Genomic DNA, 55650 nt, shown 5'->3' with positions numbered 1-55650 from the left:
ATCGCGCGGCCGCAAGGGTCGGGCTTCGCCGTCGTGGACGCGTTCTCGCGCATCGTTCGGCTCGGCGAAGGCCTCGCGGCGACTGGGCGGTTGAGCGATGAGGCGATCGAACGCACGATCGCGGCGCTGCGCGTCTGTTCGGAAAAGCTGCGCCGCCGCAACGTCCTCATCGCGCGATCGGTCGCGACCGAGGCGTGCCGGCGCGCGCTGAACGGCGCGGATTTCATCGAACGCGCGCACGCCGAGACGGGCATCCGCCTCGATGTCATCTCCGCCGAGGAGGAGGCGCGGCTCGCGGTGCTCGGCTGCCACGCGCTGCTGGAGCCGGGCGACGGTCCCGCGCTGGTCTTCGACATAGGCGGCGGGTCGACCGAGCTGGTGCTGATCGACACGCGCCATTCCCCGCCGCGCGTGCTCGATTGGCATTCCGCGCCCTGGGGCGTCGTATCGCTGACCGAGCATGCGGGCGGCGGCGAGGACGCGCCCGCGCGGATGGCCGCCTATGGCAGGATGCGCGCGCTCGTGGCCGAGAGCATGGCCGGCTTCGCCCGGCGGCTTCCCGTCGATCCGGTGCGGCCGCGGCTGATGGGCACCAGCGGCACGGTGACGACGCTGGCGTCGGTCCATCTGGGGCTGGACCGGTACGACCGCGCGGCGGTGGACGGACTGATCGTCCCAGCCGCGGCGATGCGCGACATCAGCGCGCGCCTGTCGGACATGGCGATCGCCGACCGCGCGCGGTTCCCGTGCATCGGCACCGAGCGCGCCGATCTGGTCGTGGCGGGCTGCGCGATCCTGGAGACGATCATGGACCTGTGGCCCGCCGAGCGGCTGGGCATCGCCGATCGGGGCATTCGCGAGGGCATCCTGCGCCGCCTAATGGGGCCATCCCGATGAGCAGGGGCGGCTCGGGCGGGCGCACGCGCGTCAAGACGGCGCGCAGCCGGACCGCGCAGTCGACGCGCTGGCTGGAGCGGCAGCTGAACGATCCGTACGTCAAGCGCGCGCGCGCCGAGGGTTATCGCAGCCGCGCTGCGTATAAGCTGCTCGAGCTCGACGAGCGGTTCGCGTTCCTGCGCGGCGTGCGCCGCGTCGTCGATCTGGGCATCGCGCCGGGCGGGTGGAGCCAGGTCGTGCGCAAGCTCGTGCCGCAGGCGACGGTGGTGGGGATCGACCTGCTGCCCGTCGACCCGATCGACGGGGTGACGATCCTCCAGCTCGACTTCATGGTCGAGAACGCGCCACGCTTGCTGGAGGAGGCGCTGGGCGGCCCCGCCGACTTGGTGCTGTCCGACATGGCGGCGAACACGGTCGGGCATCCGCAGACCGATCACCTGCGGACGATGGCGCTGGTGGAGACCGGAATGGCGTTCGCGGCGGACATCCTGCGGCCGGGGGGGGCGTATGTCGCCAAGGTGCTGGCGGGCGGCGCGGATCACGACCTTGTCGCGGAGCTGAAGCGGCTGTTCGCGACGGTGAAGCATGCGAAGCCGGCGGCCAGTCGGAAGGAGTCGTCGGAGTGGTACGTGGTGGCGCAGGGGTTCAAGGCGGAGCCTTGAACCCCTGCGCCACCCGGCCGGCGGGCGCGGAGCGACCCGTTGGACGTCAAACGGCGGCTTTGCCGTCGTCGGGGAGGTGCAGGTAGGGACAGACACGACAACGACAGGCAGCGCCGCGGCAAAGCCGCGTCGTCGGTCGGGGCTGTGGCTTCGCCGGCCGGAATAGCGCCGATCCTCGACTAGCGCCTGAGGCGCTAGCCTCGGGCGCTATTCGTAATCCCCACCCAAATTCTGGTTCCGCGGCGGCGCCGCAGCCGTCAGCCGCAAAGCCTCGGCGGAGTCCGACAGCGAGCCCACCGCGTCCGCCTCGTCGTCGTCGTCCACCTGCACGCGCTGCAGGCCGTTGATGACCGACTCCTCCAGATGATCCGGGCGCACCAGTTCGTCGGCGATCTCGCGGAGCGCGACCACCGGGTTCTTGTCGCGGTCACGGTCGATCAACAGCTCGGCCCCGCCCGAGATCTGCCGCGCTCGCTGGGCGGCGAACAGCACCAGGTCGAAACGGTTGGGGATCTTGTCGACGCAATCCTCGACGGTGACGCGCGCCATGGGCGATGTCCTTGCTGGGTAGCGATGGGAATAAGCGGATCGCGCTACCGGCGGGGCGCGCGCAAGTCAAGAAAACCGCCCCGGCTCATGGTCCTGCGCCGGACCGGCGGCGACATGGGCGATCGGGCCGCACCCTGCTAGGGTGATGCAGGTGAACGCCGTAGCACCCTCCCCGACCGCTACTCCGGCGGACCCGTCCGCGACCGACGAGCCGCCCGCCCAGCCCCGCTTCGCGGTCGGCGACGACCGGCTGACGTTGCTCGACACCGGGCCGCGCCGGTTCGCGGCGATGCTCGACCTGATCGGGAATGCCAAGCGGTCGCTTCGACTGCTCTATTACATCTACGCCGACGACGCGTCGGGACGACGGATCAATGAAGCGCTGATCGCGGCCGCCGGGCGGGGCGTGACGGTGAGCGTCGTCGTCGACGGCTTCGGCTGCGAGGTGCCGTCCGAATTCTTTTCACCCCTGCGCGAGGCGGGCGCGTCCGTGTGCCGGTTCGAGCCGCGTTGGGGCCGCCGCTTCCTGCTGCGCAATCATCAAAAGCTCGCGCTCGCCGACGCCGAGGACGCGGACGCGGACGGCGTCAGGGCGCGCATCATCATCGGCGGGTTCAATGTCGCCGACGATTATTTCGAAACGGAAGCCGACGAGGCCTGGCGCGACCTGGGGCTGCTGGTCGAGGGGCCGACCGCGGCGCGGCTTCGGGCCTATTTCGACGCGCTCGACAAGTGGGTCAACGACCCCCGCCCGCTCCTCCGCGACCTGAACCGCGCGCTCAAGCGGTGGAGCGAGACCGAGGGCCGGACGCGGTGGCTGATCGGTGGCCCGACACGCCGCCTCAGTCCTTGGGCGCGCGCGGTCCGGGCGGACATGCGGCACGCGCGGCGGATCGACATGGTGGCGGGCTATTTCACCCCTAGCCCGACGATGCTCCGCCACCTCGACCGCGCGGGACGGCGCGGGCGAGAGGTGCGGATCGTGACGGCCGCCACGTCGGACAACACCGCCACCGTCGCGGCCGCGCGCTTCACCTACGCGGGGCTGCTCCGGAAGGGCGTGCGGATCTTCGAGTACCAGCGCGCCAAGCTCCACACCAAACTTTACGCGATCGACGACACCGTGCATCTCGGCTCTGCCAATTTCGACATGCGCAGCCTGTTCATCAACCTCGAACTCATGCTCCGGATCGACGATCCCGCCTTCGCGCGGCATGTTCGTGGCTATATCGACGGAGAGATCGCGGCTTCGGAGGCGATCACCGTGGAAAGCCACCGTGCGCGGACCGGTCCGATCACGCGCGTTCGGCAGTTCCTGGCGTATCTGATGGTGGGGGTGGTTGACCCGGGCGTGTCGCGGGGTATCAATCTTTGAGCGGATGAGCCGCTCAGGCTCCTTAACGGCCGCCGCCCAGTCTCTTGCCACGTCGTACCGAGTAGGCGGCCCAGTTCGTCGAGACGACCATGACGAAGATCATGCCCGCGCCGGGAGCGATCTGCCCGGTGCCGAAGGCGACCAATGCGATGGCGGCGGCGACCAAAAGATATGCCCAGATCGGAAACATGGCGACGACTCCCGTTGGTCTCGGAGGACGATATATCTGTCTAACTTCATCGGCAAGCTAGCGACGGCGAAGCCGCCGCTTAACGTCGGACGGGTCGCGTTGCGCCCGCCGGCCGCACAAGGCGTTGCGCTCCGCGCACCGGCGCGGGCGTGGCCGCGCCTACGCCTTGTGGCCCCAATACAATTGCGCCGGCGGCACGTTCCACCATTCCATATCGTGATCGATCCGTTCGAAATGCGGGCTCAGGAAATCGCGGACCTTGGGGGAGAACTGATAAACCAGGAATGCGCCCCCGGTACGTAGGACCCGGTGCGTCGCCGCCGCGATCTCCGGCCCGACACCCGCAGGCAGCGTCGAGAAAGGCAACCCCGACAGCACGTAGTCCGCATGATCGAACCCGTGATCGCGCACGATCGCCTCGACATCCGCCGCCGATCCGTGAACCGCGGAAAAGCGGCTGTCCGGGACCACATGCCGCAGATACCGAACGAAATCCTCGTTAGTGTCGATCGCGATCAACGTCGCGTCGGGCGCCATGCGCTCCAGGATCGGGCGGCAGAAGGTGCCGACGCCCGGGCCGTATTCGACGAAGACCTTGCATGCCGACCAGTCCACCGGCGCCAGCATCCGCGCGATCGTCCGGTCGGACGAGGGGATCACCGATCCCACCATCACCGGGTGTTTCAGGAATCCTTGGAAGAACATCTGCCAGGGCGACGGCACGCCGGCTTTCTTCAGCGCGCGGCGCGCGGCGGCGGTCGAACTGGGCATCGAACTCCTATTCCCCGAACATTGAGGGCGGACGGCCCGTGGCATGGAACGCGCGCCCCGTGCAAGCGAGGGGGTGCGAACAGGAGAACGAACGCCGCTCGCGCGCGAAGGGTTGCGTGCGATCTTCCATCGCTTATGCCGATCGCCATGCACGACGACCGAAGCGGCGCGGTCGCCGTGATCTTCCTGTCGACCCGGAGCGGAGACGACGAAGCCGGCTATGCCGAAGCCGCCGCCGCGATGGACGCGCTCGCGGCCGACCAGCCGGGCTATCTGGGTGCCGACAATGCCCGGGGCAGCGACGGCTTGGGGATCACGGTCAGCTACTGGGCCGACGAGGCCGCCGCTATCGCCTGGCGCGAACATTCCGACCATGCGGCCATCCGCGACCGCGGCCGCGCGGTCTGGTATGCCGACTATCGCGTCGATGTCGCCCGGGTGACGCGCAGTTATGCATGGGCCCGTCAGGGATCGTCGACGTGAGCGCGCGCATCGACCGACGGTTCCTCATCCTGTTCACGGTCATGCTCACCATCGCGGCGGGCAACACCGCATTGCAGTCCGTGCTCCCCGCGCTCGGCCGCTCGCTCGGCGTCGCCGACGCGGGCGTCGCGGCGGCGTTCTCCGTCTCCGCGCTGCTGTGGGTCATCGCCGCGCCTTACTGGGCCAACCGATCGGACCGGAGCGGCAGGCGCGCGATGATCCTGCTCGGCATGACCGGCTTCACGATATCCCTGCTGCTCTGCGGCGTCTTCCTGACGGCGGGGATCAACGGCTGGATCGGCGGCACGGCGGCGTTCGGGCTCTTCATCGCCGGGCGGCTGATCTACGGCGCGCTCGGCGCGGCCGCGCCCCCGGCGGTGCAGGCGCTCGTCGCCGGGTCGACCACCACCGACGAGCGGACCAAGGCGCTCACCCTCCTCGCCTCCGCATTCGGGCTGGGCACCATCGTCGGCCCGGCGATCGCGCCCTATCTGGTGCTGGGGGCGGTCGGCGGCGTCGAGATCGGGCTGGCCGGCCCCGCCTTCATGGGCGCGGTGTTCGGGGCGGGCATGATCGTCGCGGTCTGGCGCATCCTGCCCGACGACAGCCTGCCCGCCCGGCAAGGGCGCGGCACGATGAGCGCCTATCCGTCGATCGGCGGCGGTCCCACCGGCGCGACGGTCGCGGCGTCGTTGGGCCGCGACGCTCCCACGCCCGAGCCGGTCGGCTACCTCGACCCACGCATTCGCGGCTGGATGATCACCGGGCTGGTGATGGGCCACGCCCAGGCGATCGGCGGCCAAGCGATCGGCTTCCTCGTCATCGACCGGTTGAACCTGCCCCCGATCGAGGCGCTGGAGCCGACCGGCCTCGTCCTGATCATGGGGTCGGGCGCGGCGCTGCTCGCGCAATGGGGAATCATCCCGCTCCTGAACTTGCAACCACGTCAGCTGGTGCTGAGCGGCCTCGCGCTCGCGGCGGTCGGATCGGTGCTGACGGGGTTTGCGACCTCGCTCTACGGCATCGCCACCGCGTTTGCGCTCGCGTGCCTGGGCTTCGGCTTCGTCCGCCCCGGCTTCACCGCGGGGTCGAGCCTAGCGGTCGGGGCCGAGGCGCAAGGCTCGGTCGCGGGCAAGGTCACGAGCGTCAACGGCGCGAGCTTCGTGCTGGGGCCAAGTATCGGGGTCGGGCTGTACGCGGCAAACCACACGCTGCCGTACTTGGTGGCCGGCGCAGGATGCGCGGTGCTGATCGTCTATGCCTGGCGGGTGCTGCGCTGATCTCGACGAAGGCTGGCGACCCTAGCCCGTCACCCCGGACTTGTTCCGGGGTCCATCGTCGTACGGACTCCCACATGACCGGGTTCGCGCAACGATGGATGCCGTAACAAGTCCGGCATGACGGATAAGGTGTGAAGCCTACGCTACTCCGCGGCGCGCGGCGGGAAGGCGAAGCCGATCGGCTGCGCGGACGCGGCATCCTGCTTCAGGCGGCTCGCCATCTGTTCGTAATCGCGCTCCATCTCCGGCGTGACGCTCGCGCGCGACTCCAGCAGCGCGGCCTCGAAGTCGGCCATCAGCACCTCCTCCGATGACAGCGACCGCCTGAGCGCGATCAGGCCCGATCGGCGCACCACGTCTTCCAGGTCCGCGCCCGTGAACCGGTCGGTCCGCCGGGCGACTTCCTCGAGGTCCACGCCCTCCGCCAGCGGCATCTTGCCCGTCTGGATCGCCAGGATGCGCGCGCGGCCCTGCATGTCCGGCACGCCGACATAGACCAGCTCGTCGAACCGCCCCGGTCGAAGCAACGCCGGATCGATCAGGTTCGGCCGGTTGGTCGCGCCAATCACCACCACCGCCTGCAGCTCCTCCAGCCCGTCCATCTCGGCCAAAATGGTGTTGACGACGCGCTCGGTCACCTGCGGCTCGCCCATCCCGCCGCCGCGCGCGGGGACCAGGCTGTCGAGCTCGTCGAAAAAGATCACGGTGGGCGCGACCTGACGCGCGCGCTGGAACAGCCGGGCGATCTGCTGCTCGCTCTCGCCGTACCACTTGGACAGGAGGTCCGATGATTTGGTGGCGATGAAGTTCGCCTCCGCCTCGCGCGCGACCGCCTTGGCGAGGAGCGTCTTGCCGGTGCCAGGCGGGCCGTAGAGCAGGAACCCCTTGGCCGGCCGGATGCCGAGCCTGCGGAACGCGCCCGGGTCCTTGAGCGGCAATTCCACGCCTTCCTTGAGCCGCATCTGCGCGGCGTCAAGCCCGCCGACATCCTCCCACCGCACGCGCGGCGCCTCGACCATCACCTCGCGCATCGCGCTCGGCTGGACGCGCTTCAACGCTCCCAGGAAGTCGTCGCGCGTCACCGACAATTCGTCGAGCACCTCGGGCGGGATTGTCCGCTCTTCCAAGTTCAGCTTGGGCATGATCCGCCTGACCGCCTCGATCGCCGCCTCGCGCGTGAGCGCCGCCAGATCCGCCCCGACGAAGCCGTAGGTGGTGCGCGACAGCTCGTCGAGATCGACATCGTCCGTTAGCGGCATGCCACGCGCATGGATGCCCAGTATCTCGCGCCGCCCGCGCTCGTCGGGGACGCCCACCACGATCTCGCGGTCGAAACGGCCCGGCCGCCGCAGCGCCTCGTCGATCGCCTCCGGCCGGTTGGTGGCCGCGATCACGACGAGGTTGGCGCGCGCCTCGAGCCCGTCCATCAGCGTCAGCAGCTGCGCGACCAGCCGCTTCTCCGCCTCGCCCGACACCTGGCCGCGCTTGGGCGCGATCGAGTCTATCTCGTCGATGAACACGATCGACGGCGCGTTCTTGGCCGCGTTCTCGAACACCTCACGCAACTGGCCCTCGGACTGGCCATAGGCGGACCCCATGATCTCCGGCCCGTTGATCAGGAAGAACTGCGCGTCCGACTCGTTCGCAACCGCGCGCGCGAGCCTGGTCTTACCGGTCCCCGGGGGCCCGTGGAGCAGCACACCCTTGGGCGGATCGACGCCGAGGCGTTGGAACAGCTCGGGATAGCGGAGCGGCAGTTCGACCATCTCGCGCAACTGGTCGATCGTCGGACCCATGCCGCCGATGTCGTCGTAGGTGACGTCGGCCCGGCGCGCCGCCTGCGGCTCCTCATACTCGGTGCGGAGTTCGACCTCGGTGTTCTCGTCGATCTGCACCACCCCCTTGGGCGCGGCGGACACGACGAGCAGCCTGATCTCCTGAAGCGCATAGGCTGGCTGGTTGACGAAGCGGCGGACGTTCGGGTCCAGCTGATCGACGCGCTGGTGGCCCGCGGTCGCGACGATGTCGCCGCCCACCAACGGCCGCCCCAGGAATGTGCGCTTGAGCGCCACGGTCGATCCCTGGAGCCGTAGATTCTGCTGCGCGGGCGCGAACACCACACGCGTCGCGGGCTTGGGATCGATCTTCCTGATCTCCACGAAATCGCCCGAACCGACCCCGGCGTTCGCGCGCTGGAGCCCGTCGATGCGCAGCAGATCGAGCCCCTCGTCCTCCGAATAGGGATACACCGCGCGCGCGGGCGTCGACTTCTTGCCGACGATCTCGATCGTATCGCCCTCCGCCAGTTGAAGCGCCGCCATCAACGCGCGGGGCACATGCGCCAAGCCGCGCCCGGAATCCTCGGGCCGCGCGTTGGCGACCTGGATGCGCCAGGGTTCAAGGTCCGCCATGATCAAAACTCGCGCTGCTGCCTGATTTGCGGAAGCGCGCGAGGAACGAAGCCAGTTCCCCCAGGCGCGATCGTCGACGCGCGAAAAAAAGGCCGGCACCCGAAGGGACCGGCCTGTTTAGTTATTAGGAGAGGATGCCTGAAAGGCTTGTATAAAATGCGTTGCGTCCAAAAATGTTGCAAGTGCGAAATGACGCTTATACGATTGCGTCCACTGCATTCGCCGGGCGACGTTGGCCCTATGTGATCGTTAACAGATTGAGGGATCTTGTCATGCGCAGGCTGCCGCCGCTCGGCGCGATCGAGGCTTTCGTCGCGACGGCGCGCTCGGGCTCGGTGAAGGCGGCGGCGACCGAGCTCGCCCTGTCGCCGCCCGCGCTCAGCCGCCGCATCCAGACGCTGGAACGCTTCGTCGGCAAGCCCCTGTTCGATCGCCGGCATCAGGCGACGCTCCCGAACGGCGACGGCGAGCGTCTGCTCGCGCAGATCGCGCCGGTGCTCGACCGGCTCTCGGAGGCGGTCGAGGCCATGACCACCGGTACGGACGTGCTCCGCGTCCGGCTCGGCGTCCTGCCGCTCTTCGCGTCGCAGCGGCTGTTCCCGCGGCTGGGCGAGTTGCGGCGCGAGCATCCCGAACTGCATCTTGACATCGACACCGCCGCGTTTCCGATGGCGCGGCTCGGCGAGGGACTGGACGTCGCGATCGCCCTCGCACGCGAGATCGACCCGACGCTTTATGCGCACCGGCTCGACCGCAACCGCATTTTCGTGATCGGCGGCCGCGCGCTGGTCGAGGGCCGCACACCGCTGACCGATCCCGCCCAGCTTCGCCAGGTCACCGCGCTCATTCACCGCGACATGCCCGACACCTTCGCCGCCTGGCGCCACGCGGCGGGGATCGACGATGTCGAGCCGCTGGCTGTCGACCAGTTCGATTCGGGCGCGCTGATGCTGGAAGCCGCCGCTCAGGGGCTGGGCGTCGCGTTCATGCACGAATCGCACTATCAGGACGCGAACGACCCTCGCCTCGTCCGACTGTTCGATATCGAGGTGGAAAGCCCTTACAGCTACTGGTTCGTCTGCCGCCCCCGCGCGCTCCGCACGCGTCCGGTCGAGTTGTTCCGCGATTGGCTGATCCGGACGCTCGGCGAGCGGTAGAGCCCCATCACCCCGGCCTTGAGCCGGGGTGATGGAGGGAAGTGGCGGAACTCCAGCCCTTACCGCTCATACGCCTTGGGCAGCGCGCCCTCGGTCGGGACAAGATAACGGTCGCGCAAGCGGCGCTGGCGCGAGTTGGTCGGTTGGCGCACCCCGTCGATCCAGATCGCCTCGGGCGCGGAGGACAGCTCGAGCGGGTCGCCGCTCCAGATCACCACGTCGGCGCGGCGACCCGGGCGGAGCGAGCCGATCTCGCCGTCCATTCCCAGCGCCTCGGCGGGCTTGGAGGTGATCGCCGCGAACGCCTGGCCCCAGCTCAGCCCCGTCGCGCCGGGCACCTTGCCGATCGCCACCAGGTTGCCGGCGTACTGGTGCAGGATGTGCTCGCCCGGCGCGGTGTTCGCGCCGACCGTCGAGATCGCGACGGTCACCCCCGCGGCCGTCAGCCGGCCGACGTTGGACTCGGTCGCCGCCAGGCTTTCGAACGATGCGGGCAGGTCGGCGAGCGCGGCGGCGATGACGGGCACCCGCGCGGCGGCGATCTCGCGCGCGACCATCCAGCCCTCGGTCGCGCCGAGCAGCACCAGCTTGAGCTTGGGGTAGGTGCGCGGCAGAACCAGCACCGCGCGGATGTCGCTCGCGCGCTCGACATGGACCATCAACGGCGTGCGCCCGTCCAGCACGTCGAGCAGCGCCTGCGCGTCCGCCCGCTTGAGCAGCGCGTCGCTCCCCCGCCCGTCGAACCCGCGCCGGTCGCGGCGGAAATCCTCGGCTTGCTCCAGCGCGTCGGCGAGCGCCGCGAAGGTGGCGGGACGCGATCCGCCCGCGATCTCCGCCCCGCGCTCGCCCATCTCGACGAACTGGAACGCCCGCGCCCGCGTGATCGGGTCGGCGTCGGTCCCCAGATCGATGACCGCCCCACGGCCCGCGAAGATCGACTTGTCCGCGCCCGGCGCGACGAAGGCGCGGGTGACGCCGCCCAGCCGCTCGTTGCCGATCGCGACCGCCGCCGGATTGATCGCCGACGCCACGTCGATCGCCGCGCCGAACGAAGCGGTGCGCGCCGCGGCGTCGTTGCTCTCCTGGACGCCGTAGCCGCCATCGACGAGGCCCAGGTCGGTCCAGGCCGCGACCGTCCCCGCCGCCACCCACTTGCCCGCCGCGTCGATCACGGTCGCCCCCGCCGGGGTCGCGACGCTCGCCCCCGCCGCGACGATGCGCCCATCGCGGAACACGACGGTGCCGTTCGGGATCGGCTGCGACCCGTCGCCGAGCGCGACCGTGCCGTTCACGACGGCCACGGTCTGCGCGTTCGCCGGAGCGCAAAAGGCGGCGGCGAGAAGAAGTGCGGCGCGCTTCACTTCACGTCTCCCTGCCCAGGCTGCCCAAGCTCGAAATCGCTCACCGGCCGGCGTCTCGGATCGAGCGCGTCGTAAAGCAGCGCCCCGTCGACCCACACCTTCTCCGGCCGCGTATAGACCGACAGCGGATCGCCGTTCCACAGCACCACGTCCGCCATCTTGCCGGGCTTCAGGCTCCCCGTCCGGTCGGCGATGCCGAGCGCGGTCGCGGGGCCGTGCGACAGCCAGCGCCATGCCTCGGCGTCGCTCACCTGGATGCCGGCGCGCCGTCCCGACGCGAGCGCCTTGGCGACCTCCTGATTGAGTCGCTGGATGCCGTTCTCGTCGTCCGAATGGATGATCCCGCACGCGCCGGATTTCTGCAGGATGGCCAGGTTCTCGCCGATCCCGTCATACGACTCCATCTTGAACCCGTACCAGTCGGCCCACACCGCCGCGCAGGTGCCGTTCGCCTTGAGGAGGTCAGCGATCTTGTACGCCTCGACCGCATGGTGGAACGCGGTCACCTTGTACCCGAACTCCTTGGCCATATCCATGACGATCGCCATCTCGTCGGCGCGGTAGCAATGATTCTGGACCCTGATTTCGCCCGCCAGCACGCCGCGCAGCGTGTCGAGCGCGATGTCTCGGTCCGGCCGGTCCCCGCCCTTGTCCTCGTAAGTGTCCCACTGGCGCTTGTACTTCGCCGCGCGCGCCCAGGTCGCCCGGTCGACCGCGACGTTGCCCATCCGCGTCGAGGGTTTGCGACCCTTGCTCCCATAGGACCGCTTCGGGTTCTCGCCGCATGCCATCTTCAGGCCGTATGGCGCGCCGGGGAACTTCATCCCCTGCACCGTGCGGGCGTACACGTTCTTGAGCACCACGCTGCGCCCCCCGAACAGGTTCGCGGAGCCCGGCAGGATCTGCAGCGTCGTCACCCCGCCATTGGCGAGCGCGCGGCCGAAGCCCGGGTCCTGCGGCCAGACCCCGTGTTCCGCCCAGACATCGGCGGTGACGGGGTCGGTGCCCTCGTTGACGTCCGAGGTCGCCTGCACCGACGGCGACGGACCGTTCCCCAAGTGGCTGTGAATGTCGATAACGCCCGGCGTCACCCACTTGCCCGTGCCGTCGATGACGGTCGCCCCGGCGGGCGCGGCGACCTGCTGCCCCACCGATACGATCTTTCCGTCCGCGAACAAGGCCGAGCCGCGCTCGATCCGCCCGCCCTCGCCGTCATAGATCGTGACGTTGGTGACGAGCGTCGCCGCGCCCGGATAGGCGCGGTAGGTCGAGGGGAACGGGTCGTGCGAATAGCCCTTGTTGCGGCCGACCGCCGGCTCCTTCGCTTTGACCGCCGAGGCGCTCCTCGGGGCCGAACCCGTGCCCGAACACGCCGCCAGCGCGATCAGCCCGACGCCCGCCGCAGTCGCCCGCATCCACTCACCCGCTTGCGCCATATAACCCCCGTTCAGGCTCTTGGGCCTGGTTTTGGGCACAGGTCGTAACGGGGTCGCTCGCGGCCGTCCATCGGCCGCGAGCTTGGCACGCATTCAGCTGGCGCGCGCGGTCACGATCTTGCCGGGCGCGCGCGGCGGCTCGCCGACGGGAAGCGCGTCGATCAGCTCCATGCCCTGCGTCACCTCGCCCCACACGGTATACTGGTTGTCCAGGAAGCGCGCGTCGGCGAAGCAGACGAAGAACTGCGAATTGGCCGAGTTCGGTTCGCCCGTCCGCGCCATCGAGCAGGTGCCGCGCTTGTGCGGCTCCGAGCTGAACTCGGCCTTCAGGTTCGGCTTGTCGGACCCCGACATGCCCGTCCCCGTCGGATCGCCGCCCTGCGCCATGAAGCCCGGGATCACGCGGTGGAACACCACCCCGTCATAGAAGCCGTCATTCGCCAGTTCGGCGATCCGCGCGACGTGCCCGGGCGCGAGGTCGTTCCGAAGCCGGATCGCGACGTCGCCGCCGTCGAGGGTCAGGGTTAGCGTTTCGAACTGGTCGGCCATTGGTTGAACTCCTGTGGATGTCGCGCGGCGCATCTAGGAAGCGTGCGCCCGGGTGGCAAATCGCCCGCCCCCCGGCTAGGGCCTCCGCCAAGGCTTGGAGGGCGATCATGAGCGACATCGAAACGCCCGCCCTGGGTGCCGACGACCGGACCCAGCTCGACGAGGACGACCGGCTCAAACCCGCCTTCGTCAGCGACGTGCTCGACCGCGTCGAGGAAGGCGATACCGAGGGCGCGCGCCGCCTGGTCGAACCGCTCCACCCCGCCGACATCGCCGACCTGTTCGAACTGACTCCCGCCGACCGCCGCGCCGCATTGGCGCACGCCGTCGCCGACCTGCTCGATGGCGACGTGTTCGCCGAGATGAACGACTGGGTCCGCGACGCGCTCCTCGACGCGCTCACCCCCAGCCAGGTGGCCGGGATCGCGTCGGAGCTCGACACCGACGACGCGGTCGCGATCATCGAGGATTTGGACGCCGACGACCGCCGCGACGTGCTCCGCGCGATGGAGCCCGACGACCGCGCCGCGATCGAGGAAGCGCTCTCCTACCCCGAGGAGTCCGCCGGCCGCCTGATGCAGCGCGAGCTGATCGCGGTGCCCGAACATTGGACGGTCGGCCACGTCCTCGATTACCTGCGCGGCCATGACGAGCTGACGACGGATTTCTGGGAGATCTACGTCGTCGGCCCCTCGCACCGCCCGGTCGGCTATTGCCAGCTTTCCTGGATCCTCCGCACCCCGCGCGGGATCGCGCTGGCGGACGTGATGCAGCGCGAACAGACGCTGATCCCCGTCGACATGGACCAGGAGGAGGTCGCGCTCCGCTTCCAGAAATACGCGCTGATCTCGGCGGCCGTGGTCGATGGCGGCGGTCGGCTGGTCGGCATGATCACCGTCGATGACGTCGTCCACATCATCCAGGAGGAAGCGGGGCAGGACGCGCTGCTGTTGTCGGGCGCGGGCGGCGAGGGCGACATCAACGAACCCGTGTTCGACAGCTACAAGGCGCGGGCGCGCTGGCTCGTCGCCAACCTGTTCACCGCGCTCGTCGCCAGCAGCATCATCGCCTATTTCGAGGATTCGATCGCGCGCATGGCGCTGCTCGCGGCGCTCATGCCGATCGTCGCTGGGGTCGGCGGCAACGCCGGCACCCAGACGCTGGCGGTGACGGTGCGCGCGCTCGCCACCAACCAGCTCACCGCGTCGAACACCGCGCGCGCGGTCGGGCGCGAACTGCGGGTCGCGTTCCTGAACGGGGCGACGATCGCGCTCGTCATCGGCGTCGGCGTGACCCTCGTGTTCGGTAATCCGCGGTTGGGCGCGGTGATCGCCGCGGCGATGATGACCAACATCGTCATCGCCGGGCTGGCGGGGGTGCTCGTACCACTCACGCTCGAGCGCGCGGGCGCGGACCCGGCGGTCGCCTCGTCGGTGTTCGTGACGATGGTCACGGACTCGATGGGGTTCCTGGTGTTCCTCGGCCTCGCCACCGCCTCGGGCATCGCGGGCTAGGGTTGCTCGGCCAACCGGCGGAACCCAAATAGCTGAAATGCCACTACATCTAACGAAGGTAGCGTTCGGCGTGACGAGCGTGGACCAACTCGCCGCCCGCTGGCAGGCGCGCGCCGCGGCGGGCGAGGGCTTCCTGACCACGCGCTACCTCCCCAAGCGCCACGAGGAGGTGACCGGCACTGGCTCGCTCTATTGGATCGTCAAGCACCAGCTCGTCGCCCGCTCCGCCATCCTCCATTTCGGCGAGGCGGAGGAGGGCCGTATCGCCATCCATCTTCACCCGGAAGTCGTCCTCATCCACGCTCGCCCGAAGCGCGCGCACCAGGGCTGGCGCTATCTGGAGCATGCCGACGCGCCTGTGGACTTGGCCGACGACGAGACGGGCGTCGCGGCGCTCCCGCCCTTGCTCGTCGGTAAGCTATCCGGGCTGGCGCTGCTCTAACGTCCGCAAGCGACCGGCCCGCCCGCCCGCGCGCGAACGTTGCATTTGGGCGTCCCCGCGATGCTGACCGTGCCCAGCCCCGTATTGGTGATCTGAGCGTCGTAGCGCGCCGCCGCCGCGACCTCGCCCGGCCCGTCGAGCAGCACCGACACGTCGCCCGCATCGAGCTTGCCCGCATCGATCCGCCCGGCCCCGTTCATGACGTAGCGCGCCTTCGCCGCACGGCCCGCGAGCGTCACCGTTCCCGTGCCGATCACGGTCGCGTTGACCTGGTCGGCGACCGCGTCCGCCACCGCGATGATCCCCGCGCCGCCGATCGACAGGTCGACGCGCGCGCCCCTGACCCGCGTCGCGCTCAGCCGCCCGCCCGCGAACACCGAAGCGGAGGCGAGCGAGGGCGAGGACAATGTCACCCTCACCGGCTCGGACCGCGCAGCGACGGGCCGCTCGTCCCCGCCCTGGCGATTGGTGCGAATGGTCAGCGTCGTCCCATCGACGCGCACCTCGACCCGCTCGATCGCGCGCGCGTCACCCGACACTCGCGCGTTCGGCGATCCGATGGCATAGGTCACCTCGAACGGCCCATTGACGCGCACCCGGTCGAAGCTGCCGACCGCGAAGCGCTTCTCGGCGGCCGTGGCGGGAACGGCGATGAAGGCGAGCAACAGCGGCGCGGCGCGGATCACCCGCAGCGCACCTCGCCCGACCCGACCTTGGATGTCGTGCAGCGTGGCGAGCCGCCCAGCTCCACATCGCCCGACCCGGCGATCTCGATCCGCGCCGGGCCGTTCACGACCGCGCGCGCGTTCCCCGAACCCGCGACGGAGACCTGCGCCTCCGACGCGGTCAACTGTCGCGCGTCGATGTCGCCCGACCCGGCGATGTCCATCCGCAGCGTCCGCGCCGTACCCGCGCCGACCACGTCGCCCGACCCCGCGACCGACAGCGACACGTCCCCCGCCCGCATCACGCCGATCGCCAGACTTCCCGATCCGGCGACCCCGCCCTCGAAGCGATCGCCCTCGACGCGGTCCACCGTCATGTCGCCCGATCCTGACACCGCCGCCCCGGCCAGGCGCGGCATCGTCACGAACACCTTCACGCCCTCGCCGTCGCTCCAGTTCATGCCCGTCGTCCGCTTGCGCCCAATCCGCAGCGTATCGCCGCTCCGCGTGATCTCGAGCTTGTCCAACTCCTTCGCCGGCCCCTGCGCACGCACGGAAAAGGCTGGCCCGACCCGCACCTCGACATCGTCCGACCCGCGCAGGTCGACCGCGCTGAACCCCGACATGGTGTAATCGCGCGACGGCCCCGTCCCCCGCGCCTCCCCCGTCTCGTCGGTCCCCGCCGCGTTCGCCGAGCAGGCGATGAGCGGCAATGTGAGAAGCAAGCCAAGTGAGCGCATGATGACCTCCCTGATGTGTGCTATGTACATAACACACGGACTGGCCGACGCGCAAACGAAAAGGGCGAGGCAGCGGCCCCGCCCTCCCGCGCTTCAAACGACGCCCGACGATCAGGCCGCCGCCTTGTCCTTGTTGTAGATCGCGGCCGACGCGCGAAGGATGTCGAGGATGCGCTCTTGCGCCGTCTTCTCGTCGGTTTCCTCCATCGCGGCGAGCTCGCGCGCGAGGCGGCTGGTCGCGCCCTCGAAGATCTGGCGCTCCGAATAGCTCTGCTCCGGCTGGTCGTCGGCGCGGAACAGGTCGCGGACGACCTCGGCGATCGACACCAGATCGCCCGAATTGATCTTCGCCTCATATTCCTGCGCGCGACGCGACCACATGGTCCGCTTCACCTTGGGCTTGCCGTTCAGCGTCTCCAGCGCCTCGCGCAGCGTCTTGTCGGACGACAGCTTGCGCATGCCCACCGACTCGGCCTTGTTGGTCGGGACACGCAGCGTCATGCGCTCCTTTTCGAAGCGGAGCACATACAGCTCCAACTGCATCCCCGCGATCTCCGAGCGTTGCAGCTCGATCACACGGCCGACGCCGTGCTTCGGATACACCACGTAATCACCGACGTCGAACAACAGGGGCTTGGCAGCCATTCACGGGCCTTTCCGGATAAATACGACCCGATAGGCGCGGGGCTGGGAGCGGCCGGAGCCGCCGTGAAGCCGGCGATCGGGGAAGAGGGTCATGGAACTCCGACCGGACACGCTAAAAACGTCCGTCTTAATTTCATTAACATGACTCAGCCGAAAAATCCAGCGTAGCGGCGATCTTAGCCGCGCGTCAGTCGCCCTTGCCCGCCTCCGGCGTGAAATACAGCTCGAACTTGCCCGCCTCGCCCTTGTGCGTGTCGGCGTCGGCGGGGGTCTGGTCGGCCTTGCGCGTGACGTTGGGCCAACTGGCGGAGAAGGTGGTGTTCAGCTCCAGCCACCGCTCCAGCCCGTTTTCGGTGTCGGGCAGGATCGCCTCGGCGGGGCATTCGGGCTCGCACACGCCACAATCGATGCATTCGGACGGGTTGATGACCAGCATCGTCTCGCCTTCGTAGAAACAGTCCACCGGACACACCTCGACGCAGTCCATGTACTTGCAGCGGATGCAGGCGTCGGTGACGACGTAGGTCATTGGCGTACATGGCTCCGTGGGGCGGTCGGACGAAAGAACGCTCCCTGCTATGCCCCGTTCCCGGGAGCGTCAATCGTTCCGGTTTCGTTGCGAGACGTTCTCACCGGGAGCGAGCAGGTCGCGGTAGTAACCCTGCGCCTCCGGAGCGGGCCCGCGCCGCGCGGGCAGCGCCTCCACCCGCACCACGCGCACCTCGCCGTGGGCGGGATAGGTCAGGACATTGCCGATGCGCACTGGACAATGCGCGCGCTCGATCACGCGCCCGTCGATCCTGAGCCGGCCCGCCTCCGCGATCGCCTGCGCCGCGCTCCGCGTCTTGGTCAGCCGCGCCCACCACAGGAACCGGTCGATCCGCATCGCCCCCTCAGCCACGCCGTCCCCAACCAGCCAGCGCGGCGAAGGCGTTATCGGGCGCGGGCGGCGCGGTAATGGCGCGCGCGGGCGGCCGTCCCCGCCACACCCAACGCGGAGTCGCGGACGCGCCCTCCGGCAATTCCTCCCCGCGCGACGCGGCGCGAAACCCCAGCTCCGCCATCAGCCGCGCCAGCGTCTCCGCCTCCAGCCCGATCGATGTCGACAGCGCGGGATCGGGCAGGAACGGCGCGCGCCCCTGCCGCGCGTCATGCGCCGCCCGCGCGATCCGCTCGACCAGGTCGACCCGCACCGCCTGCGCGCCCAGCGGCCGGAAACCCGCCGCGAGCACCGCGCCCGGCACCCCGCGCGCCAGCACCGTCGCGCCGGCCGGCGGCGGCGCGACCGTCCCGCCCCCCACCGCCAGCAGCACCGCGCGCAACCGCGCCGCCTCCGGTTTCAGCAGCCGGGCATCGAACAAGTCGAGCGCGCCGATCGTCACGCCGACCCGCCGGAGCCGCTTGCGCTCGGCGGGCTCGAGCGCGTCCACCGCCGCACGCATGCCCAGGCGCGCGGCGATCCCGCCCGCCGTCTCCAGCGTCCCCGCGACCACCCGCAGCCCCGGCGACGCCGCCGCGTCGCGCGCGATCTCGGCGAGCAGCGTCAGCACCGGGACCTTGGCCATGAGGCGCGATGCCACCCAACCCTCCAGCCTTCCCCGCACGCGCTCCTTCAACGCCTTGTCCAGGCAATCGAGGTCGCGATCGATCTGCAACCGAGGCCGCGCCAGCGACGGCCCCGGCGCGAGCACCGCGACCCGGTGCCCGCCCCAATGCACCTCGCCCGTATCGCCCAGCGTCACCGCCGCCGCGTCCGCCTCCGCCAGCGCGAGCCCGCGCCGGTCGCGCTCGCCCTTCAGCCGCTTGTCGGCGGCCGCGAGCAGCAGCCGCTTGTCGGTCGCCTTGGCGTCGGGCGCGACCGTGAAGCGGAACCCGTCCAGCCTACCCAGATGGTGCTCCTCCACCGATACCTCGCCCTCCGGCCCGACCACCACCGGCAGGACGCTCAGATCCGCGCCGATCTGGCGGATCAGCGCAGTCGTGCGCTTGTCCACGAACCGTTGCGTCAGCCCGGCATGGAGCGCGTCGGACAGTCGCTCCTCGAGCCCGCGCGTCCGCTCCGCCCAGTGGGCGGGGTCGGCCAGCCAGTCCGCCCGGTGCGCGATGTACGCCCAGCTGCGCGCCGCCGCGATCCGCCCGGCGATCGTCTCGACGTCGCCCGCCACCGTGTCGAGCCTGGCGATCTCGTCGGCGAACCATTGGTGCGGCAGGTGCCCCGACCCTTCGCTCAAATGCCCGAACAGCCGCGACACGAAGCGCGCATGCGGGTCGAGGCTCACCTTGCGGAAATCGGGCACCCCGCACGCCGCCCACAACCGCTTGACCATCGCGGGTCCGCGCGTCCGGTCGCGCACCCAATCCTCGTCCGCCAGCCGCTTGAGCACGGCCAGGTCGATCGCCTCGGGCGCGGCCTGCAGGACGCCCGGCTCGGGTTTGCGCTCCAGCGACGCGATCAGCGCGTCGATGCTGGCGAAATCAGGCTCGCCGCTTCGCCAATACATTCGCTCGAGCTTGGGGAAGCGGTGTTCCTCGACCGCCAGCACCTCCTCGGGCAGGAAAGCGCCCGGCCCGTCCTCGACCAGCGCGCCGAACGTCCCGTCGCGCTGGTGCCGCCCCGCCCGCCCCGCGATCTGCGCCATCTCCGCGACCGTGAGACGCCGCTGCCGCCGCCCGTCGAACTTGTTCAGGGACGCGAACGCGACATGCGCCACGTCCATGTTCAGCCCCATCCCGATCGCGTCGGTCGCGACGAGATAGTCCACTTCACCCGCCTGGAACATCTGCACCTGCGCGTTGCGGGTGCGCGGGGAAAGCGCCCCCATCACCACCGCCGCGCCGCCGCGCAGCCGCCGAAGCATCTCGGCGACCGCGTAGACCTCCTCGGCGGAAAAGGCGACGATCGCCGACCGCTTGGGCAACCGGCTGATCTTTCTCGCGCCCGCATAGGTCAGCGTGGAGAAGCGCGGCCGTTCGACGATCTCCGCCTCGGGCACCAGCGCGCGCACCATCGGCCTGAGCGCCTCGCTGCCCAGGATCATCGTCTCCTCGCGCCCGCGCGCGCGGAGCAGCCGGTCGGTGAACACGTGCCCGCGCTCCGGATCCGCCCCCAGCTGCGCCTCGTCGAGCGCCAGGAACGACACCTCGCGGTCGAGCGGCATGCTCTCGGCGGTGCACAGGAACCAGCGCGCGTCGGGCGGCAGGATCTTCTCCTCCCCGGTTATAAGGGCGACCTGCTTGGGGCCCTTGATCGCCACCACCCGATCATAGACCTCGCGCGCGAGCAGCCGGAGCGGAAAGCCGATGATCCCCGACGAATGCCCGCACAGCCGCTCGACGGCCAGATGCGTCTTGCCGGTGTTGGTCGGCCCCAGCACCGCGGTCACCCGCGACCCTCCCGCCGATCCGCGTGCGTTCATGGGCGGGAACATCGGCGGTCGCGGGCGGGGATGCAATGGGCCCTCCTTTCCCTCTCCCGCTTTCGCGGGAGAGGGTGGCCGAGCGCAGCGAGGTCGGGTGAGGGCGGCTTGCGTCAGGAACAGCCCTCACCCTGGCGCTTCGCGCCTGTCCCTCTCCCGCGAAAGCGGGAGAGGGACGTTGATAGCCCATCCCGCTCGGCACACGCCCCGCCGCACCGCCGACCGCAGTTAATTTGACTTTAGCACCCCTACCCCACAACCACCCGACCCACGCCGGGGGGTCGGCGACAGCACGGAGTCCGTCGCCGGCGTGTTTCTACGCAACGATCATGGCCTGGAGTTCGCCGGCGGCGCGTCGGGAGCGCCTTTCGCGCCCCGCTCCTTCGGCCACGCCGCCGTGCCCGGACCGTCGGCGCTCGACCGCGCGCGCCGGCGTGCCGCCACGATCGATTGGGTGCCCGATCTCGGCGCGGACATTGGCTCGCGCGTTTGGTGGCGCGGCCTCGTCACCTGCGGCGCGCTTTGCGCCGCGACGTGCGCGCTCGCCCCCGGCCACCGCCCGCTCGTCGGCGTCGTCCCCGCCCCGCTGGCCGGGTCGGAGTGGGACGAGGCGCGCGCGCAATCCATCGCCCCGCTCGGCCTGGGCGCGGGAACTGGCCGCCGCATGGCCGCGAACGACCTCGTCCGCCCGCTCGCCGACGCGCCCGAGCGTCCGACCGTGGACCTGTCGGCGACGCTCGGCGACGGCGACGCGTTCGACCGCGTGCTGGAACGCGCGGGCGTGGGCCGCGCCGACGCCGCCGTCGCCGCAGCCCTGCTCGCCCGGACGACCCCGCTCGCCGCCATCCAGCCGGGCACGCGCATCCAGATCACCCTCGGCCGCCGCCCCGACCGCACCCTGTCGCGCCCGCTCGACCATCTGGCGCTCCGGGCGCGCTTCGACCTGAACGTCTCGATCGACCGTATCGGCGGCGGGCTGGCCATGACCCGCAGCCCGATCGCGATCGACACCACCCCGCTTCGCATCCAGGGCGTCGTCGGATCGAGCCTCTACCGCGCCGCGCGCGCCGCGGGCGCGCCCGCCAAGGCGGTCGAGGCATATCTCCGCGCGATCGCCACCCGCTTCTCGATCGGCCGCGACGTGAACGCCGATGACCATTTCGACCTGATCGTCGAACAGGACCGCGCCGCCACCGGCGAGATCCGCCTCGGCCGTCTCCTCTTCGCCGGGCTCGAACAAGGCAACCGCCGCACCGAACTCGTCCGCTTCGGTCCCGAAGGCAGCGACGCCATCGACAGCACGACCGACGGTTCTGGCGGCGGCGCGAGCGGCGATCAATGGTACGACGCCAACGGCCGCTACGAACGCCGCGGCTTCATGGGCCTGCCGGTCATGGGACGCATCTCGTCGGGCTTCGGCTTCCGCGCGCACCCGATCCTGGGCTTCCTGCGCATGCACAAGGGCCTCGACATCGCCGCCCCGCACGGCGCGCCCATTCACGCGGCGGAGAACGGCGTGGTCCGCTTCGCCGGCCGCAACGCGGGCTACGGCAATTTCATCAAGCTCGCGCATCCGGGCGACCTGGAGAGCGGCTACGGCCATCTAAGCCGCATCGCCGTCGCGCCCGGCGAGCGCGTTCAGCGCGGCGAAGTGATCGGCTATGTCGGCTCGACGGGCATGTCGACCGGCCCCCACCTCCATTGGGAGATATGGCGCGCCGGTCGTCCGGTGAACCCCCGCTCGATCTCGTTCGACCAGGTTTCCGCGCTTTCGGGCGACAAACTTCGCGCGTTCAAGGCGCGCGTCGCGGCGTTGCTGAACATTCGGCCGGGCGCGCGCTGATCATCCGTTCGCGATACCGGCGAGCGCCAGCCGGCAATGCCGCTCCCACGACAGGTTCGCCCGCGCCCAATCCCGCGCGCATCCGCCCATGGCGGCTCTAAGCTCGGGCGACCGCACCAGCAGCTCCACCGCCTTCCCGATCGCGGCGGACGACCGGCCGTCCACGATCAGGCCCGTCACGCCTTCCTCGATCAGCTCCGCGGGACCACCGTCGCGGCCGACGATACAGGGCAGCCCATATGCCATCGCGTCGGCCACGCTGATCCCGAACCCCTCGATCTCGCCGCCCTCCTCCAGCGCGATCTGCGGATGCAGGAAGATGTCGGCCTCCCGGTATAGTCGGTCCAACGTGCCATCCTCGACGAAGCCGAGCGCGTCCACTTGGTCGCCGATCCCGTGACGCTCGATCGTCGCGCGTACCCCGCCCTCCTCCGGCCCTCGGCCCGCGATCCGGTAGCGGAGCTCGATGTCGCGAACACCCGCGACCGCATCGATAGCGGCGCGCACATTCTTGCGCTCGACCAGACGGCAGACAGTCAGCAATTCGATCGGACGTTCGATCGGCGCGGACGGCCGCTCGACCGACCCCGACGGCTCGGTCGCCCCGTTCCAGGCGACGACGCATCGCGCCTCAAGCTCGGGTAAGCGGCGGAAGAGCAGCGTTCGCGTGGTTCCGCTGACCGCCACTACTCGCGCGGCTCGGCGCAGCACCGCGCGCATCAGCCGGAACGCGACGCCCTTGGGCCTGCCGATTTCCCGTCCATGGACGGCGACGATCAGCCTGCCCCCGAGCGGCAAGGCGGGCAGCGCCGCCCGCCAGGTGCAGGCGTGGATGACGTCGGGTAGGCCGTCCTCGCGCCGATGCCGCTTCATCGCCCGGAACAACCGGCCGTAGACGACCGCCATCGCTCCCGGGCCCACATCAATCACGGCGACCCCGCCCGTTTCCGTGCGGGCCGGACCCGCTGACGATTTGGTGAACACCGTCACTCGCCAGCCGAGCGCGGCGTAACCGTCCGCGACCGCGCGCGCATAGGTTTGCACGCCCCCCTCGTCCGGCGGGAACACGCGGCTGACGACCCACAGGCGGCGTGCCCCGCCCACCTAGCGACCGGTCCGCTCGGGACGCAGCAGGAACTCGGCGATCGCCGCCGCCGCGCGCTCCGACGGTAGCGCGCCTGCACCGTCGCTCGTATTGTCGAACGTCTCGGCCAAGCCCGCTTCCTGCGCGGCGACGTAATCCGGATGCCGCTCCACCGCCCGGTCGATCGCATCGACGATCCCGTCGGCCGTCCGCAGAACCGGCCCGTACCGCCAATGCGCGTAATTCGGATCGTCCCGCCACTCCGCCCCGTGCGCGTCGAGGAACAGGCAAGGTTTAGGCCTGCTCAGGAATTCGTAGATCTGGCTGCTCACATCTCCCAGATAGATGTCCGCCATCGCCGTATAGGTCATGTCAACCGATCGGCGGCTGCCGACATCGAGATGGATGTTGCCGTGCCCGGCATGGTCGCCGATCAGCTTTTCGGCCGGCCGCCGCTTCCCTTCGAACAGCTTCACATGCGGCGCGAAGATCAGGTTGTATCGCCGGTCGGCCGCGAACTGCCGCAGGATGGAGGCGCCCCACCGTTCCCAGGACGAAAGCGACCCGGCGCTATGCGGGTTGTAGAGCACCGTCGGTCGCCGTTCCGCGAAGGGATAGGCGGTCCGCGCGGTCGCGGCGGCGAACCGCACCGCGTCGAACTTCGGATATCCGACCACCGCATACCCTCCCTCGCGGATCACCCCTGCCTCCAGCATCCGGCGGCGCTGCTTATCCCCGGCGAGCAGCACGAGATCGAATCGGCGGATACGTCGTTCGTACCCCACCGCGCGGTCGCCCGCGCCGTGCGTCGTATGGATGAAGGGGATGCGGCCTAGCCCCATCCACTTAAGCAGCAACGACGTTCGTTCCGGCACCACGATCGCATCGAACCTCGCCAATCCGCGCGCGGCGAGGGCGAGTGTCAGCAATTTGGGCGGAATGGACGCGCGGCCTGGCCGCGCCGCCGCCGACATCCGCCCGCGCGCCAGCGCATAGTCGATCGGTCCCGCATCCGCCCCAGCCGCGAGATCGCGGGCCAACTCGAGATGCTCGTGGGTCGCCGCCACGATATGAACCGCGAAGCGCGTGTCGCGCGACAGCGCGATCGCGGTCGGCGCGGCGTGCATGACCTGATGCAGCTGCGCGTTGAAGAAAAAGCCTACCCGACGCCGCCGGAATGACATCGAATCGCCCTCCCTGCCGCCCTTGGTCGAGCGACGGCGATAGCCGGTTCGGCGATATCCACAACCGCGCCGTAGCGGTCCGGCTGGATCCGCTTTCCTACAAGCCCCGACCTGTGTCATCTTGTCGAAGGATTGGGGTCCGCGCCCTACATCCGCCCGCTCTTTGATATCGAGGCAATTGGACGAACACGCGAACTGGCGTTACCTTCGTTACCTTCGGCCGGATACGAACCGCCGAATGGCGGCACCTTCGCCAACATCCGCGTCCCGCCTCACTTCCCCTGCGCGCGCCATTTCTGGACCGTGCGGGCGATGATCTGCTCCTCGCCGCCGACATCGCGCCACAGCGCGGAGAACAGCGGATCGCTCGAGGCCGGGCGGCGCTGTTCTTCCAGCCCGTCGAACTGGACGCGGATCGGGATGGCGACGCCCTCGCCGCAGATGATGCATTCACGGTTGCGGAGCGCCGGGATCGAGTCGAGGAACCCGCGCGCGCCCTCCGGCATCGCCGCGCGGACGAACGCCTGGTCGCGCTCGTTATTGAGCCGCATCGCGATGATGGTGCCGCATTGCGACAGCACGCCCTCCGCCAGGTCGGACGGCCGCTGCGTGATCAGCCCAAGCGAGACGCCGTATTTCCGGCCCTCCTTGGCGATCCGCCCCAGGATGCGCCCGACCGATGAACCGCCCGAATCGCGGTCGGATGGAATGTATCGGTGCGCCTCCTCGCAGACGAGCAGGATCGGGCGCTGCGGCTCGTTGCGCGACCAGATCGCGAAGTCGAACGTCATGCGGGCGAGCACCGCGACCACTGTGGCGGTGATGTCGGACGGCACGCCCGACACGTCGATGATCGATATCGGCTTGCCGTCGCCGGGCAGACGGAAGATGCGCTGGAGGAACCCGGCCATCGTGTCCGCGACGAGCATGCCGGAAAACATGAAGCCATAGCGCGGATCGGCCTTGATCTCCTCGATCTTGCCCTTGACGCGCATGTAGGGCGCGGTGTCGCCCGCGCGGTCCATCTTGCCCATCTCCAGCCCGATCAGGTTGGTCAGGTCGCTGAGCAGATAGGGGATCGGCGCGTCGACGGTCAGCTTGGCGATCTCCTGGCCGATGCGGTTCTTGGCGCGCGCCATCAGCAGGCACTTGGCCAGGATATCGGCGTCGACCTGCCGCTCGGAGCCCGAGGTCGTCAGGAACACCTCGCAATGCTCCTCGAAATTCATCAGCCAGTACGGCATCTGCAGGTTGTTGACGTCGTAGAGCGCGCCGTTGGTCCTGAACGCCGCCGAATATTCGCCGTGCGGGTCGATCATGACGATGTGCCCCTGCGGCGCCAGGTCGCAGATGCGGTGCAGGATCAGCGCGGCGCTGGTCGACTTCCCCGTGCCGGTCGATCCGACCAGCGCGAAATGCTTGCCCAGCATCGCGTCGACATACAGCGCGGCCCGGATGTCCTTGGTCGGATAGACCGACCCGATCTCGATGTTGGCGCGGTCGTCGGCGGCGTAGATCTGTTGGAGGTCTGCGGTCGAGATCGGATGCACTTCGCATCCGGGCGTCGGATAGCGCGTCACACCTCGGCGGAAATTATACAGCTTGCCCGTCAGCCGCTCCTCGTCGCCCTCGCCCAGGAAATCGATATCGGCCAGGATGCGGTCGCCATGCGTCGAGGTCGGGTCGAGCAGCAGGCTGCGGACGTTGGCCACCAGCCAGCTCGCGCCGACGCGCATCTTGATCTGCGTGCCAACCTGCCCCGTCGTCGCCACCACCGGATCGGCATGAACCAGCAGCGGCCGGAGCGCGCCGACGTCGATCACCGCCCGGCTGCTCGAGCCGGCGATGGCGAGCACGAAGCCGATCGGCCCGGTCGTCGCCAGATCGACGGGCGTGCCGTGGGCGAAGGCGTCGGCGCCGGGCGTGAAGGTCATGTGATCGGGTCCCATATGGTCTGGGGAATCCCGATGCGCCGTCAATGGTAAATATCGGGTGCCTTCAGCGCCTTCCCGCCGCCCAGCCCGCGAACCAGCCCAGCCCCACCGACAGCGCCACCGCCGCCAGCCCGTACAGCCACGGCGTGTTCGCCGCGGCGCTCGCCACGAACCGCTCGAACCCGGATTTTCGTATGTCGATGTCGCGCGTCGCGGCCGCCAGCACGCGGCCGTCGCGGATCAGGAAGGTTTCGGCCGTGAAGCGCCCGACCGGCACCCGTGCGGGCACCCCGATCCGCGCCCGGTACAGCACGCCGTCGGTGATCTCGACCGCGCCCGGGTCCTCGTAATACAGCCCCGTCCGTCGCCGGAGCTCGACCAGCCCGTCGGCGAACCGCTTCTGCACCTCGGGCGGGGCGCTCGAGGCTGGGGACAGTTGGAGACTCCCGAGCCCAAGCTCGAAGATCGCCCGCGTGCGCGCATCGACGATCCGGTCGATGGGCCTGGACGATGCGACCGCGTAGAAGGAGGGGGCCGACCGGTAACGCTGGTCCTCGGCATTGACCCAGATGCCCGCGACCCGCCGCTTTTGCCGGATCAGTATCGACTCGGTCGGCCCCTTGACCACGACGACGATGTCGGTCGGCGTACCGCCGTTCGGCAGGCGACCGCCCGGATACAGGATCGCGCCGAACAGCAGGAGCTCCGCGCCCGTGAAGCTGTAGGCGATCTCGATCGCGCGTTGCGACACGTCGGGCACCAGCACGGGTGCGGGCGCCTGTCCTCCAAGCAGGAGCATGGCGACCGGCAGGAGCCGCCTCACGCCAGTTCGACGGAGAAGATCGCCTCGGGCCGCCAGACCAGCCCGAGCAGGACGCGCGCGCCGACCGCCAGCACCACGAGCGCCAGCACGAGGCGGAGATATTCGGGTTTGAACCGCGACGCGAACCGAGCCCCTAACTGAGCGCCCGTCACCGACCCGATCAGGAGTAGCCCGGCGAGCACGATGTCGACCGCTTGCGTGGTCAGCGCATGGATCAGCGTGGCGAGCGCGGTGACGAACAGCGTCTGGAACAGGCTGGTGCCGACCACCACGCCAGTCGCCATGCCGAGCAGGTAGATCATCGCCGGCACCAGCACGAACCCGCCGCCCACTCCCAACAGGATAGTCAGGATGCCGACCCCGAACCCCAGCAGCAACGGCGCAAGCGGCGATATGTAGAGCCCCGACGCGTAGAAACGCGTCCGTAGCGGCAATGCGGCGACCAGCGGATGGTGGCGGCGCTTGCGCGGGCGCGGCGATAGGCGCCCCCTCGCCGCGCCTATCGCCAGCACCGACTCGCGCAGCATCAGCAGGCCGATAAAGCCCAATAGCAGGACATAGGTGATCGCGATCACGCTGTCGGTCTGGCCACTTTCCTGAAGAAGGCGGAACAGCCATGCGCCGAACAGCGATCCCATGCCCCCGCCCGCGACCAGCACTCCGCCCATCTTCAGGTCCACGCCGCCCCGCCTGAGATGCGCGGACACGCCCGACACGCTCGCCCCCGTCGCCTGGCTGGCGGACGAGGCCGCCGCGACTGTCGGCGGAATGCCGTACACGATCAATAGCGGCGTCGTCAGGAACCCGCCCCCGACCCCGAACATCCCCGACAACAACCCGACCGCGCCGCCGAGCGCGATGATGACGAGCGCGTTCACCGATAGATTGGCGATAGGGAGGTAAACGTTCATGACCTCACGCGTACTAGCGCGTCGCTTGCATGGGCGGAAGCGAGCGCGGCGCTCAGAAGTCGGTGCCGAGCGACAGCGCGGGCCCGGAGCCCGGCCGCGCGTTCCCCGCCACCCGCTCGCGCCAGTCGACCGTCAACCGCAGCGTGCGCTCGGCGATCGGGGCCGCGATCCCCAGCGTCGGCCCGACATCGAGCCGCTCGGCGGAAGGTTGCGCTCCGCCCCACGCTCCCGCCCCCGCATCGAGCGTCGCCGAACCGATCGCCGCGATGCGCCACGTGACCCGGGCGGCTCCATCGGCGAACGCTTGTAGGCGGTCGCGCTTGATCGCGCCCGCTTGGCCATAGGCCTCGATCCGGAACCCATGCCCGAGCGCCCGGTCGACCCCGGCGATCACGCCCAAGCTCGGGCCGCCTCGCCCGTGATCCAGCGCGAATCGTCGCTCCACGAAAACGCGGACCGGCGCGCCCGGCGAACGCCACTCGACCCCCAACGCCGCCTCGCGCCCACGTCCTTCCAGAGGCGTCGCGACGCGGCCTACCATCGCGAACCGACGTTCGGCATCCAGCGCATAGGCGAGACGCGCGCCCGCCTGCGATCCGCCGAGCTGGCTCGAACCAAGCCCGCCGCCGATCCCGGACCGCCGCGCGATCGCGAACACGCTCGCGCTCCAGCGGCTGCCGATCCCACGATCCGGTAGTCCGATGGGGGTCGGCAGAGAGCCTTCGACGGCCTGGGACGACGTGGCGGCCATAAGCGCCTGTTCTATCATGGCGGCGTTGGTCGATCGGTCCGGCATCAACGCCGGTTCGCGGGCACGCTCGGTTCGAGGCGGGCGCGGACTGGCGATTACCAGAGGCATAAAGCTGCTCCGCAGCGCAGGTTCGGCGCGCGCCAAGGCGGCGGGCATGGGCGCGGGTCGCTCCCGCTTGCCCGTTGCGGCGGCCGCTTGCGGGACGACGCTCGCCCTCTCGCCCTCCGGCCAGAGCAGCATGACGCGCACACCTATCCAACCGGCGACCACCATGACCAGGAAGCGAAGGGGGCGGCCGGTGATCATTCGGCCGGGGCCGCCGACTCGGGAAATCGGTGCGCGGTCTTATCCCAAACGGGTGCCGATCCGCGCAGCATCGCCCAATAACGCCAGGCCGCCCGGCGCACCGCGAGCAGCGCGATAATGTTGCCGACCACCAATCGCGGGACCGAGCGGGCGCCTTCCCGCCAACCGTAATTTCGTGTCGTGAAGGCGACGCGCCACGCCAGACGCCATCCGAGCAGCGCCATGTTCAGCGCCAATACACGCCCCAGAACCGGATCGATCACGGGCGTCGGCACGCCCGCGATCCAATATGCCGCGCCCGACAGCGCCCAGAGCAGCAATCCCAGATAGGCGGCCGCGAGCACGATCACGGCCAGCGGCGCGCGCCGGTCCCGCGCGCGCATCCAGTGGTCGAAGATCGCGAGCGGTCGCGCCCAGCCGGTGCGGTCCCAACCGGCGAGCGCGATGCCGGTCATCCACCGCGCCTTTTGCCGGACGGCCGCGTCCAGTTCATCGGGGAAATAGGCGCGCGTCGCGACCAGCGGGCCGTTCGACCGTTCGGCGACGCGCGCCAGGCAGCCGGTGAAGCCGAGTTGCGCCAAATGGAGGCCGATCTCGTAATCCTCCACCAGACTGCCCGGATCGAACGGCGCGCCTCCGCGCTCGCGCTCCAACGCCTCGAGCGCGTCGTGTCTGATCGCGCAGCCGACCCCGGCGAGCGGCAGCCCCGCTCCAAGCGCGGCACGCACGACCAGGAGTTTCCCGTGCGCTTCTGCGAACTCGTCGGCGTAGGTTCCGCTCACCCAATGCGCCTCCGGCCGGATCAGCGGATGCACCGGTAGCTGCACCACCGCATGTCGAGCCAGCAGCGAGTCGAACACGCGCAGTTCGGCTGGATGGATCACATCTTCGGCATCATGGAGCACCACCGCACAGGTCGCGATGCCAATCCTGGCGTCGTCGGCCCGCAGCGCGCGCCACAAGGCGTTGAGGTTGTCGCCCTTGGTGGTCGGGCCGTCTCGCTCGCCGACGACCAGCCGCACGCGGTCGTCGCGGGCGGCCACCGACGCGACCGCGTCGATCGTCCCCGGATCATTGGGGTAGGTGCCGACATAGATGCGGTAATCGGGATGTTCGATCGACCCGAGCGCGGCTTCGAGCATGCGCCCGATCACCGAAACCTCGTCCCAGGCGGGCACGAAGACGGCTATGCGCACCGCCCGGTCCGGCGGTGCCAAGCCATCGAGCGCGAGCCTGCCGCCCCGACCCGTCAAGCGGCCGCAAAGATAAAGGACATCGACGAACAGGTCGTCGATGCCGCCGACCAGAAAGCCGAAGGCCGCGAACAGCAGCACCTCGCGCGTGACCGCGGCCAACCCCGACAAAACCCAGTCCACCCGTGCCCCCGCCCGATGTGCTCGGCGGCGACATCGACCTGGTTCTTAGGAAATGAAAGGTAACTCCAGGTTAATCGAGCGGTCCGTCAGGAACCGCTCGATCTCGTCGCCTTACAGGTAGAAACCGCGCAGGACGTCCACCACGTAACCCCGCCGCGTGTCGATCAGCAGCACGTCATCATAATGCCGCACCCAGCGCTGGTAGCCGACGGGCCGGGGCAGGCGGTAGCGGTACGGGTCGGCGATCACATAACGCTGTTGGTAGTAGGGCGCGCCGATGCGCACACCCGGCCGGAAGCTGTTATAGCGGAACGGCGCATTGTAGTTGCCGCGCGCGAACGTCGCGCGGTTACCCTGGCGATAGCCGCGCCAGTCGTCGCGGTTCGCCTGGCGATGGTCGCGGCGGTCCTCCCGCAGCTCCTGCCGCGCGTCGCGGACATCGCGGCGCTCCTGCCGGACATCGCGGCGATCGCCGTGGCGGCGGGCATCGCGCAAGTCGCGCTGCTCCTCGCGAAGCTCCTGCCGGCTGCGGCGCGGCTCGCCGGCCGACTGCGCGCTCGCGGCCGCCGGAAAGGCGGTGGCCGCGAGAAGGACGGCGGTGATCAACTTACGCATGACCTTGGACTCCTTATCCCAGACGAAACCACCAAGTCCCGCCTTGAAGTCGGTAATATCCGAGTGGGACTGAACGTCCCCGGAACGTGGTCGTAAGGCCCGCGACAGAATCAGGGACGACCGCCGCGTCCGGCCCCGCCACCGGCGCCTCCCTGTCCGCCCATGCCCGGCGCGCCGACCGCGCCGATATTTCCGAACAGCTCCTGGAAGAAGGAGCGCTTGCGCCCGAGCGTCGGCGTCTTCTTGCCGTCGGGCGAGACCTGGGCGACCTGGTCGAGTCCCGAGCGACGTACCGCCGACACGTTGCCCGCCGGATCGAAGCTGATTTGCAGCGTTATCTGGTCGGATGGGCGCGGGTTGCGGAAGGCGAAGTTCCGGCTGTCACGGGCGATGTAGTACCAGTCGCCGCCCTCGAATTGGCCGGTGAAGCTCGGCCGCCCCAGCGTCTGGAGCACCGACTGGCGGTTGTCGACGCCCGGCTGGACCGAGTTCACCAGGTCCGCATCGACGATGTAGCCCTGGTGTGACTTGAGCGGGGTGCAGGCGCCCACGGCGAGAAGGGCCACGGCGAGGGCGGGACGGAAAAGGGACGGCATCGGAAGACTCCAGCGGGAACGCGCTGCCACGCCATAGCAGAGATGACGGCCGATTGAACGGCGGGCGCACCGGGGCGATATGTCACCCGATACGAGCGCGCAAGCATCGCGCGGGACTGGAAAGGCGGCCGAGTTGAGCCTGTTGGAAAGACTGTTCGGACGGACGGGCGCTGAGCCGACGCTCGACCTGTACAACGCGGTCGTGGCCCGGGCGCGCGAGCCGCATTGGTATGTCGAGGGCGCGGTGCCCGATACGGTGGACGGCCGGTTCGACACGGTCGCCGCGGTGCTGGCGCTCGTCATGCTCAGGCTGGAGCAGGACGGGCCGGTCGGGGCCGAGCCGTCGGCGCGCCTGGCCGAGCGGTTCGTCGACGACATGGACAGCCAGCTGCGCCAGTTGGGCATCGGCGACATGACGGTGGGCAAGCATATCGGCCGCATGATGAGCATGCTGGGCGGACGGCTCGGCGCGTACCGCGGGGGGCTAGGCGGCGGCGACCTGGACGGCGCGGTCGTGCGCAACCTGTTCCGGGGTGAGACGCCCGGCCCGGAGGCGCTGGCGCATGTCCGGGGGGCGTTGCTGGGTCTGCGCGATCGGCTCCGCGCCGCGCCGGTCGAGCAGATCCTGGAGGGGTGGATCCCGTGACGACGCCCGTTCCCCGGCCGGAGTTCAGCCGCCCCGAACGCGTCGACGCGATCTCCGACCGCGAGCGTGTCGTCGAGCTGGAGGCGCGGCCGGCCGAGCGCGAGGCGCTGGCGCGGCGGTTCGGGCTGATCGCGCTGGAGTCGCTGACCGCCGTCTTCACCGTGCGGCGCGAGCATGGCGAGCTGACCGCGCGCGGGCGGGTCGCGGCGGACGTGGTCCAGGCCTGTTCGGTCACCGGCGAGGCCGTGGCGGCGCATGTCGACGAGCCCGCCGACCTTCGCTTCGTGCCTGCGGGTTCGGCGGAGGCGGCGGAGTTGGAGCTGAGCGCCGACGCGCTGGACACGATCGTCCATGACGGCCCGAACATCGACCTGGGCGAGGCCGCCGCCGAGACGATGGCGCTGGCGCTCGACCCTTTCCCCCGCGCGCCGGGCGCGGCGGCGACTTTGCGCGCGGCGGGCGTGCTGACGGAGGAGGAGGCGCGCCCGCTGGGCAAGCTGGCCGGGCTGCGCGATAGGTTGGAGGGCCGCTGAGCCGCACCGCCAGGGAACCAACCGGCCGTCCGGCGCGTCGCGCCCCCGTGGCTAATTTCACCGAACAATCCGAAATGATGCAGGCCGACGCGGTGACGCTGCCGCCCGCGCGCGACACGCTGGAGCGGCGCGTGTTCCGCACCACGGTCGTCGTGCTCGCCACGGCGGCCGCGGCCTATGTGATCTGGCTGCTGGTCGACCTGCTGCTGCTGCTGTTCGCCTGCGCGCTCGTGTCGCTGATCCTGCTGACGGTCACCAGGGTGATCCGCCGGAACGCGCGGCTGCCGTTCGCCGCGGCGCTGACGCTGGCGGTGCTTGGGCTGCTGGGGCTGATCGTCGGCGCGTCCTGGTTCTTCGGCGCGACGCTGCAGGGCGAGTTCGCGGAGCTGGCGACGCGCCTGCCCTCGGCCTGGGCCAACCTCCAGCCGCGGCTGCGGACGTCGCCTGTGGGGTCGGCGATCCTCGACCAGGCGCAGGCGCTGGCCCCCAGCGGCCAGACGATCGTCAATGCGGCCACGACCGCGCTGGCGGCGGTCGGCGGCGCGTTGTCGGGCCTGGCGATCGTGCTGGTGGGCGGGCTGTATCTGGCGGCGCAGCCCACGCTCTATTCCGTCGGCCTGCTTCGGATGGTGCCCGCGCGCGCGCAGAAGACCGCCGCCGAGACGCTGGACGCGATCTCCGAATCGCTGCGGAATTGGCTCAAGGGGCAGGCGCTGGGCATGCTGTTCGTGGGCGTGGGCACCGGCCTTGGCCTGTGGCTCGTCGGCGTACCCGCGGCCTGGGCGATCGGGTTGGTCGCGGGACTGGCCGAGTTCGTGCCGTATGCCGGCATCATCGTGGCGGGCATCCCGGCGGTCGTGCTCGCGTTCGGGCAGGGGACGGACACGGGGCTGTGGACGATCGGCGTGCTGATCGCGGTGCAGCAGCTGCAGGGCAACCTGGTCATGCCGTTGCTCCAGAACCGGATGGTCGACCTGCCGCCCGCCATCACGATCTTCGGGATCATCGCGGCGGGCATCCTGTTCGGCGTCGCGGGGGTGCTGCTCGCCACGCCGCTGACGATCGTCGTCCTCGTCCTGGTCCGCCGCCTGTATCTGGGCGAGGACAAGCACGAGGTCCTGTCCGGCGGCGGCGACGCGGCCGAAGCCGCTCAGCCGGACGCCACCAACCGGGCAGGATGACCGACCGGCGGCAGGCCCGCCGGAGCAGGCGCGTCCGCCCGACGATCCGGCGGGGCATCGCGGCGGGCTCGTAAAGCCAAATAAGTCGAGGCTTGGGCGAGGTCTGAATTTCACGCGAACAAGGATGCGCGCGGAAGTTCACTAAAGTTCATGCCAACAACGCCTCGGGCGTGATCGGCGCATGGACCAAAACCGGGCGTGACGGCGCGCCGTCGAGGAAGACGGTCTTCGCGCGTCGTGAGCGGATGACGGGTGGCCGGGATACCGGGTTCGGTCGAGGCGGATCTAATCGTCACCCGCTAGCTTGGATCAGAAGAAATCCAACATTGGAAGAGGCATCAGCGGGCTCCGCTCCGTCCCCGATCTCGCTCGTTCATCGACTGACGATCGCCCCATCTTCGCCCCGCCGAATGACACGACGAAGTTAAGGTCGCATTCAACAAAATATCTGTTATGCTGGATATATGGAAAATGATCTGGCGATCGCCGCCCTGAGTGCACTCGCGCAAGGCACGCGCCTCGACGTGTTTCGCCTTCTAGTGCGTCACGAACCCAGCGGTCTCGCCGCCGGTGAAATCGCCCGCCGCCTCGACGTGCCCCAAAACACCATGTCCGCGCACCTCGGTATCCTTGCCCGCGGCGGCCTGGTCCGCTCGGAGCGGCGAAGCCGCCAGGTAATCTACCGCGCCGATCTCGATGGCTTGCGCGCGCTCATGCTTTTCTTGGTCAATGATTGCTGCGCCGGGTCGGCCGAGCTGTGCGCGCCACTGGTCGCCGAACTCGCCCCTCGTTGCTGAAAGGAAGCCCCGTGGTCGCCGATATCGTCATCTATCACAACCCCGAATGCGGGACGTCGCGCAACGTGCTCGGCCTGATCCGCAATGCCGGGATCGAGCCGCACGTCGTCGAATATCTGAAGACACCGCTCTCACGCGCGCTGCTGGTCGAGCTGATCGACCGCGCCGGGATCACCCCGCGCGAACTGCTGCGCGAGAAGGGCATGCCCTTTGCCGATCTGGGGCTCGGCGACACGTCGCTATCCGACGACGCGCTGGTTGACGCGATGATGGCGCATCCGGTGCTCATCAACCGGCCGCTAGTTGTCTCGCCAATCGGCGTGAAGCTCTGCCGCCCATCCGAGGCCGTGCTCGATCTGTTACCCGCGCAACAGGCCGCGTTCGCAAAAGAAGACGGCCAACAGGTCGTGGACGAGCACGGTCGCCGCGTCACCTGATGCTCCTCGCGTTCTTGATCTTCGCCGTCACGATCACGCTCGTCATCTGGCAGCCCAGGGGGCTCGGGATCGGCTGGAGCGCGATCGGCGGGGCGGTCATCGCGTTGCTCGCCGGCGTGATCTCACTCTCCGACGTGCCGGTGGTATGGAACATCGTCTGGAACGCGACCGGGACGTTCGTCGCGATCATCATCATCAGCCTCATTCTCGACGAGGCGGGGTTCTTCGAGTGGGCGGCGCTCCACGTCGCGCGATGGGGCAAGGGTAGCGGCCTGTGGCTGTTCGCGCTGGTCGTCCTGCTGGGCGCAGCGGTATCGGCGCTGTTCGCCAACGACGGCGCGGCGCTGATCCTGACCCCCATCGTGATCGCGATGTTGCGCGCGCTCGGCTACGGCCCGAAGGCGACGCTCGCCTTCGTCATGGCGGCCGGGTTCATCGCCGACACGGCCAGCCTGCCACTGGTCGTCTCCAACCTCGTCAACATCGTGTCGGCCGACTTCTTCGATATCGGCTTCGGCGAGTACGCCTCGGTCATGGTTCCGGTCGATCTGGTTTCGATCGCGGCCACGCTCGCGGCGCTCACCCTGTTCTTCAGGCGCGACATACCCGCCCGCTACGACGTCGGGGCGCTCCGGACGCCCGGCGAGGCGGTCCGTGACCGCGCCACCTTTCGGGCCGGGTGGGTGGTGCTGACGCTGTTGCTCGCCGGGTTCTTCCTGCTCGAGCCGCTTGGCGTCCCGGTCAGCGTCGTCGCCGCCGCCGGTGCCCTCCTGCTGCTCGCGGTCGCCGCGCACGGGGATGTGATCGAGACGCGCAAGGTGGTCAGGGGTGCGCCATGGCAGGTCGTGATCTTCTCGCTCGGTATGTACCTGGTCGTCTACGGTCTGCGGAACGCCGGGTTGACCGACCAGCTTGCCGGGCTGCTCGATCGCGCGGCGCGAGGCGGCGTGTGGGGTGCCGCATTCGGGACCGGCATCATCGCCGCGCTGCTGTCATCGGTCATGAACAACATGCCGACCGTGCTGGTCGGCGCGCTCTCGATCGAGGGAAGCCAAGCGACCGGCGCGGTGAGGGACGCGATGATCCACGCCAACGTGATCGGCTGCGACCTCGGGCCCAAGATCACGCCGATCGGCTCGCTCGCGACGCTGCTCTGGCTTCATGTGCTCGGACAGAAGGGCATTCGCATCGGCTGGGGCTACTACTTCAAGGTGGGCGTCACCCTCACGGTCCCCGTGCTGTTGGTGACGCTCGCGGCGCTGGCGGTCCGAGTCAGCCTTGGATGATGCCGCTCGTCGCTACGCCGCTCGACTCCGCCGCGATAGGCGACTTGGCCTCCGTCTTGGCCGCCGCCGGTCTGCCGGTATCGGACCTCGCCGAACCCGACCGCATGTTCTTTCGGTTCGATGACGGAGCGCTCGCCGGCTTCGGTGGCATTGAGGGGGACGGCCCCGATCGCCTGCTACGCTCGCTAATCGTCGCCGCCAATCGTCGCGGTGAAGGGCTCGGCCGCGTCATGCTCGACCTGCTCGAAGCTCGCGCGCGCAAGCTGGGCGTCATCCGTTTCCATCTTCTCACCAATACGGCCGTGCGGTTCTTCGCCGCCAACGGCTATGCAGCGGCCGATCGCGCCAAGGCGCCAGCGCCGATCGCCGCCTCGCGCGAGTTCACCGCGCTCTGCCCGGCATCGGCCGCCTACCGCGTGAAAGCCATTTGATGCCACTCCGCCGACTTGACGACCCCGATCACCTGCCCGCCCTTGATCCGCGCTACGTGCGCGAGCGCCCGGCGGTCGGCTTCGGGCCGCTCGATCTGCCACCCCGCATCCTGCTGCTCTACGGCTCCCTTCGCGAGCGGTCGTTCTCGCGGCTATGCGTGGAAGAGGCGGCGCGGCTTCTTCAATTTTTCGGGTGCGATACCCGCATCTTCGACCCATCGACGCTGCCGCTGCCCGACCAGGTCGCGGGCGACGATCATCCGGCCGTCCATGAACTGCGCGAGCTGTCGATGTGGTCGGAAGGGCATGTGTGGTGCTCGCCGGAACGCCATGGCCAGATCACCGGCATCATCAAGGCGCAGATCGATCACTTGCCGCTCAGCATGGGCGGGATGCGCCCGACTCAGGGGCGGACGCTCGCCGTCACGCAGGTATCGGCCGGGTCGCAGTCCTTCAACAGCGTCAACACGCTGCGCGTCCTCGGCCGATGGATGCGGATGGTCGCGATCCCCAACCAGTCGAGCGTCGCCAAGGCATTCCAGGAATTCGACGAGGCCGGGCGCATGAGACCCTCCGCCTATTACGATCGGATCGTGGACGTGATGGAGGAGTTGGTCCGGTTCACGGTGCTGCTACGGCCCCATGCCTCGCAGCTTGTCGATCGCTACTCCGAACGGAAGGAAGCCGGGATGCCGGTCGATCCGGCGACCGATCTGTCCTCCATAGCAACGGCACCATAGCGACCCGACTCCTTCCACCCAGTTGCCATTTCGTTCCCCTCCCGCCACAACACCCCTGGTCATGCCGCCCCTGCCCCATCCCGCGCTTCACGCTAGCCATGCCGGGATCTGGATCGCCCGGAACGGGGAGACGCGGGAGGTTTCGCGGGGGGAGGCCATCCGGGTGGCGGCCGAGACGCCGGTGATCGTGCTGAACGCCGCGCTGACGGGGCAGCGGTTGGGGTATGCGGAGCTGTCGGGGCTCGACCTGCTCGAACTGTTCGCCTTCATGCGGCCGGCGCGGTTCGCGGTGCCGACGCCCGGCGGGCTCGCGCGCGCCACGGGCATGGCGGTGCCGGCGGATGGCGGGGCGACCGCTTCGTTCCTGCTCGCGGCGGCGGAGCGGTTGCTTGCCATACCGGAGGGCGAGTGGCCCGAGCGCGAGGGGGCCTGGAGCGCGGCGCAGTCGTTGTTCCGGCTGCGCTGGCCGTGGGGGCCGCTCGTGGCGCATCACGTGCCCCGGCCTTCCGCGAACGAACGGTGGCTGTTCGCCCGCCTGCCCGAGTGGGAGGAGACCGCGCCCCGGCCGGCGCCGCGCACGATCCAGCTCGACCCCGCCGATGCTCAGACTCGGCTGGCGGCCTTGACCGGCGTGGGGGCGGAGAAGCGGGCGGGGCAGCGCGCCTATGCCGCCGCCGTCACCCAGGCCTTCGCGCCGCGCAGCGTTCGGGACGCGCCCAACCTGGTGCTTGCCGAAGCGGGGACGGGGATCGGCAAGACGCTGGGCTATCTCGCGCCCGCATCGCTGTGGGCGGAACGGGCGGGCGGGGCGGTGTGGGTGTCGACCTTCACCAAGGCGTTGCAGCGCCAGCTGGCCGCCGAGACCGCGCGGCTGTTCCCCGACGCGGCCGAGCGGCGGGCGAAGGTGGTGACGCGGAAAGGTCGGGAGAACTATCTGTGCCTGCTCAATCTGGAGGATGCGCTCCAGGGCGGGTTCGCGGGGCGGGCGGCGGTGCTGGCGCAGCTCGTGGCGCGCTGGGCGGCCTATTCGGCGGACGGCGACATGGTGGGGGGCGACCTGCCGGGCTGGCTGCCGACGCTGTTCCGGCGGAACGGGCCGACCGCGCTGACCGACCGGCGGGGCGAGTGCGTCTATGCGGGTTGCCCGCACTACCGGAAATGCTTCATCGAGCGCGCGGCGCGGTCGTCGGCGGAAGCGGACATCGTCATCGCCAACCACGCGCTGGTGATGGTCAACGCGGCGCGCGGGCGCGAGACGACGACGCGGCCGACGCGCTATGTCTTCGACGAGGGGCATCACCTGCACGACGCGGCCGATGCGATGTTCGCGGCGGCGCTGACGGGCGGGGAGACGATCGAGCTCCGGCGGTGGATCGTCGGGCCGGAGGCGGGCGGGCGCGGGCGCAGGCGCGGGCTGGCGGCGCGATTGTCGGACGTGGCGAGTTACGACGAGGCGGGCGGGCGGGCGATCGCCGACGCGGTGACCGCGGCCGGCGCGCTGGCGTCCGACGGGTGGCTCGGGCGGCTGGGCGAAGGGCAGCCGTTCGGGGCGATCGAGACTCTGCTCGCGGCCGTGCGGGGCCTGGCCTTCGCGCGCGCCGAAGGGGGCGATGACGCGGGCTACGGGCTGGAGACCGAGCTGGCCGAGCCGTCGGCCGCGTTGCTGGAGGCGGCGGGGCCGGCGGCGCATGCGCTCGATGCGCTGCTGCGGCCGCTGGTGACGCTGGGGCAGCGGTTGCAGGCGGTGCTGGCGGAGGCGCCCGACTGGATGGACGCCGCCGCGCGGGCGCGGGTGGAGGGGGCGATCGCGTCGATCGGATGGCGGGCGGAGACGGTGGCGGCGTGGCTGGCGCTGCTCGCGCGCGTCGGCGGGCCGGCGGACCCGGACTTCGTCGACTGGCTGAGCGTCGAACGGTCGGAAGGGCGCGAGTTCGATGTGGGGCTGCACCGGCATTGGCTCGACCCGACCCGGCCCTTCGCCGACGTGGTGCTGAAGCCCGCGCACGGCGTGCTCGTCACCTCGGCGACGCTGACGGGCGGGGGCGACTGGCAGGCGGCGGAGGCGCGGGTGGGCGCGCCGCATCTGGGCCGCGCGGCAGCGCGGTTCGAGGCGGCGAGCCCGTTCGACTATCCCGCCCACGCGCAGGTGCTGATCGTGACGGACGTGAAGCGCGGCGACCTGCCGGGGCTGGCCAATGCGTACGCCCGGCTGATCGTCGCGGCGGAGGGGGGGACTCTGGGGCTGTTCACCGCGATCCGGCGGTTGCGCGCGGTGCACGGGCGGATCGCCGACCGGCTGGCGCGCGAGGGGCTGCCGCTCCACGCGCAGCATGTCGATCCGATCGATACGGGGACTTTGGTCGACATCTTCCGCGACGATCCGCATTCGTCGCTGCTGGGCACCGACGCGCTGCGCGACGGGGTGGACGTGCCGGGGCATTCGCTCAGGCTGGTGGTGATGGAGGGGGTGCCGTGGCCCAAGCCGACGGTGCTGCATGCGGCGAGGAAGCTGGCGGGGGGCGGATCGGCCTATGACGACCGGATCGTGCGGGCGCGGCTGGCGCAGGCGTTCGGGCGGCTGATCCGGCGCGCGGACGACCGGGGGTCCTTCGTGCTGCTGTCGGCGGCGATGCCGTCGCGGCTGCTGGGCGCGTTTCCACCGGGGGTGGAAGTGGCGCGGGTGACGCTGGACGAGGCGGTCGAGCGGGTCGGGTCGCGGCTATCGCTTGGGCGATCGATCGGGCAAGGAGCGGACCTCTCCGCCTGAAGGCCCTACGCCCATGAAGACGCTCACCCTGCTCCGCCATGCCAAGTCGAGCTGGGACGACGCGGTGCAACGCGATTTCGATCGGCCGCTCAACGCTAAGGGGCGGCGCGCGGCGGCGTCGATGGGGCGGCACCTGCGCGGCGAGGCAATGGCGTTCGACCACCTCGTCGCTTCCCCCGCCGTGCGCGTCGGCGAGACGCTGGACGGCTTTTCGAGCGGGTACGGCCGGTTGCCGGAAATGGTGGAGGACCGGCGCATCTACCTCGCCAGCGCCGCGACCTTGCTGGAGGTGGTGCACGGGTTGCCCGTCTCGGCGAGCCGTGCGCTGCTGGTGGGGCATAATCCGGGGCTGGAGGATCTGGTGCTGATGCTCGTGCCCGGCGGCGGGGGTCCGCGCGACGCGGTGGAGGAGAAGTACCCGACCGCGAGCGTGGCGGAGATGCGGTTCGCGGTGGATGATTGGGCGGACGTGCGCGCGGGCGCGGGCGAGCTGGCGCGGTTCGTGCGGCCGCGCGACCTGGATGCGACGTTGGGACCGGACGCGGACTGACGCCTGGTGGACGAGTTGTTAACCATCGCCCGCTATCCGATGCCGCTCGCAGCGGAGACCATGGATGTCGGGACCGGACGATTCGGTGATCATAAAAGCGGCCGCGGGCGAGGCCCGGCGGATGCTGAGCGCCGGCGCGAAGCTGGGCTCGAAAACGCATGTCACGCTTTCGGCCGCGCACTTCGCGCAGCTCGCCCGGCTGTTGGCGGCGACGGCGGACACGGCCGAGCGCCGGGACGAAGCCTTCGACAGGCCGGTGGACGGCATCCGGTTCTGGGTTCCCCTACCCGAGATGGAGGCGCAACGCGCCGAACTGGCCGCGCTGCGTGAAGCGAGCCTTCGGGCGGCGGCCGTTTCCGGCTGGGACCGCCTGGCCTTCTGACGACGCCCGCCTCAGCGCCCCAGCATGCGGATGATGCCGGAGAAGTCGGTGCTTCCCTGCCCTTGCGCCGCGTAGGTTTCATACAGCTCGGCCGCCTTGGCGCCCATCGGTACGTTCGCCCCCGCGCCGCGCGCCGCCTCCATCGCGAGCCGCAAGTCCTTCAGCATCAGCGCGGCCGCGAAGCCGCCCTGGTAATCGCGGTCGGCCGGGGTATCGGGGCCGACGCCGGGGACGGGGCAGTAGCTGGTCATCGACCAGCTCTGGCCCGACGATACGCTGGCGATGTCGTAGAAGCGCTGCGGGTCGAGCCCGAGCTTCTCCGCGAGCAGGAACGCCTCGCAGGTCGCGATCATCTCCGCGCCCAAGAGCATGTTGTTGCAGATCTTGGCGGCCTGACCCGCGCCGTTGCCGCCGGCGTGGATCACGGCGTTGCCCATGTCGGACAGGTACGGCTCGGCGCGCGTGAACGCGCCCTCGATGCCGCCGACCATGAAGGTGAGCGTGCCCGCGTTCGCCGCCGCGATGCCGCCCGATACGGGGGCGTCGACCGCGACCAGGCCCTTCATGCGCGCGGTCTCGGCGACGCGCTTGGCGGTGGCGACGTCGATGGTGGAACAGTCGATCAGGATCGCGGTCGCGCCGACGCGGCCGACCAGGTTGGCGTAGACCGCTTCCACGTGGGTACCGGCGGGGAGCATCGTCACCACCGCCTCCGCCCCGTCGACCGCCGCCGCCGCGCTCGCGGCGGGCAGGCACCCGGCCTGTTCGGCGCGGGCCAGCGCGTCGGTGGAGAGGTCGAAGGCGCGGACGTCGTGCCCCGCCTTGGCCAGGTTGGCGGCCATGCCGCCGCCCATGTTGCCCAGCCCGATGAACGCGACGCGTGCCATTCTTCTCTCCTGCTCCCCTCCCGCTTGCGGGAGGGGTCGGGGGAGGGCCTGTACGCGCACTCTCCACCGTCCGCGCCCTGCCCTCCCCCAACCCCTCCCGCAAGCGGGAGGGGAGCGGTCATTTGCCTGTCCACTCGCCGGGCCGCTTCTCGACGAAGGCGGCCATGCCCTCGGTCTGGTCGTCCGTCCCGAACAGGCCGTGGAACAGGCGGCGTTCGAAGCGGACGCCCTGGTGGAGCGTCGTCTCGAAGGCGGCGTCGACCATCTCCTTGTTCGCCAGGACCGCGAGGGGGGCCATGCCGGCTATCGTGGTCGCGACCTTGACCGCTTCCTCGACCAGATCGGCGGCGGGGATCACGCGGCTGACGAGGCCCGCGCGCTCGGCTTCGGTCGCGTCCATCATCCGGCCGGTCAGGCACATCTCCATCGCCTTGGCCTTGCCGACCGCGCGGGTGAGGCGCTGCGAGCCGCCCATGCCGGGCGACACCGCCAGCTTGATCTCGGGCTGGCCGAACTTGGCCGTGTCGGCGGCGAGGATGAAATCGCACATCATGGCGAGCTCGCACCCGCCGCCCAGCGCGAAGCCCGCGACGGCGGCGATGATCGGCTTGCGGGTGGCGGTGAAGCGTTCCCACCCTGCGAAGAAGTCGGCGGCATACATCGCGGCGAAGCCTTGCGCCTGCATCTCCTTGATGTCGGCACCGGCCGCGAAGGCTTTGGGCGAGCCGGTCAGGACGGCGCAGCCCTGGGTGGGGTCGGCGTCATAGGTGGCGAAGGCGGCGAGGAGGTCGGCGAGGACCTGGGAGTTAAGGGCGTTCAGCGCCTGGGGACGGTTGAGCGTGACGAGGGTCACGGGCCCGCGCTGCTCGACGAGGATGGTCTGGTAATCGGGCATGGGGCTACTCCGTCAGTTCGGCGTCCACGCGTCCGCCTCGTCGAGGGGCGCGAAGATCTGGTCGATTAAATGGCCGGTCACCTCGTCGGGCGTGGCGGGGTCCCAGCTCGGCGCGTTGTCCTTGTCGACGATCACCGCGCGGACGCCCTCGATGAAGTCATGGCGCTGCACCACGCGGCTGCCGACCGCGTATTCCTGGCGCATCTCGTCCTCGAAGGTCGGCATGGCCGCGCCGTCGAGCAGGAGCTTGAGCGACACCTTCATCGATTGGGGTGATTTGGTGCGGAGCGTCGCCAGCTGCTTGACCGCCCATTCGCTCTGATCGGTCTCCAACGCGGCATAGATGTCTTCCAGCTCGTCGGAGGCGAACAGGCGGTCGATCTCGCCCGTATGCGCCATGATCGCCGCGTCGGGCGCGGGCGCGGAAAGATCGTCCAGCACCGCCGCGATCGCCTGGGGCGTCTCGGCGATGCGGCGCTTGGCCTCGTCCAGCCTGTCGGCGGTCAGGTAGTGGGTGGCGAAACCGAGCGCGAGGCACTCCGCCCCGTCCAGCCGATGCCCGGTGAGCGCCAGATAGCGCCCAATCCGCCCCGGCCCTCGCGATAGGTACCAGCCCGCGCCGACATCGGGGAACAGGCCGATCCCCGTCTCGGGCATGGCGAATTTCGTGTTCTCCGTCGCGACGCGGTATCGGCATGGCAACGCGAGCCCGACGCCGCCGCCCATCGTCACGCCGTCCATGAAGGCGACGAGCGGCTTGGGATAGGTGAACAGCCGGTGGTTCATCCGGTATTCGGCATGGAAGAACGCGCGCGCCGCGACCCCGTCACCCGCGCCGCTCCCGGCGAGCATGCGGATGTCCCCGCCCGCGCAGAACCCGCGCGAAAGCTTGGGATCGCCGTCCGGCGCGGGTGCATGGTCGACGATCACCGCTTCGACCGCCGAGTCGGTACGCCATCGCTCGAGCGCTTCGAGCACCCCGTCGCACATGGGATGGGTGAGCGCGTGAAGCGCCTTGGGGCGGTTCAGGCGGATGCGGCCGACACGATCCTCGGTTCCAACGATCAGCTCTTCGGTCATTCTCCCTCTCCCATCGGGAGAAGGAAGGGGCCCACGCCGTAGGCGTGGGAAGGGTGAGGGTGACAGCCGTGCGCGTCGCCCTCACCCCTCGCCGCTTCGCGGCTTGCCCCTCTCCCGGGGGGAGAGGGGAAGAAGGCGGTCGCGCCTTTCATTGCCTCGTCAGCTCCCGCCCGACGATCATGCGCATGACCTGGTTGGTGCCCTCCAGGATCGAGTGGACGCGCAGGTCGCGCCAGAAACGCTCGATCGGGTAATCCTGGAGATAGCCGTAGCCGCCGTGAAGCTGGAGCGCCCTGTCGACGATCGCCGACCCGCTGTCGGTCGCCAGCCGCTTGGCCATCGCGGCGAACTTGGTCTTGTCGGGGGCGTTGTCGGTCACCTTGGCGGCGGCCAGGTAGAGGAGCGCACGCGCCGCCTCGAGATCGGTCGCCATGTCGGCCAGCGTGAACTGCGTGTTCTGGAAGTCGGCGATGGGCTTGCCGAACTGCTGGCGCTCCTTGGTGTAGCGGATCGACTCGTCCAGGCAGCGTTGCGCCCCGCCGAGCGAGCAGGCGCCGATGTTCAAGCGCCCGCCGTCAAGGCCCATCATCGCGATGCGGAACCCCTCGCCCTCGCCGCCGACGAGGTTCTCAGGCGGCACGCGGACGCCGTCGAAGCTGACCGTCGCGGTGGGCTGCGAGTGCCACCCCAGCTTGCGCTCGGGCGCGCCGAAGCTAACGCCGGGCATATCCTTTTCCACGACGACGCACGAAATGCCCTTGGGGCCCTCCTCCCCGGTGCGGACCATGGTGACGTATACCTCGTTCTCGCCGCCGCCCGAAATGAACTGCTTGGAACCGGTGACGAGATAGTCGCCGCCGTCCCTGACCGCGCTGGTCTTGAGCGCGGAGGCGTCGGAGCCCGAGCCGGGCTCGGTCAAGCAATAGCTCGCCAGCCGGTCCATCGTGACGAGGCTCGGCAGGTACTTGTCCTTGACCGCTTGGCTACCGAACCGGTCGATCATCCACGACGCCATGTTGTGGATCGAGATGAAGGCGCTGGTGGACGGGCAACCATAGGCCATCGCCTCCATGATCAGCGCCGCCTCGAGCCGGCCGAGCGCGATGCCGCCACTTTCCTCCGACACGTAGATCGCGGCGAAGCCCAGGTCGGCGGCTTCCTTGATCACGTCGCGCGGGAAGATGTGGTGCTCGTCCCACTCGCCCGCGTTCGGGGTTATGCGGTCGGCGGTGAAGCGGGCGGCGAGCTCCTGGATCTCGCGCTGGTCGGAGGTCAGGTCGAACTGGGTCATGCGGGTTCCGGGCAACGGGCGTAACGGAGCGAAGTTGCGGGATCGCGTTCCTCGCGGATGAGGGTGCCGTCGTCGATCAGGGTGAGCGCGTTCGCGCGCGTCCATTCCTGGCCCTCCCCGATGAAGGCGAGCCTGGCCTCGATCCGGGCCGGGCGGGGCTGGATCAGGGCGGTCGCGGTCGCGCGCGATTCGTAGAAGCGGAGCGTCTTCGCGCCCACCTCCATCAGCCCTTTCGCATCGTCGCGACCGGGCTCGCAATCGGCTGCGACGAGACCCCAGCGACCCTGGAACGACGCGGGAAAGGCTTCGAGGCCCGCGGGCGTGGCCGATGCCGCGGGGGTCGCCGCAGGCGGCGGGTCGAGCGGGATCGCCTTGTTGCCCGCGTCGTCGGTCAGGTTCTCGGGCACAGCCTGCTGGACGGTCGGCGCGGCGCTCGACTCTTCGGCGGCGGTATTGGCGCCCTCCGACCCGCCGCCGCATGCGGCGAGCAGAAGGGATGCGGGAACGAGGAAAGCCGACAGGGGGCGGAGCATGGCGGAGGGCGTCATGGCGCGGCCTGTATCACCGGGGCGGGCATCCCCGCCACTGTCGGCTCTTCATGGAGCACGCGCTCGGCGAACAGGCGGTCGGCGAGCGCGGTGTCGTTGCGTGCGTACCAACGCGGCGCGGGCAGGCCCTTCTCCCAGGCGAGCGCTTCCGTCAGCGTACCTTGCGCGGAGGGGACGTCGGGCCGGGCCGCCGCGACCGGGTCGGCGAACGCCTCGTCCACGCCGACGATCTTCCACCCGGCGCGGCGAAGCGCCTCCACCAGGTCGCCGACGTAAAGCGCCGCGATGTCGGTCTCGTGGAGCAGCAGGACGTGCGCGGGCGACCGGCCGAGCGTGCGGCGGGCGAGGTCGTCATAGAACCCGGCGGCTTCGACATGGCTCTCGACATACAGGTCGCGGAGCGCGGCGGTGTCGATCGGCTTGCCCGCCGCGCGCGCCTCGACCGTGAGCCGTTCCATGTTCCAATCGGACGCATCGACCGTGGCGTAGCCGTTGCGCAACGACCGCGCCGCCAGGCCCGCCCGCACCGCGTCCCGCTTTCCCTTGTCGCGGCCACCCTCGTCCAGGAACGGATAACGGAACCAGGGCCGGTATCCCTTCCGGCCCCTTAGCCACGCCTCGGCGCGGTCGATGTCGGCGAGATAGTCGGCGGCGGACGTCGCGTGGAGGTGCGGGTGGCTCCATGAGTGGTTCGCCAGGACGTGTCCCGCGGCGGCGTAGGCCCCGATCCGACGCTCGCCGCCCCTGCGACCCGCGAGCGATCCAGGGTTCAGGAAGAAGGCCGCCTGCCGCACCCGCGCCCGCCGCAGCGCCGCGAGGAGCCGCCGGGTCCGCTCGTCGGGCGTCATGAACGCGCCCCGCCCGCGCGGGACGTCGTCGAACGTCAGCGCGATCCGCTTTCCCGCCGCCGCCGGCCTGGCAATCAGCAGCAGCGCGAGCAGGGCGAGGAGGACGCGGACCGTCGTCACCCCATGGTCGGGATGACGAACGCGTCCTGCACCCGCGCGGGGCCGCCGTCCTCGGCGGCGCGCTCGGGCCCGGCTCCGCCGATGCCCGCGCCGTCGGGCCAGCGCTGGGTCACGGTCTTGACGCGGGTCCAGAAGCGGACGCCCTCCATCCCGTGCTGGTTGTGGTCGCCGAAGCCAGACCGTTTCCAGCCGCCGAAGCTGTGATACGCGACAGGCACGGGGATCGGCACGTTGATGCCCACCATGCCGACCTCGACGCGCGCCGCGAACTCGCGCGCGGCGTGGCCGTTGCGGGTGAATATCGCAACGCCGTTGCCATACTGGTGCTGCGACGGGAGCCGGACCGCCGTCTCGAAATCGGGCGCGCGCACGATCTGGAGGACGGGGCCGAAGATCTCCTCCTTGTAGGCCGACATGTCGGGGGTGACGCGGTCGAACAGGGTCGGGCCGATGAAGAAACCCTTCTCGTGGCCCTGGAGGGTAAAGCCGCGGCCGTCGACGACCAGCTCGGCGCCCTCGTCCATGCCGGTCTGGATCCAGTTCTCCACGCGGGTACGGTGCGCGGCGTTGACCACGGGGCCGTAATGCGCGCCCGTGTCGGTGGAGACGCCCACCCGGAGCGCCGCGATCGCGGGAATCAGCTTCTGGCGGAGCGCGTCGGCGGTCTTGTCGCCGACGGGCACCACCACGGGGAGCGCCATGCAGCGCTCGCCCGCGCTGCCGAACGCCGCGCCCGCCAGGTCGGCGACGACCTGGTCCAGATCGGCGTCGGGCATGACGATCCCGTGGTTCTTGGCCCCGCCCATCGCCTGGACGCGCTTGCCCGCCTCGACGCCGCGCCGGTACACGTAATGCGCGATGTCGGAGGAGCCCACGAAGCTCACCGCCTTGATCGCGGGATGGTCGAGGATGGCGTCGACCATCTCCTTGTCGCCGTGCACGACTTGGAGGATGCCCTCCGGAGCGCCCGCCTCGAGCATCAGCTCGGCGAGGCGCACCGGCACCGACGGATCGCGCTCGGAAGGCTTCAGGATGAAGGCGTTGCCGCAAGCGATCGCGACGCCGAACATCCACATCGGGATCATGGCGGGAAAGTTGAACGGCGTGATCCCCGCCCCGATCCCGAGCGGGGTGCGCATCGAACAGACGTCGATGCCGGGACCCGCGCCTTGGGTGTACTCGCCCTTCAGCAGGTGCGGGATGCCGCAGGCGAACTCGATCACCTCCAGCCCGCGCTGGATGTCGCCCTTCGAGTCCGCCAACACCTTGCCGTGCTCGATCGAGAGGGTGTGCGCGAGCGCGTCGATGTTCCGCTCGACCAGCTCCTTGAATCGGAACATGACCCGCGCCCGGCGCTGCGGGTTGGTCGCGGCCCAGGCGGGCTGCGCCTTGAGTGCGGCCTGCACGGCGGTCTCGAGCACGGCGGCGTCGCCCAAGGGAACGCGCGCCTGCACCTCGCCCAGGTTGGGATCGAACACGTCCCCGAAACGAACGGCGGGAGCGAGCCCGCCGCCCGCGACATGGTGGTCGATGATGCGCATGCCGGATCCTCCGCGAACGTGTGCGGGGTCCCTAAGCGCCGGGCGGGGGTCGGGGCAAGCGCCCGCGCGGGCACGGGAACATGGTCCGGCGCGGTCGGTTTACCGCGTTCCCGCTAGACGAGGCGACGATCCGACCGATGAGTCCGACTTTCGACGACGCGGCGGAGACGCCGATCGGAACGCGGGCCGCGGACGGTTCCCGCGACGCGACGCTCGCGCTGCTTCGCCGGCTGGACGCGACCGGCTATCGCTTCACGACCGTGACCCCGGCCAGCCACGCGCGCGTCCTGGCGCGGGCGGACCGGCGGCGGGCGCGGGACGTTCGGGACGCGCTCGGCTGGAGCCTGCCCTTCGCGCCGGAAGCGGTCGGGGCGGAGCTGTTCGGGCTGATGATCGCGGCGGGCGTCGCCGCGCCGGCCGAGGACGGGCTGTTTCGCGCGACGGTGCGCGCGTCGAGCGTCCAGGGGGCGTTGTTCCTTCATTCCGCCTACCCGCCCGACGGCCGCGACGCGGTGTTCCTGGGCCCGGACAGCCACCGCTTCGCCGAGCTGATCGGGGCCGAGATGGGCCGGCCCCGGTCGGGCGGGCGCATCCTGGATTACGGCGCGGGCGCGGGCGTGGGCGGGATCACCGCGGCGCGCGCCGCGCCCGGCGCGACGCTGACGCTCGCCGACGTCAACCCGGCGGCGCTGCGCCTGGCGGGGATCAACGCCGAATGCGCCGGACTCGACCACCGCGAGGTCGTGGCGAGCAGCCCGGCCGACCTGGACGGGCGGTTCGACCTGATCGTCACCCACCCGCCATTCATGATCGACGAGGGCGGGCGGCTGTACCGCGACGGCGGCGCGTTGTTCGGCGCGGGCGTCGCGCTCGACTGGGTGCTGGCTGGGGTGGAGCTGCTCGCGCCGGGCGGGCGGCTGGTCCTGCATACGGGCGTGTCGATCGTGGACGGCGAGGACCCGCTGCTGCGCGAGCTCCACGCCCGGCTGGATACGGATCGGTTCGCCTGGGGCTACCGCGAGCTCGATCCCGACATTTTCGGCGAGGAGCTGGCGACGCCCGCCTATGCCCGGGTCGACCGGATCGCCGCGACGGCGTTGCTGGTCGTGCGAACCGCGTGAGGTGAACCCCCGCCCGCTCCGCGTGGTCGAGCGCGCCGTGTATCGCGGCCCGCATCTGTACGGCCTCAAGCCCATGATCCGCATCCAGCTCGATCTGGGCGCGCTGGAGGAGTGGCCGAGCGATCGGCTGCCGGGCTTCACCGACCGACTCCTCGCGCTCCTGCCGGGGCTCGGGCGGCACGGGTGCAGCTACGGCGAGCCGGGCGGACTCGTGCGGCGCCTGCGGGACGGCACCTGGCTGGGCCATGTGATCGAGCATGTCGCGCTGGAACTGCAGGTGATGGCCGGCCACACCGTCACGCGCGGCAAGACGCGCAGGGTGAAGGGCCGGCCGGGGGTGTACGACGTCCTTTATCGCTACCACGACGAGCAGGTCGGGTTGATGGCGGGCGCGCATGCGATCCGGCTGGTCGCGGACCTGCTTCCTCCCGAACTGGCGCGCGTCGAGAACTGGGCGTCGCTGCGGCAGGCCGAGCTGGGCGAACCGGGTGGCGTGCCGGCGATCATGGCCGCGCTCGCCCTCCCGGTCGCGGCGGCGCGGTTGGGGCCGACGACGCAGGCCCTGGTCGACGCGGCGCGGCGGCGCGGCATCCCGGCCGTCCGGTTGAACGCGCGGAACCTGGTCCAGCTGGGCACGGGCAGTCGCCGGCGGCTCATCCGCGCGAGCGTCACCGGCGCGACCTCCTTGATCGGGACCGAGCTGGCGGGGGACAAGGACGCGGCGAAGGCGCTGCTCGACGCGGCGGGGTTGCCGGTCCCGCGCGGCGTCGTGGCGCGCACCGCCGACCAGGCGGCGCTGGAGGCGCGGCGGTTGCGCTATCCGGTGGTGATGAAGCCGGTGGACGGCAATCACGGGCGCGGCGTCACGACGGACATCGCGTCGGAGGAGGCGGTGCGCGCCGCCTTCGAGCTAGCCGGGGCGCAGAGCCGGAGCCCGCGCGGGGTGATGGTGGAGCGGCAGCTGCCGGGCCGGGACCACCGCGTGCTGGTCGTCGGCGGCCGGATGGTCGCCTGCGCCGAGCGCGTCCCCGCGCGCGTGATCGGCGACGGGGCGCGGACGGTCGCCGAGTTGATCGCGGCCCTGAACCGCGATCCCAGGCGGGGGCGCGGCCATGGGCAGGTGCTGACCCGCATCGTCCCCGACGGCGCGATGCGGGCGTTGCTGGCGACCGGCGGCCGCACGCTCGCGAGCGTTCCGGCGGCGGGCGAGGAGGTCCCGTTACGCGGCACCGCCAACCTGTCGAGCGGCGGGACGGCGATCGACCGCACCGACCGGATCCACCCTGAGAACGCCGCGATCGCCGAACAGGCCGCCGCCGTGATCGGGCTCGATGTGGCGGGGATAGACCTGCTGTCGCCCGATATTTCGCGTCCGGTGCGCAAGACGGGTGGCGGCATCGTCGAGGTGAACGCCGCGCCCGGTTTCCGGATGCACCTGCAGCCGTCGGAGGGGACGCCCCGCGACGTCGCGCGCCCCGTGATCGACATGCTCTTCCCGCGCAGGCGGGCGAGTCGCGTGCCCGTCTTCGCGATCACCGGCACCAACGGCAAGTCGACGACGACGCGCATGGTCGCGCGCATCCTGTGCGAGGCAGGGCTGCGTGTCGGCATGACCACCACATCGGGCGTGTATGTCGACGGTCGGCTGCTGATGGCCGCCGACGCCAGCGGCCCCAGGAGCGCGCGCATGCTGCTCCGCAACCCCACCGTCGATGCCGTCGTGCTGGAGACCGCGCGCGGCGGCATCCTGCGCGAGGGGCTGGGATTCGACCGGTGCGACGTCGGCGCGGTCCTGAACGTCACGGGCGATCATCTGGGGATCAGCGGCATCGACACGGTCGAGGAGTTGGGGCGGGTCAAGGCGGTCGTCGCCCGCGCCGTCGCGCGCTGGGGTAGCTGCGTGCTCAACGCCGACGATCCGATCACCGTGCGGATGGCGCGGCATACGGGCGGCAAGCCGGTCTGGTTCTCGATGGCGGGCGGAGAGGCGATGCCGCCGTTCCTACGCCGCCATATTGACAAAGGCCTCTTGGCCGTCGTGCGCGAGCCGGGCGCGCTCGGCGGGACGATCGCGCTGTGGCGGGACGCACGCCGCGAGCCGTTGATGAACGCCGCCGACGTCCCCGCGACGCTCGGCGGTTCGGCCGAGTTCAACATCGCCAACGCGCTTGCCGCCGCCGCGATGACGATCGCGCACGGCGTCGATCCGGAAGTCGTCCGGCGCGCGCTGGGACAGTTCACCTCGTCGTTCGAGGACAGCCCGGGTCGCCTGAACGTCCACGACGCCGCGCACGGCGTCCGCGTGATCGTCGACTACGCGCATAACGAGGCGGCGGTCACCGCGCTCGGGCGGCTGATCGACACCATGCGCCCTGATCACGGGCGCGTGTACGGTGTCGTCTCGATCCCCGGCGACCGCCGGGACGAGGACCTGCTGCGCATGGGCGAGCTGGCGGCGGGCATCTTCGACGAGGTGATGTTCCGCGAGGCTCCGGACGGCCGCGGCCGACCCGCCGGGTCGATCAACGCGCTGATGACAGAGGGCGCGCTCCGCACCGGCAAGGACCCCCGCCTGCTCCACCGCCTGCCGAGCGAGGAGGCGGCGACGCGGGTCTGCCTGGAGGCGGCGCGGCCCGGCGACCTGATCGTCATCATGCCGAGCGAGGTGGAGCGGATCTGGAACCAGGTCGTCTCCTACGTGCCCGCCGTCCACCAGCTCTCGGCGTGCGCATGACCGAACCCGGCCCCCTGCTCATCATCGGCGGGCGCGAGGACAAGACGGGCGACCGTGTCATCCTGCGCGCGATCGCCGAGCGGGTGCGGGGCAGGAAGCTTGTCCTCGCCACCGTGGCCAGCCGCGCGCCCGAGGGTTATTTCGACGCCTACGAAGCCGCGTTCGCCGATCTGGGCGTGACCGACCTGGTCGAGCTGTATGTCCACGAGCGCGGCGACACGCTGGACGGGAGCATGGACGGGCTGTTCGAGGACGCGGCGGGCATCTTCTTCACCGGCGGCGACCAGCTGCGCATCTCCAGCCAGATCGCGGGCACCCCGGTCGAGGAGGCGTTGCGCCGGGTTCACGCGCGCGGCGGGCTGATCGCGGGCACGTCGGCGGGGGCGTCCGCGATGAGCGACACCATGCTGGTGCGCGGCGCGGGATCGACCTCGCATCGGTTCGGCGACCTGCATATGGCGCCGGGGCTAGGATTGATGCCGCACATCATCATCGACCAGCATTTCGCCGAGCGCGGGCGGATCGGCCGGCTGCTGGGCGCGGTCGCGCACAATCCTCGCGTGCTGGGGGTGGGCGTCGACGAGGACACCGCGATCCTGGTGACGGGCGAAATGTTCCGCGTGCTCGGATCGGGGGCGGTGACGGTGGTCGACGGATCGGGCGTCACCCATTGCAACATCGCCGAGGCGCGGCCCGAGCGCACGCTGTCGATGCACGACGTCCGGCTCCACGTCATGGCCACGGGCGACGGTTTCGACCTGAACGCGCGCCGACCGATACGCCCGGTCGAGGATTGACGCCGGAACCGCGCCGCGGCCGCTGTCGTTGGACGGGATGACCCGGGAGAACAGGCGATGGCGCGCATGAAGACGACTTGGACGGGCTCCGCCGCTTGACCCGGACCGTCCCGCAACGCTGGCCGTCCGTCCTCTGGATCGTCCGCCACGGCGAGAGCGCGGGCAACGTCGCGCGGATGGCCGCCGACGCGGCGGGCGCGCACCGGATCGACCTGACCGAACGCGACGTCGATGTGGCCCTGTCGCCGCGCGGCGAGGAACAGGCGGCCGCGCTCGGCCGCTGGTTCTCGGGCTACGGCGTGGACGGTCGCCCGGACGTGCTGCTCGCATCTCCCTACCTGCGCGCGCGCGAGACCGCGCGGCTCTTCCGCGAGGCGGGCGGTTGTCCCGCCGACGAGCCGATCTGCGTCGACGAGCGCCTGCGCGAGAAGGAGTTCGGCGTGCTCGACGGCCTGACCGGATCGGGCATCAAGGCGCTCGCGCCCGAGCAGGCCGCGTTCCGGCGGCTGCTCGGCAAGTTCTACCATCGTCCGCCCGGCGGCGAGAGCTGGTGCGACGTGATCTTCCGCCTGCGCTCGGTGATGGACACGGTCGCGCTCCACCATCCGGGCGGGCGCGTGATGATCGTCGCGCATCAGGTTGTGGTGCTCTGCCTGCGCTACGTCATCGAGGGCTTGAGCGAGGAGGAGATCCTAGCGATCGATCGCGCGGGCGATGTCGCCAACTGCTCCGTCACCGAATACCGCCACGATCCCGCGCACGGCCGGAGCGGCGGGCTGGTGCTGGCGCGCTATAACGAGAGCGCCCCGGTCGAGGACAGCCCCGTCGCGGTGACGGACGCGCCCGACCGGATGGCGGGCGTGACCGCGTGAGCGCCGTGGAGCTCGATGCCGCATGGCGCGCGGCCAACCCGCCGCCGACCGACGACGGCGCCGATACCGACAAGAACAGTCGTGGCCGCGTCCTCTCGATCGGTGGATGCCGCCAGGTGCCGGGCGCGCTCCGGCTGACCGCCGAGGCGGCGTTCCGCGTCGGCGCGGGCAAGTCGCTGCTCGCGACCGTCCCGTCGGCGGCGTTGATGCTGGGCGTGCTGTTCCCCGAGGCCGGGGTGATCGCGCTGGAGGAGGACGAATCGGGCGAGCCGGTGGTCGGGCCGGACTCGCCACTCCACGCCGCGCTGGATCATGTCGACGCGGCCGTGGTCGGCCCCGGCATGATGGACCGCGCCGCCGCCGGGCGGCTCGTCCACATGGTCGCCCAGGCCCCGCGCGAGGGCGTGTCGCTGGTCCTCGACGCCGCCGTCTGCGCCGCGTCGGGCGCGTTGGCGGAAACGCTGGCGGGCTATGCGGGGCGGCTGGTGCTGACCCCGCATGGCGGCGAGATGGCCGAATTGTGCGACTGCGACGCCGCCGCGATCAAGGCCGATCCGGAGGGCCGCGCGCTGGCGGTCGCCACGAAGTTCGGCGCGGCGGTGGCGTTGAAGGGCACGTCCACGCTGATCGCCGCCCCGGACGGCCGCCTCGTCCGGTATGCGGGCGGCGGGATCGGGCTGGCGACGGGCGGGTCGGGCGACGTGCTCGCGGGCGCGATCGGCGGGCTGCTCGCGCGCGGGTTCCCGGCGTTCGAGGCAACCTGCTGGGGCGTCTGGCTCCATGGCGAGGCGGGCCGCATCCTGGCGGGCAGGGTCGGCCCGGTCGGGTTCCTGGCGAACGAGCTGCTGCCGGAGTTGCCGGGCCTATTGCCGCGCTGAGATGCGACCATGCATTGCTCCGGCTTTTTCGAAGAAGTCGAGGGCATGGACACGGCGATTAGCTCCTCAAAATCAGCTGCACAAATGTCGGGCATGCATGCTTGCAGACCGCCGCCCGTCTCCTACTCGACCGTTAGAACCGCGAGGCCGCGCTTCCTGCCGGCACCCTCATCCATCGTATCCACGGCTCTCCAGAGTCGGTCCGTGCTGAGCAGAAATGGACGATATTCAGCGTTGACGTCGCCGATTAGAACAAGGTCGCGATCCGCTAGGCCTCGTGGACAAAGGTTGACGGCGTGATCGCTTGTTGATTCAAGGCTGC

54 protein-coding genes (1 of these 54 only partly in view) are annotated in these 55650 nt (G+C 70.3%); 25 read left to right on the top strand and 29 right to left on the bottom strand.

What is annotated here, in order from left to right; all coding sequences use genetic code 11:
* Together ACFE71_RS04320 and ACFE71_RS04315 are read left to right on the top strand one after the other, a co-directional pair.
* A protein-coding gene (locus ACFE71_RS04320) for a Ppx/GppA phosphatase family protein (RefSeq protein ID WP_375427584.1) crosses the window boundary here: on the top strand, positions 1-897 show its 3' portion. 162 nt of this gene lie to the left of the window's left edge; the window shows 897 of its 1059 coding nt (coding positions 163-1059); its start codon lies beyond the left edge, outside the window; its stop codon occupies positions 895-897.
* Positions 894-1559 (top strand): RlmE family RNA methyltransferase, encoded by a 666-nt coding sequence (locus ACFE71_RS04315; protein WP_375427583.1) that lies wholly within the window; start codon positions 894-896, stop codon positions 1557-1559. Before ACFE71_RS04320 ends, ACFE71_RS04315 begins: the two co-directional genes overlap by 4 nt.
* Before the next feature lie 207 nt (positions 1560-1766).
* On the opposite strand, the gene rpoZ is transcribed toward ACFE71_RS04315, so the two are convergent.
* Positions 1767-2108: a DNA-directed RNA polymerase subunit omega gene (gene rpoZ / locus ACFE71_RS04310; RefSeq protein ID WP_375427582.1), complete on the bottom strand. Its 342-nt coding sequence runs from the start codon at positions 2106-2108 to the stop codon at positions 1767-1769.
* A 151-nt stretch (positions 2109-2259) separates the two neighbouring features.
* Here rpoZ and ACFE71_RS04305 point away from each other — a divergent pair, with 151 nt between their 5' ends.
* On the top strand, positions 2260-3483 hold the full coding sequence (locus tag ACFE71_RS04305; RefSeq protein ID WP_375427581.1) for a phosphatidylserine/phosphatidylglycerophosphate/cardiolipin synthase family protein: 1224 nt from the start codon (positions 2260-2262) through the stop codon (positions 3481-3483).
* A 22-nt stretch (positions 3484-3505) separates the two neighbouring features.
* Here the strand turns inward: ACFE71_RS04305 and ACFE71_RS04300 are convergent, their stop codons facing one another.
* Positions 3506-3673, bottom strand: a complete 168-nt coding sequence (locus tag ACFE71_RS04300; RefSeq protein ID WP_375427580.1) for a hypothetical protein — start codon at positions 3671-3673, stop codon at positions 3506-3508.
* 159 nt (positions 3674-3832) lie between these two features.
* The gene (locus ACFE71_RS04295) at positions 3833-4444 is read right to left on the bottom strand and encodes a class I SAM-dependent methyltransferase (protein WP_375427579.1); all 612 of its coding nucleotides are present in this window, start codon (positions 4442-4444) and stop codon (positions 3833-3835) included.
* 135 nt (positions 4445-4579) lie between these two features.
* Here ACFE71_RS04295 and ACFE71_RS04290 point away from each other — a divergent pair, with 135 nt between their 5' ends.
* Entirely contained in the window at positions 4580-4927 is a 348-nt protein-coding gene (locus ACFE71_RS04290) for an antibiotic biosynthesis monooxygenase family protein (RefSeq protein ID WP_375427578.1), read from the top strand.
* Entirely contained in the window at positions 4900-6207 is a 1308-nt protein-coding gene (locus ACFE71_RS04285; protein WP_375427577.1) for an MFS transporter, read from the top strand. Before ACFE71_RS04290 ends, ACFE71_RS04285 begins: the two co-directional genes overlap by 28 nt.
* 143 nt (positions 6208-6350) lie before the next feature.
* Here ACFE71_RS04285 and ACFE71_RS04280 read toward each other — a convergent pair whose 3' ends face one another.
* On the bottom strand, positions 6351-8618 hold the full coding sequence (locus ACFE71_RS04280; protein ID WP_375427576.1) for a CDC48 family AAA ATPase: 2268 nt from the start codon (positions 8616-8618) through the stop codon (positions 6351-6353).
* 272 nt (positions 8619-8890) lie between these two features.
* Between ACFE71_RS04280 and ACFE71_RS04275 the strand changes: the two genes are divergently transcribed.
* Positions 8891-9775: a LysR substrate-binding domain-containing protein gene (locus ACFE71_RS04275; RefSeq protein ID WP_375427575.1), complete on the top strand. Its 885-nt coding sequence runs from the start codon at positions 8891-8893 to the stop codon at positions 9773-9775.
* Between the two features lie 59 nt (positions 9776-9834).
* Here the strand turns inward: ACFE71_RS04275 and ACFE71_RS04270 are convergent, their stop codons facing one another.
* The 3 genes from ACFE71_RS04270 to ACFE71_RS04260 form a co-directional block, all read right to left on the bottom strand.
* On the bottom strand, positions 9835-11136 hold the full coding sequence (locus tag ACFE71_RS04270) for an amidohydrolase family protein (RefSeq protein ID WP_375427574.1): 1302 nt from the start codon (positions 11134-11136) through the stop codon (positions 9835-9837).
* Complete coding sequence (locus ACFE71_RS04265) at positions 11133-12551, bottom strand: amidohydrolase (RefSeq protein ID WP_375427588.1); 1419 nt, start codon at positions 12549-12551, stop codon at positions 11133-11135. The genes ACFE71_RS04270 and ACFE71_RS04265 overlap by 4 nt, the downstream gene beginning before the upstream one ends.
* A 114-nt stretch (positions 12552-12665) precedes the next feature.
* On the bottom strand, positions 12666-13121 hold the full coding sequence (locus tag ACFE71_RS04260; RefSeq protein ID WP_375427573.1) for a peptidylprolyl isomerase: 456 nt from the start codon (positions 13119-13121) through the stop codon (positions 12666-12668).
* A gap of 107 nt (positions 13122-13228) precedes the next feature.
* Here ACFE71_RS04260 and mgtE point away from each other — a divergent pair, with 107 nt between their 5' ends.
* A complete protein-coding gene (mgtE, locus tag ACFE71_RS04255) occupies positions 13229-14635 on the top strand; it encodes a magnesium transporter (protein WP_375427572.1) in 1407 nt (468 codons plus the stop codon).
* Between the two features lie 37 nt (positions 14636-14672).
* On the top strand, positions 14673-15077 hold the full coding sequence (locus ACFE71_RS04250) for a DUF1489 family protein (RefSeq protein WP_375427571.1): 405 nt from the start codon (positions 14673-14675) through the stop codon (positions 15075-15077).
* On the opposite strand, the gene ACFE71_RS04245 is transcribed toward ACFE71_RS04250, so the two are convergent.
* The 6 genes from ACFE71_RS04245 to ACFE71_RS04220 all read right to left on the bottom strand — a co-directional run bounded on the left by ACFE71_RS04245 (position 15074) and on the right by ACFE71_RS04220 (position 20543).
* A complete protein-coding gene (locus ACFE71_RS04245) occupies positions 15074-15763 on the bottom strand; it encodes a GIN domain-containing protein (protein WP_375427570.1) in 690 nt (229 codons plus the stop codon). The genes ACFE71_RS04250 and ACFE71_RS04245 overlap by 4 nt on opposite strands.
* Positions 15760-16482 (bottom strand): head GIN domain-containing protein, encoded by a 723-nt coding sequence (locus ACFE71_RS04240; RefSeq protein WP_375427569.1) that lies wholly within the window; start codon positions 16480-16482, stop codon positions 15760-15762. The genes ACFE71_RS04245 and ACFE71_RS04240 overlap by 4 nt, the downstream gene beginning before the upstream one ends.
* A 111-nt stretch (positions 16483-16593) precedes the next feature.
* Entirely contained in the window at positions 16594-17127 is a 534-nt protein-coding gene (locus tag ACFE71_RS04235; protein ID WP_375427568.1) for a CarD family transcriptional regulator, read from the bottom strand.
* Between the two features lie 187 nt (positions 17128-17314).
* Positions 17315-17656: a ferredoxin FdxA gene (gene fdxA, locus ACFE71_RS04230; RefSeq protein WP_375427567.1), complete on the bottom strand. Its 342-nt coding sequence runs from the start codon at positions 17654-17656 to the stop codon at positions 17315-17317.
* 69 nt (positions 17657-17725) lie between these two features.
* Positions 17726-18013 carry an RNA-binding S4 domain-containing protein gene (locus ACFE71_RS04225; protein ID WP_375427587.1) on the bottom strand — a complete coding sequence of 96 codons (288 nt, stop codon included), beginning with the start codon at positions 18011-18013 and terminating at the stop codon, positions 17726-17728.
* A gap of 7 nt (positions 18014-18020) precedes the next feature.
* On the bottom strand, positions 18021-20543 hold the full coding sequence (locus ACFE71_RS04220; RefSeq protein WP_375427566.1) for a helicase-related protein: 2523 nt from the start codon (positions 20541-20543) through the stop codon (positions 18021-18023).
* A 310-nt stretch (positions 20544-20853) separates the two neighbouring features.
* On the opposite strand from ACFE71_RS04220, the gene ACFE71_RS04215 reads away from it, so the two are divergent.
* Positions 20854-22386 (top strand): M23 family metallopeptidase, encoded by a 1533-nt coding sequence (locus ACFE71_RS04215; protein WP_375427565.1) that lies wholly within the window; start codon positions 20854-20856, stop codon positions 22384-22386.
* Here the strand turns inward: ACFE71_RS04215 and ACFE71_RS04210 are convergent, their stop codons facing one another.
* The 9 genes from ACFE71_RS04210 to ACFE71_RS04170 form a co-directional block, all read right to left on the bottom strand.
* Positions 22387-23490, bottom strand: coding sequence for a glycosyltransferase family 4 protein (locus tag ACFE71_RS04210; protein ID WP_375427564.1), 1104 nt, complete (start codon positions 23488-23490; stop codon positions 22387-22389).
* Positions 23491-24654, bottom strand: a complete 1164-nt coding sequence (locus ACFE71_RS04205) for a CDP-glycerol glycerophosphotransferase family protein (RefSeq protein ID WP_375427563.1) — start codon at positions 24652-24654, stop codon at positions 23491-23493.
* A gap of 272 nt (positions 24655-24926) precedes the next feature.
* On the bottom strand, positions 24927-26588 hold the full coding sequence (locus ACFE71_RS04200) for an ATP-binding protein (protein WP_375427562.1): 1662 nt from the start codon (positions 26586-26588) through the stop codon (positions 24927-24929).
* 64 nt (positions 26589-26652) lie between these two features.
* Entirely contained in the window at positions 26653-27387 is a 735-nt protein-coding gene (locus ACFE71_RS04195) for a TIGR02186 family protein (RefSeq protein ID WP_375427586.1), read from the bottom strand.
* 20 nt (positions 27388-27407) lie between these two features.
* Positions 27408-28322 carry a sulfite exporter TauE/SafE family protein gene (locus ACFE71_RS04190; RefSeq protein ID WP_375427561.1) on the bottom strand — a complete coding sequence of 305 codons (915 nt, stop codon included), beginning with the start codon at positions 28320-28322 and terminating at the stop codon, positions 27408-27410.
* Between the two features lie 52 nt (positions 28323-28374).
* A complete protein-coding gene (locus tag ACFE71_RS04185; RefSeq protein WP_375427560.1) occupies positions 28375-29379 on the bottom strand; it encodes a hypothetical protein in 1005 nt (334 codons plus the stop codon).
* On the bottom strand, positions 29376-30755 hold the full coding sequence (locus ACFE71_RS04180; protein WP_375427559.1) for a glycosyl transferase family protein: 1380 nt from the start codon (positions 30753-30755) through the stop codon (positions 29376-29378). The genes ACFE71_RS04185 and ACFE71_RS04180 overlap by 4 nt, the downstream gene beginning before the upstream one ends.
* Positions 30756-30866: 111 nt before the next feature.
* On the bottom strand, positions 30867-31370 hold the full coding sequence (locus ACFE71_RS04175; RefSeq protein ID WP_375427558.1) for an RcnB family protein: 504 nt from the start codon (positions 31368-31370) through the stop codon (positions 30867-30869).
* Between the two features lie 110 nt (positions 31371-31480).
* On the bottom strand, positions 31481-31966 hold the full coding sequence (locus tag ACFE71_RS04170) for an outer membrane protein assembly factor BamE (RefSeq protein ID WP_375427557.1): 486 nt from the start codon (positions 31964-31966) through the stop codon (positions 31481-31483).
* Between the two features lie 133 nt (positions 31967-32099).
* On the opposite strand from ACFE71_RS04170, the gene ACFE71_RS04165 reads away from it, so the two are divergent.
* The 11 genes from ACFE71_RS04165 (at position 32100) to ACFE71_RS04115 (ending at position 41716) form a co-directional block, all read left to right on the top strand.
* On the top strand, positions 32100-32612 hold the full coding sequence (locus ACFE71_RS04165; RefSeq protein WP_375427556.1) for a ubiquinol-cytochrome C chaperone family protein: 513 nt from the start codon (positions 32100-32102) through the stop codon (positions 32610-32612).
* Positions 32609-33145: a DUF177 domain-containing protein gene (locus ACFE71_RS04160; RefSeq protein WP_375427555.1), complete on the top strand. Its 537-nt coding sequence runs from the start codon at positions 32609-32611 to the stop codon at positions 33143-33145. The genes ACFE71_RS04165 and ACFE71_RS04160 overlap by 4 nt, the downstream gene beginning before the upstream one ends.
* A gap of 47 nt (positions 33146-33192) precedes the next feature.
* Positions 33193-34326: an AI-2E family transporter gene (locus ACFE71_RS04155; RefSeq protein WP_375427554.1), complete on the top strand. Its 1134-nt coding sequence runs from the start codon at positions 33193-33195 to the stop codon at positions 34324-34326.
* A gap of 464 nt (positions 34327-34790) precedes the next feature.
* Entirely contained in the window at positions 34791-35123 is a 333-nt protein-coding gene (locus tag ACFE71_RS04150) for an ArsR/SmtB family transcription factor (RefSeq protein ID WP_375427553.1), read from the top strand.
* A gap of 11 nt (positions 35124-35134) precedes the next feature.
* Positions 35135-35560, top strand: a complete 426-nt coding sequence (arsC, locus tag ACFE71_RS04145) for an arsenate reductase (glutaredoxin) (protein WP_375427552.1) — start codon at positions 35135-35137, stop codon at positions 35558-35560.
* A complete protein-coding gene (locus ACFE71_RS04140; RefSeq protein WP_375427551.1) occupies positions 35560-36846 on the top strand; it encodes an arsenic transporter in 1287 nt (428 codons plus the stop codon). The genes arsC and ACFE71_RS04140 overlap by 1 nt, the downstream gene beginning before the upstream one ends.
* Positions 36843-37277: an arsenic resistance N-acetyltransferase ArsN2 gene (gene arsN2 / locus ACFE71_RS04135; protein WP_375427550.1), complete on the top strand. Its 435-nt coding sequence runs from the start codon at positions 36843-36845 to the stop codon at positions 37275-37277. Before ACFE71_RS04140 ends, arsN2 begins: the two co-directional genes overlap by 4 nt.
* Entirely contained in the window at positions 37277-38017 is a 741-nt protein-coding gene (gene arsH / locus ACFE71_RS04130) for an arsenical resistance protein ArsH (RefSeq protein WP_375427549.1), read from the top strand. The genes arsN2 and arsH overlap by 1 nt, the downstream gene beginning before the upstream one ends.
* A 61-nt stretch (positions 38018-38078) precedes the next feature.
* Positions 38079-40784: an ATP-dependent DNA helicase gene (locus tag ACFE71_RS04125; protein WP_375427548.1), complete on the top strand. Its 2706-nt coding sequence runs from the start codon at positions 38079-38081 to the stop codon at positions 40782-40784.
* Positions 40785-40797: 13 nt separating this feature from the next.
* Complete coding sequence (locus tag ACFE71_RS04120; protein ID WP_375427547.1) at positions 40798-41334, top strand: histidine phosphatase family protein; 537 nt, start codon at positions 40798-40800, stop codon at positions 41332-41334.
* Between the two features lie 64 nt (positions 41335-41398).
* A complete protein-coding gene (locus tag ACFE71_RS04115; RefSeq protein ID WP_375427546.1) occupies positions 41399-41716 on the top strand; it encodes a hypothetical protein in 318 nt (105 codons plus the stop codon).
* A gap of 11 nt (positions 41717-41727) precedes the next feature.
* Here the strand turns inward: ACFE71_RS04115 and mmsB are convergent, their stop codons facing one another.
* The 7 genes from mmsB to ACFE71_RS04080 all read right to left on the bottom strand — a co-directional run bounded on the left by mmsB (position 41728) and on the right by ACFE71_RS04080 (position 48926).
* A complete protein-coding gene (gene mmsB / locus ACFE71_RS04110) occupies positions 41728-42603 on the bottom strand; it encodes a 3-hydroxyisobutyrate dehydrogenase (protein ID WP_375427545.1) in 876 nt (291 codons plus the stop codon).
* A gap of 118 nt (positions 42604-42721) precedes the next feature.
* Positions 42722-43498 (bottom strand): enoyl-CoA hydratase, encoded by a 777-nt coding sequence (locus ACFE71_RS04105; protein WP_375427544.1) that lies wholly within the window; start codon positions 43496-43498, stop codon positions 42722-42724.
* Between the two features lie 12 nt (positions 43499-43510).
* On the bottom strand, positions 43511-44578 hold the full coding sequence (locus tag ACFE71_RS04100; protein ID WP_375427543.1) for an enoyl-CoA hydratase/isomerase family protein: 1068 nt from the start codon (positions 44576-44578) through the stop codon (positions 43511-43513).
* Positions 44579-44726: 148 nt separating this feature from the next.
* Complete coding sequence (locus ACFE71_RS04095) at positions 44727-45869, bottom strand: acyl-CoA dehydrogenase family protein (RefSeq protein ID WP_375427542.1); 1143 nt, start codon at positions 45867-45869, stop codon at positions 44727-44729.
* The gene (locus tag ACFE71_RS04090; protein WP_375427541.1) at positions 45866-46417 is read right to left on the bottom strand and encodes a hypothetical protein; all 552 of its coding nucleotides are present in this window, start codon (positions 46415-46417) and stop codon (positions 45866-45868) included. Before ACFE71_RS04090 ends, ACFE71_RS04095 begins: the two co-directional genes overlap by 4 nt.
* Positions 46414-47385 carry a polysaccharide deacetylase family protein gene (locus tag ACFE71_RS04085; protein WP_375427540.1) on the bottom strand — a complete coding sequence of 324 codons (972 nt, stop codon included), beginning with the start codon at positions 47383-47385 and terminating at the stop codon, positions 46414-46416. Before ACFE71_RS04085 ends, ACFE71_RS04090 begins: the two co-directional genes overlap by 4 nt.
* The gene (locus tag ACFE71_RS04080; RefSeq protein ID WP_375427539.1) at positions 47382-48926 is read right to left on the bottom strand and encodes a CoA-acylating methylmalonate-semialdehyde dehydrogenase; all 1545 of its coding nucleotides are present in this window, start codon (positions 48924-48926) and stop codon (positions 47382-47384) included. The genes ACFE71_RS04085 and ACFE71_RS04080 overlap by 4 nt, the downstream gene beginning before the upstream one ends.
* 137 nt (positions 48927-49063) lie before the next feature.
* On the opposite strand from ACFE71_RS04080, the gene ACFE71_RS04075 reads away from it, so the two are divergent.
* The 5 genes from ACFE71_RS04075 (at position 49064) to ACFE71_RS04055 (ending at position 55328) form a co-directional block, all read left to right on the top strand.
* Complete coding sequence (locus ACFE71_RS04075; protein ID WP_375427538.1) at positions 49064-50047, top strand: methyltransferase; 984 nt, start codon at positions 49064-49066, stop codon at positions 50045-50047.
* Between the two features lies 1 nt (position 50048).
* The gene (cphA, locus tag ACFE71_RS04070; RefSeq protein WP_375427537.1) at positions 50049-52781 is read left to right on the top strand and encodes a cyanophycin synthetase; all 2733 of its coding nucleotides are present in this window, start codon (positions 50049-50051) and stop codon (positions 52779-52781) included.
* The gene (locus ACFE71_RS04065; protein ID WP_375427536.1) at positions 52778-53578 is read left to right on the top strand and encodes a cyanophycinase; all 801 of its coding nucleotides are present in this window, start codon (positions 52778-52780) and stop codon (positions 53576-53578) included. Before cphA ends, ACFE71_RS04065 begins: the two co-directional genes overlap by 4 nt.
* 95 nt (positions 53579-53673) lie before the next feature.
* Positions 53674-54450, top strand: a complete 777-nt coding sequence (locus tag ACFE71_RS04060) for a histidine phosphatase family protein (protein ID WP_375427535.1) — start codon at positions 53674-53676, stop codon at positions 54448-54450.
* Positions 54447-55328: an NAD(P)H-hydrate dehydratase gene (locus tag ACFE71_RS04055; protein ID WP_375427534.1), complete on the top strand. Its 882-nt coding sequence runs from the start codon at positions 54447-54449 to the stop codon at positions 55326-55328. Before ACFE71_RS04060 ends, ACFE71_RS04055 begins: the two co-directional genes overlap by 4 nt.
* The last annotated feature ends 322 nt before the right edge of the window (positions 55329-55650 follow it).

The sequence above is a fragment of the uncultured Sphingomonas sp. genome, assembly GCF_964237155.1.
Classification (GTDB): Bacteria; Pseudomonadota; Alphaproteobacteria; order Sphingomonadales; family Sphingomonadaceae; genus Sphingomonas.
The sequence above is the reverse complement of the archived record's forward strand: the minus strand, read 5'-3'. Positions and strand labels throughout refer to the sequence as shown.

What these genes read in the sequence shown, in the direction of transcription:
- ACFE71_RS04195 (WP_375427586.1), bottom strand. Translation starts at nt 27,387, where the DNA reads ATGCTCCTGCTTGGAGGACAGGCGCCCGCACCCGTGCTGGTGCCCGAC.
- ACFE71_RS04105 (WP_375427544.1), bottom strand. Translation starts at nt 43,498, where the DNA reads ATGCCCGATTACCAGACCATCCTCGTCGAGCAGCGCGGGCCCGTGACC.
- mgtE (WP_375427572.1), top strand. Translation starts at nt 13,229, where the DNA reads ATGAGCGACATCGAAACGCCCGCCCTGGGTGCCGACGACCGGACCCAG.
- ACFE71_RS04175 (WP_375427558.1), bottom strand. Translation starts at nt 31,370, where the DNA reads ATGCGTAAGTTGATCACCGCCGTCCTTCTCGCGGCCACCGCCTTTCCG.
- ACFE71_RS04100 (WP_375427543.1), bottom strand. Translation starts at nt 44,578, where the DNA reads ATGACCGAAGAGCTGATCGTTGGAACCGAGGATCGTGTCGGCCGCATC.
- ACFE71_RS04265 (WP_375427588.1), bottom strand. Translation starts at nt 12,551, where the DNA reads ATGCGGGCGACTGCGGCGGGCGTCGGGCTGATCGCGCTGGCGGCGTGT.
- ACFE71_RS04090 (WP_375427541.1), bottom strand. Translation starts at nt 46,417, where the DNA reads ATGACGCCCTCCGCCATGCTCCGCCCCCTGTCGGCTTTCCTCGTTCCC.
- ACFE71_RS04125 (WP_375427548.1), top strand. Translation starts at nt 38,079, where the DNA reads ATGCCGCCCCTGCCCCATCCCGCGCTTCACGCTAGCCATGCCGGGATC.
- ACFE71_RS04080 (WP_375427539.1), bottom strand. Translation starts at nt 48,926, where the DNA reads ATGCGCATCATCGACCACCATGTCGCGGGCGGCGGGCTCGCTCCCGCC.
- arsH (WP_375427549.1), top strand. Translation starts at nt 37,277, where the DNA reads ATGCCACTCCGCCGACTTGACGACCCCGATCACCTGCCCGCCCTTGAT.
- mmsB (WP_375427545.1), bottom strand. Translation starts at nt 42,603, where the DNA reads ATGGCACGCGTCGCGTTCATCGGGCTGGGCAACATGGGCGGCGGCATG.
- ACFE71_RS04315 (WP_375427583.1), top strand. Translation starts at nt 894, where the DNA reads ATGAGCAGGGGCGGCTCGGGCGGGCGCACGCGCGTCAAGACGGCGCGC.
- ACFE71_RS04250 (WP_375427571.1), top strand. Translation starts at nt 14,673, where the DNA reads ATGCCACTACATCTAACGAAGGTAGCGTTCGGCGTGACGAGCGTGGAC.
- ACFE71_RS04220 (WP_375427566.1), bottom strand. Translation starts at nt 20,543, where the DNA reads ATGAACGCACGCGGATCGGCGGGAGGGTCGCGGGTGACCGCGGTGCTG.
- ACFE71_RS04140 (WP_375427551.1), top strand. Translation starts at nt 35,560, where the DNA reads ATGCTCCTCGCGTTCTTGATCTTCGCCGTCACGATCACGCTCGTCATC.
- ACFE71_RS04115 (WP_375427546.1), top strand. Translation starts at nt 41,399, where the DNA reads ATGTCGGGACCGGACGATTCGGTGATCATAAAAGCGGCCGCGGGCGAG.
- ACFE71_RS04095 (WP_375427542.1), bottom strand. Translation starts at nt 45,869, where the DNA reads ATGACCCAGTTCGACCTGACCTCCGACCAGCGCGAGATCCAGGAGCTC.
- ACFE71_RS04290 (WP_375427578.1), top strand. Translation starts at nt 4,580, where the DNA reads ATGCCGATCGCCATGCACGACGACCGAAGCGGCGCGGTCGCCGTGATC.
- ACFE71_RS04065 (WP_375427536.1), top strand. Translation starts at nt 52,778, where the DNA reads ATGACCGAACCCGGCCCCCTGCTCATCATCGGCGGGCGCGAGGACAAG.
- ACFE71_RS04260 (WP_375427573.1), bottom strand. Translation starts at nt 13,121, where the DNA reads ATGGCCGACCAGTTCGAAACGCTAACCCTGACCCTCGACGGCGGCGAC.
- ACFE71_RS04200 (WP_375427562.1), bottom strand. Translation starts at nt 26,588, where the DNA reads ATGACCTTCACGCCCGGCGCCGACGCCTTCGCCCACGGCACGCCCGTC.
- ACFE71_RS04120 (WP_375427547.1), top strand. Translation starts at nt 40,798, where the DNA reads ATGAAGACGCTCACCCTGCTCCGCCATGCCAAGTCGAGCTGGGACGAC.
- ACFE71_RS04185 (WP_375427560.1), bottom strand. Translation starts at nt 29,379, where the DNA reads ATGATCACCGGCCGCCCCCTTCGCTTCCTGGTCATGGTGGTCGCCGGT.
- ACFE71_RS04205 (WP_375427563.1), bottom strand. Translation starts at nt 24,654, where the DNA reads ATGTCATTCCGGCGGCGTCGGGTAGGCTTTTTCTTCAACGCGCAGCTG.
- fdxA (WP_375427567.1), bottom strand. Translation starts at nt 17,656, where the DNA reads ATGACCTACGTCGTCACCGACGCCTGCATCCGCTGCAAGTACATGGAC.
- ACFE71_RS04275 (WP_375427575.1), top strand. Translation starts at nt 8,891, where the DNA reads ATGCGCAGGCTGCCGCCGCTCGGCGCGATCGAGGCTTTCGTCGCGACG.
- ACFE71_RS04170 (WP_375427557.1), bottom strand. Translation starts at nt 31,966, where the DNA reads ATGCCGTCCCTTTTCCGTCCCGCCCTCGCCGTGGCCCTTCTCGCCGTG.
- ACFE71_RS04300 (WP_375427580.1), bottom strand. Translation starts at nt 3,673, where the DNA reads ATGTTTCCGATCTGGGCATATCTTTTGGTCGCCGCCGCCATCGCATTG.
- ACFE71_RS04240 (WP_375427569.1), bottom strand. Translation starts at nt 16,482, where the DNA reads ATGCGCTCACTTGGCTTGCTTCTCACATTGCCGCTCATCGCCTGCTCG.
- ACFE71_RS04235 (WP_375427568.1), bottom strand. Translation starts at nt 17,127, where the DNA reads ATGGCTGCCAAGCCCCTGTTGTTCGACGTCGGTGATTACGTGGTGTAT.
- ACFE71_RS04190 (WP_375427561.1), bottom strand. Translation starts at nt 28,322, where the DNA reads ATGAACGTTTACCTCCCTATCGCCAATCTATCGGTGAACGCGCTCGTC.
- arsN2 (WP_375427550.1), top strand. Translation starts at nt 36,843, where the DNA reads ATGATGCCGCTCGTCGCTACGCCGCTCGACTCCGCCGCGATAGGCGAC.
- ACFE71_RS04285 (WP_375427577.1), top strand. Translation starts at nt 4,900, where the DNA reads ATGGGCCCGTCAGGGATCGTCGACGTGAGCGCGCGCATCGACCGACGG.
- ACFE71_RS04280 (WP_375427576.1), bottom strand. Translation starts at nt 8,618, where the DNA reads ATGGCGGACCTTGAACCCTGGCGCATCCAGGTCGCCAACGCGCGGCCC.
- ACFE71_RS04295 (WP_375427579.1), bottom strand. Translation starts at nt 4,444, where the DNA reads ATGCCCAGTTCGACCGCCGCCGCGCGCCGCGCGCTGAAGAAAGCCGGC.
- ACFE71_RS04150 (WP_375427553.1), top strand. Translation starts at nt 34,791, where the DNA reads ATGGAAAATGATCTGGCGATCGCCGCCCTGAGTGCACTCGCGCAAGGC.
- rpoZ (WP_375427582.1), bottom strand. Translation starts at nt 2,108, where the DNA reads ATGGCGCGCGTCACCGTCGAGGATTGCGTCGACAAGATCCCCAACCGT.
- ACFE71_RS04075 (WP_375427538.1), top strand. Translation starts at nt 49,064, where the DNA reads ATGAGTCCGACTTTCGACGACGCGGCGGAGACGCCGATCGGAACGCGG.
- ACFE71_RS04225 (WP_375427587.1), bottom strand. Translation starts at nt 18,013, where the DNA reads ATGCGGATCGACCGGTTCCTGTGGTGGGCGCGGCTGACCAAGACGCGG.